The organism is Shewanella sp. UCD-KL21 (genome assembly GCF_001957135.1).
In the GTDB taxonomy this organism is placed as follows: Bacteria; Pseudomonadota; Gammaproteobacteria; order Enterobacterales; family Shewanellaceae; genus Shewanella.
This window is the reverse complement of sequence record NZ_MPHK01000001.1, coordinates 57,672-115,342: the sequence shown is the minus strand read 5'-3', so window position 1 is coordinate 115,342 and position 57,671 is coordinate 57,672. Positions and strand designations below refer to the sequence as shown.

At 40.7% G+C, this 57,671-nt stretch carries 53 protein-coding genes, 1 pseudogene and 1 riboswitch (2 of these 55 cut by a window edge); of the genes and pseudogenes, 18 read left to right on the top strand and 36 right to left on the bottom strand.

The window, feature by feature from the left end; translation table 11 throughout:
* Positions 1-1,459 carry the 5' portion of a hypothetical protein gene (locus BM739_RS00500; RefSeq protein WP_217697816.1) on the bottom strand. 239 nt of this gene lie to the left of the window's left edge, so the window shows 1,459 of its 1,698 coding nt (coding positions 1-1,459); it begins with the start codon at positions 1,457-1,459; its stop codon lies off the left edge, out of view.
* A 744-nt stretch (positions 1,460-2,203) separates the two neighbouring features.
* On the opposite strand from BM739_RS00500, the pseudogene BM739_RS20400 reads away from it, so the two are divergent.
* A pseudogene (locus BM739_RS20400) lies at positions 2,204-2,531 on the top strand (transposase); the annotation flags it as partial.
* A gap of 110 nt (positions 2,532-2,641) precedes the next feature.
* On the opposite strand, the gene BM739_RS00495 reads toward BM739_RS20400, so the two are convergent.
* The 3 genes from BM739_RS00495 to BM739_RS00485 are packed head-to-tail and all read right to left on the bottom strand — an operon-like array spanning position 2,642 to position 5,143.
* Entirely contained in the window at positions 2,642-4,039 is a 1,398-nt protein-coding gene (locus BM739_RS00495; protein WP_076536224.1) for an FUSC family protein, read from the bottom strand.
* Between the two features lie 23 nt (positions 4,040-4,062).
* Positions 4,063-4,926, bottom strand: a complete 864-nt coding sequence (locus tag BM739_RS00490; protein ID WP_076536222.1) for an HlyD family secretion protein — start codon at positions 4,924-4,926, stop codon at positions 4,063-4,065.
* 13 nt (positions 4,927-4,939) lie between these two features.
* Positions 4,940-5,143: a DUF1656 domain-containing protein gene (locus tag BM739_RS00485; RefSeq protein WP_217697815.1), complete on the bottom strand. Its 204-nt coding sequence runs from the start codon at positions 5,141-5,143 to the stop codon at positions 4,940-4,942.
* 283 nt (positions 5,144-5,426) lie between these two features.
* Here BM739_RS00485 and BM739_RS00480 point away from each other — a divergent pair, with 283 nt between their 5' ends.
* Complete coding sequence (locus BM739_RS00480; protein ID WP_076536218.1) at positions 5,427-6,329, top strand: LysR family transcriptional regulator; 903 nt, start codon at positions 5,427-5,429, stop codon at positions 6,327-6,329.
* 352 nt (positions 6,330-6,681) lie between these two features.
* Positions 6,682-7,377: a TrkA C-terminal domain-containing protein gene (locus BM739_RS00475; protein ID WP_175609473.1), complete on the top strand. Its 696-nt coding sequence runs from the start codon at positions 6,682-6,684 to the stop codon at positions 7,375-7,377.
* 71 nt (positions 7,378-7,448) lie between these two features.
* Here BM739_RS00475 and fabF read toward each other — a convergent pair whose 3' ends face one another.
* From fabF to yceD, 8 genes are all read right to left on the bottom strand, one after another.
* A complete protein-coding gene (gene fabF, locus BM739_RS00470) occupies positions 7,449-8,684 on the bottom strand; it encodes a beta-ketoacyl-ACP synthase II (RefSeq protein ID WP_076536214.1) in 1,236 nt (411 codons plus the stop codon).
* Positions 8,685-8,883: 199 nt separating this feature from the next.
* Positions 8,884-9,117 carry an acyl carrier protein gene (acpP, locus tag BM739_RS00465; RefSeq protein WP_011496723.1) on the bottom strand — a complete coding sequence of 78 codons (234 nt, stop codon included), beginning with the start codon at positions 9,115-9,117 and terminating at the stop codon, positions 8,884-8,886.
* A 160-nt stretch (positions 9,118-9,277) separates the two neighbouring features.
* Positions 9,278-10,024 (bottom strand): 3-oxoacyl-ACP reductase FabG, encoded by a 747-nt coding sequence (gene fabG, locus BM739_RS00460; RefSeq protein WP_076536212.1) that lies wholly within the window; start codon positions 10,022-10,024, stop codon positions 9,278-9,280.
* Positions 10,025-10,033: 9 nt separating this feature from the next.
* Positions 10,034-10,960, bottom strand: a complete 927-nt coding sequence (fabD, locus tag BM739_RS00455; RefSeq protein ID WP_076536210.1) for an ACP S-malonyltransferase — start codon at positions 10,958-10,960, stop codon at positions 10,034-10,036.
* A 106-nt stretch (positions 10,961-11,066) separates the two neighbouring features.
* Complete coding sequence (locus BM739_RS00450; protein ID WP_076536208.1) at positions 11,067-12,026, bottom strand: beta-ketoacyl-ACP synthase III; 960 nt, start codon at positions 12,024-12,026, stop codon at positions 11,067-11,069.
* A 9-nt stretch (positions 12,027-12,035) separates the two neighbouring features.
* The gene (gene plsX / locus BM739_RS00445) at positions 12,036-13,064 is read right to left on the bottom strand and encodes a phosphate acyltransferase PlsX (RefSeq protein ID WP_076536206.1); all 1,029 of its coding nucleotides are present in this window, start codon (positions 13,062-13,064) and stop codon (positions 12,036-12,038) included.
* A 14-nt stretch (positions 13,065-13,078) separates the two neighbouring features.
* Positions 13,079-13,249, bottom strand: coding sequence for a 50S ribosomal protein L32 (gene rpmF / locus BM739_RS00440; RefSeq protein ID WP_011496728.1), 171 nt, complete (start codon positions 13,247-13,249; stop codon positions 13,079-13,081).
* Positions 13,250-13,266: 17 nt separating this feature from the next.
* On the bottom strand, positions 13,267-13,791 hold the full coding sequence (yceD, locus tag BM739_RS00435; RefSeq protein WP_076536204.1) for a 23S rRNA accumulation protein YceD: 525 nt from the start codon (positions 13,789-13,791) through the stop codon (positions 13,267-13,269).
* Positions 13,792-14,031: 240 nt separating this feature from the next.
* Between yceD and BM739_RS00430 the strand changes: the two genes are divergently transcribed.
* Entirely contained in the window at positions 14,032-14,640 is a 609-nt protein-coding gene (locus tag BM739_RS00430; RefSeq protein WP_076536202.1) for a nucleoside triphosphate pyrophosphatase, read from the top strand.
* Between the two features lie 209 nt (positions 14,641-14,849).
* Here BM739_RS00430 and BM739_RS00425 read toward each other — a convergent pair whose 3' ends face one another.
* Positions 14,850-15,506 carry an HAD family hydrolase gene (locus BM739_RS00425; protein ID WP_076536200.1) on the bottom strand — a complete coding sequence of 219 codons (657 nt, stop codon included), beginning with the start codon at positions 15,504-15,506 and terminating at the stop codon, positions 14,850-14,852.
* A complete protein-coding gene (gene rluC / locus BM739_RS00420) occupies positions 15,503-16,459 on the bottom strand; it encodes a 23S rRNA pseudouridine(955/2504/2580) synthase RluC (RefSeq protein WP_076536198.1) in 957 nt (318 codons plus the stop codon). Before rluC ends, BM739_RS00425 begins: the two co-directional genes overlap by 4 nt.
* A gap of 601 nt (positions 16,460-17,060) precedes the next feature.
* Here rluC and rne point away from each other — a divergent pair.
* Positions 17,061-20,303 carry a ribonuclease E gene (gene rne, locus BM739_RS00415; protein WP_076536196.1) on the top strand — a complete coding sequence of 1,081 codons (3,243 nt, stop codon included), beginning with the start codon at positions 17,061-17,063 and terminating at the stop codon, positions 20,301-20,303.
* Between the two features lie 334 nt (positions 20,304-20,637).
* Positions 20,638-22,197 carry a SulP family inorganic anion transporter gene (locus BM739_RS00410; protein ID WP_076536194.1) on the top strand — a complete coding sequence of 520 codons (1,560 nt, stop codon included), beginning with the start codon at positions 20,638-20,640 and terminating at the stop codon, positions 22,195-22,197.
* Between the two features lie 78 nt (positions 22,198-22,275).
* On the opposite strand, the gene BM739_RS00405 is transcribed toward BM739_RS00410, so the two are convergent.
* On the bottom strand, positions 22,276-23,190 hold the full coding sequence (locus BM739_RS00405) for a bifunctional methionine sulfoxide reductase B/A protein (RefSeq protein WP_076536192.1): 915 nt from the start codon (positions 23,188-23,190) through the stop codon (positions 22,276-22,278).
* Between the two features lie 183 nt (positions 23,191-23,373).
* Here BM739_RS00405 and BM739_RS00400 point away from each other — a divergent pair, with 183 nt between their 5' ends.
* The gene (locus BM739_RS00400; protein ID WP_076536190.1) at positions 23,374-24,213 is read left to right on the top strand and encodes an isopenicillin N synthase family oxygenase; all 840 of its coding nucleotides are present in this window, start codon (positions 23,374-23,376) and stop codon (positions 24,211-24,213) included.
* A 130-nt stretch (positions 24,214-24,343) separates the two neighbouring features.
* The gene (gene ylqF, locus BM739_RS00395; protein WP_076536189.1) at positions 24,344-25,288 is read left to right on the top strand and encodes a ribosome biogenesis GTPase YlqF; all 945 of its coding nucleotides are present in this window, start codon (positions 24,344-24,346) and stop codon (positions 25,286-25,288) included.
* Positions 25,289-25,435: 147 nt separating this feature from the next.
* Here ylqF and BM739_RS00390 read toward each other — a convergent pair whose 3' ends face one another.
* On the bottom strand, positions 25,436-25,990 hold the full coding sequence (locus BM739_RS00390) for a low molecular weight protein-tyrosine-phosphatase (RefSeq protein ID WP_076536187.1): 555 nt from the start codon (positions 25,988-25,990) through the stop codon (positions 25,436-25,438).
* A gap of 43 nt (positions 25,991-26,033) precedes the next feature.
* Positions 26,034-26,948: a DNA ligase gene (locus tag BM739_RS00385; protein ID WP_083698022.1), complete on the bottom strand. Its 915-nt coding sequence runs from the start codon at positions 26,946-26,948 to the stop codon at positions 26,034-26,036.
* A 199-nt stretch (positions 26,949-27,147) separates the two neighbouring features.
* Here BM739_RS00385 and BM739_RS00380 point away from each other — a divergent pair, with 199 nt between their 5' ends.
* The 3 genes from BM739_RS00380 (at position 27,148) to BM739_RS00370 (ending at position 29,944) form a co-directional block, all read left to right on the top strand.
* Positions 27,148-27,525 carry a diacylglycerol kinase gene (locus BM739_RS00380; RefSeq protein WP_076536185.1) on the top strand — a complete coding sequence of 126 codons (378 nt, stop codon included), beginning with the start codon at positions 27,148-27,150 and terminating at the stop codon, positions 27,523-27,525.
* A gap of 316 nt (positions 27,526-27,841) precedes the next feature.
* Positions 27,842-28,729, top strand: coding sequence for a hypothetical protein (locus tag BM739_RS00375; protein WP_254843435.1), 888 nt, complete (start codon positions 27,842-27,844; stop codon positions 28,727-28,729).
* A gap of 189 nt (positions 28,730-28,918) precedes the next feature.
* Positions 28,919-29,944 (top strand): GGDEF domain-containing protein, encoded by a 1,026-nt coding sequence (locus BM739_RS00370; RefSeq protein WP_076536184.1) that lies wholly within the window; start codon positions 28,919-28,921, stop codon positions 29,942-29,944.
* A gap of 103 nt (positions 29,945-30,047) precedes the next feature.
* Here the strand turns inward: BM739_RS00370 and BM739_RS00365 are convergent, their stop codons facing one another.
* The 3 genes from BM739_RS00365 to pdsO form a co-directional block, all read right to left on the bottom strand.
* A complete protein-coding gene (locus tag BM739_RS00365) occupies positions 30,048-30,632 on the bottom strand; it encodes a class GN sortase (RefSeq protein ID WP_076536182.1) in 585 nt (194 codons plus the stop codon).
* Positions 30,633-30,658: 26 nt separating this feature from the next.
* The gene (locus BM739_RS00360) at positions 30,659-32,971 is read right to left on the bottom strand and encodes a marine proteobacterial sortase target protein (protein WP_076536180.1); all 2,313 of its coding nucleotides are present in this window, start codon (positions 32,969-32,971) and stop codon (positions 30,659-30,661) included.
* Between the two features lie 82 nt (positions 32,972-33,053).
* Positions 33,054-33,863, bottom strand: a complete 810-nt coding sequence (pdsO, locus tag BM739_RS00355; protein WP_076536178.1) for a sortase-associated OmpA-like protein PdsO — start codon at positions 33,861-33,863, stop codon at positions 33,054-33,056.
* A gap of 216 nt (positions 33,864-34,079) precedes the next feature.
* On the opposite strand from pdsO, the gene pdsR reads away from it, so the two are divergent.
* The 3 genes from pdsR to BM739_RS00340 all read left to right on the top strand — a co-directional run bounded on the left by pdsR (position 34,080) and on the right by BM739_RS00340 (position 38,214).
* Entirely contained in the window at positions 34,080-34,772 is a 693-nt protein-coding gene (gene pdsR / locus BM739_RS00350; protein ID WP_076536176.1) for a proteobacterial dedicated sortase system response regulator, read from the top strand.
* Positions 34,772-36,937 (top strand): proteobacterial dedicated sortase system histidine kinase, encoded by a 2,166-nt coding sequence (gene pdsS / locus BM739_RS00345; RefSeq protein WP_076536174.1) that lies wholly within the window; start codon positions 34,772-34,774, stop codon positions 36,935-36,937. Before pdsR ends, pdsS begins: the two co-directional genes overlap by 1 nt.
* An 80-nt stretch (positions 36,938-37,017) precedes the next feature.
* On the top strand, positions 37,018-38,214 hold the full coding sequence (locus BM739_RS00340; RefSeq protein ID WP_076536172.1) for a cystathionine beta-lyase: 1,197 nt from the start codon (positions 37,018-37,020) through the stop codon (positions 38,212-38,214).
* Positions 38,215-38,383: 169 nt separating this feature from the next.
* Here BM739_RS00340 and BM739_RS00335 read toward each other — a convergent pair whose 3' ends face one another.
* On the bottom strand, positions 38,384-38,962 hold the full coding sequence (locus tag BM739_RS00335) for a heme-binding beta-barrel domain-containing protein (RefSeq protein ID WP_076536170.1): 579 nt from the start codon (positions 38,960-38,962) through the stop codon (positions 38,384-38,386).
* Positions 38,963-39,800: 838 nt separating this feature from the next.
* Between BM739_RS00335 and BM739_RS00330 the strand changes: the two genes are divergently transcribed.
* Together BM739_RS00330 and BM739_RS00325 are read left to right on the top strand one after the other, a co-directional pair.
* On the top strand, positions 39,801-40,517 hold the full coding sequence (locus BM739_RS00330; protein ID WP_076536168.1) for a YrhK family protein: 717 nt from the start codon (positions 39,801-39,803) through the stop codon (positions 40,515-40,517).
* 384 nt (positions 40,518-40,901) lie between these two features.
* Entirely contained in the window at positions 40,902-42,383 is a 1,482-nt protein-coding gene (locus BM739_RS00325; protein WP_076536166.1) for an MFS transporter, read from the top strand.
* A 123-nt stretch (positions 42,384-42,506) separates the two neighbouring features.
* Here the strand turns inward: BM739_RS00325 and BM739_RS00320 are convergent, their stop codons facing one another.
* The 4 genes from BM739_RS00320 to BM739_RS00305 form a co-directional block, all read right to left on the bottom strand.
* Positions 42,507-42,989: a zinc ribbon domain-containing protein gene (locus BM739_RS00320; RefSeq protein WP_076536164.1), complete on the bottom strand. Its 483-nt coding sequence runs from the start codon at positions 42,987-42,989 to the stop codon at positions 42,507-42,509.
* Positions 42,990-43,033: 44 nt separating this feature from the next.
* Positions 43,034-43,489 carry a CreA family protein gene (locus BM739_RS00315; RefSeq protein ID WP_076536739.1) on the bottom strand — a complete coding sequence of 152 codons (456 nt, stop codon included), beginning with the start codon at positions 43,487-43,489 and terminating at the stop codon, positions 43,034-43,036.
* A gap of 167 nt (positions 43,490-43,656) precedes the next feature.
* Positions 43,657-45,021, bottom strand: coding sequence for a molecular chaperone (gene yegD, locus BM739_RS00310; RefSeq protein ID WP_076536162.1), 1,365 nt, complete (start codon positions 45,019-45,021; stop codon positions 43,657-43,659).
* Between the two features lie 251 nt (positions 45,022-45,272).
* Positions 45,273-46,253 (bottom strand): rhodanese-related sulfurtransferase, encoded by a 981-nt coding sequence (locus tag BM739_RS00305; RefSeq protein WP_076536160.1) that lies wholly within the window; start codon positions 46,251-46,253, stop codon positions 45,273-45,275.
* Between the two features lie 292 nt (positions 46,254-46,545).
* Here BM739_RS00305 and BM739_RS00300 point away from each other — a divergent pair, with 292 nt between their 5' ends.
* Both BM739_RS00300 and BM739_RS00295 read left to right on the top strand, forming a co-directional pair.
* Positions 46,546-47,235, top strand: a complete 690-nt coding sequence (locus BM739_RS00300; RefSeq protein ID WP_076536158.1) for a glutathione S-transferase — start codon at positions 46,546-46,548, stop codon at positions 47,233-47,235.
* A 202-nt stretch (positions 47,236-47,437) separates the two neighbouring features.
* Positions 47,438-47,644, top strand: coding sequence for a hypothetical protein (locus BM739_RS00295; RefSeq protein ID WP_076536156.1), 207 nt, complete (start codon positions 47,438-47,440; stop codon positions 47,642-47,644).
* 188 nt (positions 47,645-47,832) lie between these two features.
* On the opposite strand, the gene BM739_RS00290 is transcribed toward BM739_RS00295, so the two are convergent.
* The 11 genes from BM739_RS00290 to BM739_RS00240 all read right to left on the bottom strand — a co-directional run.
* On the bottom strand, positions 47,833-48,381 hold the full coding sequence (locus BM739_RS00290) for an NAD(P)H nitroreductase (protein ID WP_076536154.1): 549 nt from the start codon (positions 48,379-48,381) through the stop codon (positions 47,833-47,835).
* A gap of 138 nt (positions 48,382-48,519) precedes the next feature.
* Complete coding sequence (locus BM739_RS00285; protein WP_076536152.1) at positions 48,520-49,107, bottom strand: DoxX family protein; 588 nt, start codon at positions 49,105-49,107, stop codon at positions 48,520-48,522.
* Between the two features lie 80 nt (positions 49,108-49,187).
* On the bottom strand, positions 49,188-50,036 hold the full coding sequence (locus BM739_RS00280; RefSeq protein ID WP_076536150.1) for a DUF6279 family lipoprotein: 849 nt from the start codon (positions 50,034-50,036) through the stop codon (positions 49,188-49,190).
* 44 nt (positions 50,037-50,080) lie between these two features.
* The gene (locus tag BM739_RS00275) at positions 50,081-51,091 is read right to left on the bottom strand and encodes a phosphotransferase (protein ID WP_076536148.1); all 1,011 of its coding nucleotides are present in this window, start codon (positions 51,089-51,091) and stop codon (positions 50,081-50,083) included.
* A 14-nt stretch (positions 51,092-51,105) separates the two neighbouring features.
* Entirely contained in the window at positions 51,106-51,756 is a 651-nt protein-coding gene (gene pnuC / locus BM739_RS00270; protein WP_076536146.1) for a nicotinamide riboside transporter PnuC, read from the bottom strand.
* Positions 51,757-51,796: 40 nt separating this feature from the next.
* Positions 51,797-52,057 carry a hypothetical protein gene (locus BM739_RS00265; RefSeq protein ID WP_076536145.1) on the bottom strand — a complete coding sequence of 87 codons (261 nt, stop codon included), beginning with the start codon at positions 52,055-52,057 and terminating at the stop codon, positions 51,797-51,799.
* Between the two features lie 170 nt (positions 52,058-52,227).
* Positions 52,228-54,414: a TonB-dependent receptor gene (locus tag BM739_RS00260; protein WP_076536143.1), complete on the bottom strand. Its 2,187-nt coding sequence runs from the start codon at positions 54,412-54,414 to the stop codon at positions 52,228-52,230.
* A 148-nt stretch (positions 54,415-54,562) separates the two neighbouring features.
* Positions 54,563-54,671, bottom strand: a riboswitch (TPP riboswitch).
* A 158-nt stretch (positions 54,672-54,829) separates the two neighbouring features.
* Positions 54,830-55,219, bottom strand: coding sequence for a YcfL family protein (locus BM739_RS00255; protein WP_076536141.1), 390 nt, complete (start codon positions 55,217-55,219; stop codon positions 54,830-54,832).
* Positions 55,220-55,302: 83 nt separating this feature from the next.
* A complete protein-coding gene (locus BM739_RS00250) occupies positions 55,303-56,328 on the bottom strand; it encodes a PaaI family thioesterase (protein WP_076536139.1) in 1,026 nt (341 codons plus the stop codon).
* 10 nt (positions 56,329-56,338) lie between these two features.
* A complete protein-coding gene (gene hinT, locus BM739_RS00245; protein WP_076536137.1) occupies positions 56,339-56,695 on the bottom strand; it encodes a purine nucleoside phosphoramidase in 357 nt (118 codons plus the stop codon).
* A 579-nt stretch (positions 56,696-57,274) separates the two neighbouring features.
* Positions 57,275-57,671: the final stretch of a CsgG/HfaB family protein gene (locus BM739_RS00240; RefSeq protein WP_076536135.1), read on the bottom strand. Its footprint extends 455 nt past the window's final position; only the last 397 of its 852 coding nucleotides appear in the window; the start codon falls outside the window, past its right edge; its stop codon occupies positions 57,275-57,277.

Genomic DNA, 57,671 nt, shown 5'->3' with positions numbered 1-57,671 from the left:
GATAGTCAAGAAATTGGTAACCCAACATTGGTTGTACCGTTAAAATGCCATCACCCCAATCCTCTTGCCCATCTAATTTAGTACTCGAATACGTTGTCGTCACTGAAGCAAAAAACTCTTTATACCCAACCGATAGCGTCGTGCCTATTCCCGCAAGATCATAGTCTAAATGCAATGGCACCTGTACGCGGCCTGGCGAACATAAATCAGCCCCCTGACTTTCTAATAAACCACATGCCAAGCCACCACCAATAACGCCTAATTTATCTTTAAGTACATCTTTAAGCTTACCAGTGTATTGCGCATCCACAACGGCATCCATTTCAACTTTACCAACAAAGCCGTATACGTTCCAAAATGGTAATATATTCACATCCGCTCTAAATGTGTAACTTTCAGCATTCACAGTGCCTATTGAGCTAGATGGGTCAAACCATTCGTCTAAATTCACGCCCATAATATCAAAGCTATTAAAGCCTACATCCATATCTTGGTTTCGATAAGCGACAGAAAAACCATAGGGTAATGGCACATCTATCCCTTGTTGACGAACAAGGTCGCTCATTAACGGAAATAATCTGTCTAAATCAACCTTTTCTTCACGAATACGCGGATCAGAAACGATTTTTAATGATTCCTCATCGAAGACTAAAACACCAAACTCATCATCATAAAATGCCACAGGCTCGATGGTTGCGTAATAGCTTGCTTTTTTTTGACCTTGATTACCTGTCGCTTCAATTATTTTATTTTTTATCACGGTTTGACCATTAACCAATGTCGTCAGTTCAACTTCTTGGCTGTAGCGCTGAACGCGAAAACCTTCAAATTCGAAAGACTTTGAATTCGTCATGACCATCTTGGTTGCAACACCATTTAAAACGGTTAGCTTTACCCGCATAAAACGAAAATAAGCAATGTCCTGAGGTAAACCATATTTAGAATAATTAAAGCTAATTTCTACTTCATTATCCGAAATTTCATCAACTATGACCGATGATTTATCATAGCTTTCCATGTAACTTCTTAAACGGTATTCAGTTTTAGTTATTTGCTCTATCGTTTCTATGACGTTTTCACTGTCATCTAAATTAGATTGATCATATTTGATTCTTAAATCAATATTGCCGCGGGTATCTATACTTTGTACAAGGAATACGTCTGATTTTTTTACCTTATCACCAATTTCTAATGTTCTTTTAACACGCTCTACTTGCTGCTCTTTAGATGAAATCGAACTTAAACCTAATTTTAAAGTTTCTTCGGAAATACCATATTGTTGAAAAACATTTTGCTCCGCTGAATTAATGAGTTGTTGTTTATTGTGTTTTTCTTTACGAAAACTCTCTTCCGCATAGCTTACGTTTGAAAGCGCTAACAGCATAGCTATAGGTAATGCTTTTTGGAACAAGCGAGGAATAGAAACATGATTAACTGAGTACATTGGCATGTGATTCATTTATATTACCCTTTGAAAGCCAATCTCTGGCAAATAACCTATCGAATCATTTACTGATTCAAATTTCGGAAAAAGATAATGCAAGTTAAGTAATTTTTGTTGGTTAACTTTCTTTTTATCCGTTCAATGGGAATATTGTATGTGCTTATTTGTAAAGTATTTAATCGCAATTGACGGATGAAACCCTACATCAATAAAATATGCCAGTAAAAATAAGTATATTTATCTTCAATTAAACATTCACGGCGAAAATACGAGCGAATTTCAATCAAATATGCTCATATGCCCCTGATTTGGCGATCTGATTTAGTTGTAATTTTATATTCCTGTTTGCAGTTCTACTTTGACAGTCAATGTATTTGCTTAGCACTTTGCTGATATAAAAGACCCACGCCAAACGGCAACAATAATTTATCCCCTTTACAAGGTATTATTCCTATCCATTGGCACCATCATCACAGCTTGTGAAGGTACAGTTGTCGCGGTCGATGCTGAACGACTAAGACGTTAGTACCATCGCCAAGACGACTGTCAGCCATTCACATGGGCAGCGCTTTTTCGACCGCCAATGGCGTCGTTATTGGCTGATTAAAACAGCGGCAAAGTCGAATGATATTACCGCTATTTCTAATTTGCTCAATCTGTTAGAAATTAAAGGGGGCCTTATCGCTATTACTTGCAAATCCAGCTTTGTATCGTCCATATGCTGAGATAATCGATGGAGTGTGTGCTGTACAAAGGCTCAAGGCCGTAGCGGCCGACTTAAAAAAGATTTACCAGTCAGTTACTGAAGAAGCCTTGCTTAATTTACATTGTTTTGGCGAATAATGGTTATCCACAAAATATTCGAAAAACCATCTATACAACCAATGTAATCGAGTCATTAAACAGGGTGATAAGGTAAGCTATCAAGAACTGAAAGCTCTTTCCAGCTGATGACTCAGCTATAAAAGTTGTTTACTTGGCAATTATCCAAGCAGCTAGAAAGTGGGTGATGCAGATTAGAAAGGGGGAACCAGCACTAAATCGCTTTATGATCGAGTTTGAAGATCGAATAGCAGACTACATATAAACGAGGTCGTTACACAGAGTCTGCTACAGGATCACGGGGCGTAACACAGCTAAGTCATAATCGAGTACCCATGCTTTTGCCGTGATTGAACACCAATTTCTTAAACGCTATTAATTTGATTTAAGCATAAATAATTGATTATAGAAACGAGCCACGGTAACGGTAATCATCAATATTACAAGTAGTAGCAAAGGTGTATTGATGTCATAACTAGGGGTTAATTGTAATGCACTCATGGTCATTACCATTAATAGGTTTCCTCCTAATAAACGCACTAACATCATTGCAGGTTTTGGGAAAAGTGCCCAAATAAGGAAAATATTAATGATATAAAACCCAACCAACTGCCATAGCTCTGTAAATGCAGGCATGATAAAAATATATTGCAATAAAAACACCACTCCCCACAGAAATGCAGCTAATATAACCTGCTTTATCATAGCAAATGGCAAAGTGACAGTGATATTCGCTAAGATTGAACCAAACATCGGGATAAAAACGCTACCTGGTAAGGCAAAGTATATCCATGCGCCATAACAAGTTGACGCTATAGCGACCGCCCTTATAACTCTATTGATTTTCAATTTCAGTTTATTTGCTTTTACTATCGGTTTCGAGTGTTGAAGTTTTATGCTTTCATGGCTCCAATAATTTGCTAATATGTTAACCTCTAACTTTTCACCATGAATAGCATTACTAAGCATTTTTATTTCTTGAGATAGATAATTTAACTGCTGCTGTTTATCACCATTTGATTTATCACTTTCAAACTGCTTGACCATATTTTTACTGTGCTGCAAAACATGAGAAAAAGCGTTTACAATTACAATCCATTTCTTTTTTTCATTTTGGAGTTTATAACTGGCACTCAATGGCATTGTGAGCAAATCATTTAACTTAGTAATCAACAACTGTGCATCGAATAATGAAGCCTCGATATTTTCATCATTGGCGTTAACTGCGAGCTGGTTTATTTCCTTTTCAATTTTATAGACAGAATTTAACGCCGAGTCAACGCTACTAAAAAATAATGATTCTGTGCTTAAAGGCCAAACAAAACGATAAATGATTGAATATACCAACACTCCAAGTATATTTTCTTGTATACGTAAAACTGCGATCTCGAACGAAGCTTCACCATTAAAGCCTCCCATTACTGCAACAATAGTGCAGACAGTGAATCCCATAGTAAATGCATAGCCATAACGTAAATCATCAGCAAACCATACACTGACAGCCAGAAGCAATAATAAACAACCAAGGAATACTATCGGGGTTTGGGCAAAAAAACTTACCAAAAGTAGCGCTAAAAAAATACCTCCAATTGTACCTATAAGGCGGTTTCTACTTTTGTTTAATCCGTGTCCAAAGGTTTCATTTGACGCTAAAACAATAACAGTAATGGCAGCCCAGTAAGGTTTTTCCAATTGAAAAAACAATGCTAACGCGATGGCAATACCTACACACAAAGATATTTTTACCGCTTCTTTTATGGGTAAACTGAGCATACTCATTCTCACTTAATCAAATTTTAATGCTTTAGAATTTTTACCGATGCAGTCATGCCAACCCGCAGCTGAATATCTTCAGGTAACTTATCAAGTTTTATCTTTACCGGAATACGTTGTGCTAAGCGGATCCACTCGAAATTTGGGTTTACATTAGGCAGTAACGAATTGCCTGTGCTGCCATCAGTTTTCGAAATGCCGTAACCAATACTTTGCACTTTACCTTCTAAAGTGACTTCATTATGCATCATCAATGTAACTTGGGCTTTATTATCAATAGCCACATCATTTAAATCGGTTTCTTTAAAAAAGCCTTCAATCCAAAAGCTGTCTTCATCAATCAAAGCAACAACTGGCGAGTTAGCAACGACTTGTGAGCCTACACGGTAGGTTAAATTCGTGATGTAGCCATCTGTTGGTGCAATAACTTTAGTATAAGCTAGGTTTAATTTAGCTTCTTCTACTTGGGCTTTTGCCATTAACAAATTCGCTTGTGCCGTTTCAACCGCATTTTGTAAATTATTAAGGGTTAACACTGACTGAGCACCAGGGGTAAGCTTTTCTAATTCAATAGCACGATTAGATTCATTCTGAGCTTTTCGAACTAGGGCTTGCGATTGCTTCTCTGTTGCAACCGCTTTACTTAAACTAGTTTCATAGAGGCTAGGGTCAATTTCGAATAGCACATCGCCTTTTTGCACACGGCTATTATCAGTCGCATTTACTTTTACTATTTGACCGGTCACCCTTGGGGTTACTTGGATAATATAGGCTCTGACTTGCCCGTCTCTAGTCCAAGGATTTTCAGTGTACGTTTGATACTGTGTATACAAAACACCTATTGCCGCCAGCATCAGCAACAAAGTAATAAAATAACGTTTAAACATTGGCGTAACCTACTTAAAATATAGAAATAAATTGGCTAATTAGGCCAATAAAAATAATAACCATAGACAATTCAACTATGGCTGGTGCTACAACATATTTGTGTAACCCAATTTTAGTGCCAATAGCTGTAACTAAACCTGTCAGTATATATGCCATAGCAGTAACCAATAATAATGGTGGGAAATAAACATCACCAATCACAAGTTCATGGGGCATTATGCTCATACTCCTTCCACCTCAATAATATTTAATCTCTAAAAAACATTAACTTAATGTCTTCTTACTAATTTATGCATGTATAATAATGGCGGCAGAGTAAATGTTGTAATCATGTATGATGGATCTAACCCTACGAAATCTATAAACAATTGTTTTCATGTGTGATAAATTGTGATTTTATTAACGACTTATCTATATCCATGCATGACAAGTTGTGATTTTTTAACGGTCCACCTATAAATGGCTACCATAGCATATTTATATTTTTTAAGAGATAACTATGAACTTTAGTTTGGAACAACTGCTTGCCTTTGTAACTGTTTATGAACAGAAAGCGTTCAGTAAAGCAGCCGTAAAACTCGATAAACACCGCACAACCATTGGTCAGGTCATTAATAATCTAGAAGATCAATTAGCCATTACCCTGTTTGAACGTATAGGCAGAACCGTAGAACCGACTGAAGATGCTGATTTACTTTATAGCTATGCCAAACAGGCTATTGAGCAATCTAAAACCTTTGACCGTGTGGCTATGAGTTTGGCATTTGGTGAGCTTGAGTCAATCACCATTGGATATTGCAGCTTTATACCGCAACAAGTGATATCTGAGATTAGAAAACAACTTCTATTAGACTGTCCATCAATAAGAGTTAACTTCCTAGTCAGAACAAAAAATGATATTAAAGTCGGAATTCAAGACGGCAGTATTCATTTTGGTATTGTGAATGTATACGAAAGTAAAGTGCTAAACAGCATCGATCATACCTTTTTATGTAACATGTCATTTGCCGCTTTTACCAACCAAGACTCAGGGCTGGTAACACGTAACTCTGAAGCAACGTTAGCTGAAATGAAAACCAGCCGTCAGTTTGTTTTGAAATCCATGCTAGACGATGATATGAGTAAAAAAATTATTTTCTCATCAAATTACGAAGTGGTAGATCAACTTACCCTCATCATTAAAATGGTTCAAGAAGGTCTGGGTTGGAGTATACTTCCACTGTTAGTTCGCTCAATGGATTACAATGCTAACAATCTTGTACCCATAGAAGTACAACAGATACAAGATGCATTACAGGTACCTATATCACTTTGGAACCCGCACTCTAAACAAGTAATGACGGCCAAAAAATCTATCACATCAGCCATTATTAACTATGTCGATCGTGTTAGAATGAAGTAATTGTACGATATTTTTAATAAAAGCCTCAATTAATTAGAGGCTTACCTTCCTTTTCCTCTCTATATTGATTTCATTGCAGGGTTTCATCCTTCAAATGAGATTATCTATAAAACTGACATCACTTTATTATTACTGCATAACACCAAACTGTATTAAATAACGTTGGTTATATTTTACCAAGGATGAATACTCCTATTACGTAGACAGTTTACAGTAATGCCCATTGTGGGCTTTAGAAGCCCCTAGATAAAGTAGTCATATTATGGAAACAATTGAAAATTTATTTCATTCCAACCCATACATCACTTTTGTTTTAACATTAGTAATAGGTTTTTTGATCGGCTTAATTAGCATGCACAGAGTTGTGTTTGGTATTCTGGCTAGTTTTATCGGTGGCAGCATCACCATCACGCTGCTTCATCTGCATTTAGAGCCAGAACTTGGTGTACTGCTATTGGGTATATTTATCTATATCATTGGTTTTTTATCAGGCTCTAAATATACAGAGAGTAAACTCTTGTTAATGGACCCATTTAAGCCAAAAAATATCAATACCACTAAAAATATTGTTTCTCGCTCATTTGAAGTAAATAACGATAGTACGGTCGTCGACAAAACCTTATTACAACTTAATGAGGCAGCAATTGATGTGAGTTTTGAAATAACCTCAAGCGAAAACCTTGATAAACAACAGCCTGATATGATTGCAGCTGGTGATATTGTGACAATTACTGGACCTAATAACGCACTTTATTATTATGATGATAATATCATTGGTACTGAAATCGCTATTGATGATAGCAACATTATTGAAACGACATTTGAATACGTGATTAAGCCTAACCACTTAGTTGGTCTGTCACTAAAAGCTATTAAAAAAATGCTGAATGCCAACACGGGCAGTTCAGTATGTATTACAGCCCTTGCCAGAAATAAATTTGATATGTTAATTACTCCGGAGCTGATAACTGAAGAAGGCGATCATATTCAATTAGTGGGTAAGAGTAACGACATTGAGCGGGTACAGCAGCGACTAATAAAACTGTAAGCTTTAATTAATTTAAATAAAAAGGCAGTCACTTTAAAAGTGACTGCCTTTTTTATTACATTTTAATCACGTTACTTTTTGAATAAAAGAGAGCCATTGGTGCCACCAAAGCCAAATGAGTTACACAATGCATAATCAAAACTATGGGGTTTGGCAACGTGCGGTACAAAATCTAAGTCACAACCTTCATCTGGATTATCCAAATTCAAGGTTGGCGGTACTATTTGGTCACGCAACGCTAAAATGGTAATAATCGCTTCAACTGAGCCTGCCGCGCCTAATAAGTGCCCTGTCATTGATTTAGTTGAACTAACAAGTAAATCATAAGCATGGTCGCCAAACACCGACTTAACCGCAGCCGCTTCTGCTTTATCACCTGCTGGAGTCGAAGTACCATGAGCATTGATATAACCAACCTCTTCATTGGCAATTTGAGCATCATTGATGGCATTAACCATTGCTGCAGCAGCGCCCGCGCCATCACTTGGTGGTGATGTCATATGAAATGCATCGCCACTCATACCAAAGCCAACAAGCTCTGCATAAATTTTAGCGCCACGCGCCTTGGCATGCTCATACTCTTCCATCACCAACACACCTGCGCCATCACCGATAACAAAACCATCACGGTCTTTATCCCATGGGCGGCTTGCAGCGGTTGGATCGTCATTGCGTGTTGACAAGGCTTTGGCGCTGCCAAAACCGGCAACTGCTAGCGGGCAAGTCACGTCTTCAGCACCACCGGCGACCATAACATCAGCATCACCATAGGCAATCGTACGCGCCGCAAAACCAATATTATGCACCCCCGTTGTACAAGCTGTTGTCACTGCAAAGTTTGGCCCTGTCATGCCATACTTAATAGATAAATGACCAGAAATCATATTAATAATGGTGCTAGGAACAAAAAATGGCGACACTTTTCGAGGGCCACCTTTGAGCAATGCCGCATGATTTTGCTCAATCAATGGCATTCCGCCCATGCCAGCACCAATTGCGGTACCCACTCGTGCAGGATCCTCTTGTTCCATATTAAGACCTGAGTCTGTCATTGCCTGTATACCTGCAGCCATGCCGTATTGGATAAATAAATCCATTTTACGGGCATCTTTGCGAGACATATATTGCTCAACATCAAAGTCTTTTACCGAGCCACTGAAGCGAGTTCCAAAATCAGTTGCATCAAATTTGGTAATGGGTGCAATACCACTTTTACCAGCTAATAAAGATTGCCAAGAAGATTCGACATCGTTACCCACTGGAGTAACTAGTCCTAAGCCTGTAATTACCACACGACGTTTAGACACAGCATTCACCTTTGTATTTTATTAGGCATTCGCCAATTGAGACATTCAGCTAACCCATCACCAATCAAAGGAAAAAGATCAAGCTGATGATAAGAAATGAAGGGTTAACTAATTTTTATAGATAGTGTAGTCGAAAATTATTCGACGCCACAAACAAAAACAGGCGGCATAAATGCCACCTGTTTTAGTGAATCATGGATTACTGATTTTTTGAAACGTAATCGATCGCTGCTTGAACAGTAGTGATCTTTTCAGCTTCTTCATCAGGGATCTCAGTGTCAAACTCTTCTTCTAGAGCCATAACCAATTCAACAGTGTCCAGAGAATCTGCACCTAAATCGTCTACGAATGATGCAGCTGATTTAACGTCTTCTTCCTTAACGCCAAGTTGCTCAATGATGATTTTCTTTACACGTTCTTCGATGTTGCTCATTAGTTTTCTTTCCTATTCAAATTACACACTTGCGTAAGATTGAGAGTAGTTTATTCGATCCAGCTGACATTGCAAGCTTAGTTTTCGTGGTCTAACCACGAAAATTATCATACTTTGATATCAAACGAGATTCAATAAAAGTCGTTATCAATTATGGTCCTTAGACCATGTACATTCCGCCGTTTACATGCAAAGTTTCACCAGTGATGTAAGCTGCAGAGTCAGAAGCTAGGAACAATACCGCATTGGCAATCTCTTGCGCCTGACCGAGTCGAGCCATTGGAACCTGCGCCATGAAGGCTTTTTGCTGTTCTTCATTAAGCTCATCTGTCATGTCTGTTTGGATAAATCCAGGAGCGACAGCATTAACGGTTATTTGACGAGATGCAACCTCTCTTGCAAGAGATTTTGTAAATCCAATCAAGCCAGCTTTAGCTGCTGAGTAGTTTACTTGACCTGCATTACCCATGGTTCCAACCACAGAGCCAATATTAATAATACGGCCGCTGCGCTTTTTCATCATAGACCGCATTACCGGCTTAGATAATCTAAACAGTGATGTCAAATTGGTGTCAAGAATATCATGCCACTCATCATCTTTCATGCGCATTAATAAATTATCACGTGTGATACCAGCATTGTTAACTAGGATATCTACATCACCAGCCTTTTCTTTGATCTGGCTGAATAATTGTGCAACTGATTCACTATCAGTCACATTTAATACTAAACCAAAGCCGTTATCACCAAGGTAATCTTGAATTGCTGCGGCACCTTTTTCGCTGGTTGCAGTGCCGATCACGGTAGCGCCTGCTTCAACCAGAGTTTCACTGATTGCACGGCCAATACCACGACTTGCGCCTGTAACTAACGCGACTTTACCTGTTAAATCAAAGCTAATGCTCATGAATATTCCTTATTGGATTAAAGCTGATAAAGTGGCAGCATTATTAATTGCTTGCCCTTTTAGTGACTTATTAATTCTTTTTGATAACCCAGTTAATACTTTTCCAGGACCAATTTCAGCCAAATCAGTAATCCCCTGACTTGCCATTAATTCAATGGTTTCGCTCCAACGTACTGGGCAATATAGCTGGCGCACTAGCGCATCTTTAATTGCTGCAGCATCATCAGGGCTTGCCACATCAACGTTATTTATCACAGAAATAACCGGCGAGTTAAATTCGATACTCTCTAATGCAAGTGCCAGTTTATCCGCTGCAGGTTTCATTAATGCGCAATGTGACGGTACACTTACAGGTAAAGCAACAGCCATTTTAGCTCCAGCGGCTTTACATGCGTTAGCGGCTCTTTCTGTGGCTTCTTTTTCACCCGCAATAACCACTTGGCCGGGACTATTGAAGTTTACTGGGCTAACCACAGCGCCATTAGCTGACTCTTCACACGCTGTAGCAATAGCATCATTATCAAGGCCTATAATGGCATACATAGCACCAGTACCTGCAGGTACCGCTTGTTGCATCAATTGACCACGCAGTTCAACTAATTTTACCGCATCTTCAAAGGCAATAATGCCAGCACAGACTAATGCTGAGTATTCACCTAAGCTATGACCCGCTAAAACTGAAGGTTTAATCGTGCCACTTGCTTCAATAACGCGCCAGATAGCCACACTTGCGGTTAATAATGCAGGCTGAGTTTTATCTGTTTCATTTAAAGTTTCAGCAGGTCCATCTTGTACCAATGCCCATAAGTCGTAACCTAATACGGCACTCGCCTGAGCAAATGTCTCGGTTACTACAGGATAATCAGCTGCTAAATCAGCAAGCATGCCAACTGATTGCGAGCCTTGACCTGGAAAAACAAACGCTATATTTTCCATTATAATTATTACCTTTATTCGTTTTTGAAAAACAACTTTTTATTTTTTACTAGCAGTAAAATATAAATTAATCGCGTTATATCCTACTGCTATTTATCAATGATATCTAGAATCTAACCAGTGCACTGCCCCAAGCAAATCCACCGCCAAATGCTTCAAGTAAAATAAGCTGTCCGCGTTTAATACGACCATCTCTTACTGCTTCATCTAACGCAATAGGCACTGAAGCGGCTGAAGTATTACCGTGTTTTGCCAGCGTTAATACTACTTTGTCTAAGCTCATATCTAACTTTTTTGCGGTCGCTTTAATAATTCTAAAGTTGGCTTGATGTGGTACTAACCAATCAATTTCAGACTTGTCGATATTATTTATCCGCAGGGTTTCTGTCACCACATGGGATAATTGCGTCACCGCAAACTTGAAGACATCATTGCCCTTCATGGTCATAAAGCTAACAGCTTCTGATGTTTCGCTGGCCCGAGGTGGGAATGTACATTTAAGCAAATCACCTTGGCGGCCATCGGCATATATATGGGTTGAAATAATCCCTGCTTGCTCGCTGGCACCAATAACCGCAGCGCCAGCACCATCACCAAATAATATGATGGTACTGCGATCTTCAGGATCGCACAGGCGTGACAACACGTCAGCGCCCACCACCAAGATTTTCTTAGCGGCGCCGGTTTTAATAAATTGATCTGCCACCGACAATGCGTAAACAAAGCCTGAACATGCCGCAGCAATATCAAATGCAGGAATAGTGTGAATGCCTAATAATTTTTGTATTTCACAAGCCGCAGCTGGAAATGCATTATTGGCACTGGTTGTACCACAGACAATCATATCTAATTCGCTGGCTTCAACACCTGCCATTTCTAAGGCTTTCAGCGCAGCTTGGTAACCCATGGTCGTCACAGATTCATCTTCAGCAGCGATACGTCGCTCTGAAATACCCGTACGTTCCACGATCCATTGGTCAGAGGTGTCGACCATTTTTTCTAGATCGTGGTTACTACGAACTTGCACCGGCAGATAACTACCAGTTCCGAGAATTTTTGTATACATATTATGAGATCAGCTATTGATGTCTAAAAGAATCGTCTCCAGACGATCTTTAATCATTTCCGGTAAACGACGTTTTGCTTCCGTTGCAGCTAAATTGATTGCTTGTAAATAAGCGGCTTCATCAGCATTTCCGTGACTTTTTACTACTATTCCGCGCAATCCTATCAGACTTGCACCATTGTAGTGGTCGGGGTTCATCTTACTCAGTACAGCTTGGATACGTGGAGCGAGGAATTTTGATAACAAACGAACGAAAAAGCCTTGAGTTAATCCATGTTTTAATTGATGAACTAATAACTTAGCAATACCTTCAGATGTTTTTAATGTAATGTTGCCAACAAAGCCGTCACAGACGATAACATCGACTTTGCCGGTAAATATCTCATCACCTTCAATAAAGCCATCGTAATTGACTTGAGAAGTGTGTATCAGGTGCTGAGCTGCTTGTTGGACTTGATCGTTACCTTTAACGTCTTCAATACCGACGTTAAGTAACGCAATTTTTGGTCTAGAGCGTTTATGCACAACTTCACATAACACCGAGCCCATGACAGCAAACTGAAACAAGGTTTCAGAATCGCAAGAAACGTTAGCACCCAGATCGAGTAAATAGACTGGTTTACCTGTCATAGCAGGTAAACAACTGACTAATGCAGGTCTATCTACACCGGGCAAGGTTTTTAATAAGATCTTTGATAGCGCCATTAACGCGCCAGTATTACCCGCACTCACACAGGCCTGAGCCTTACCATCTTTAACTAATTCTAATGCTAAGCGCATTGAACTTTGTTTTTTAGAACGGATAGCATGAATTGGTCGATCACACATAGTGATGACTTCAGTGGTATGGATAATTTGAATTCTTGCTTGAATAGCCGTTTCAATATCAATTAGATATGGGTCTATTTCGGCTTGATTACCGACTAGATAAATTGATAATTGAGGGTTAAATTTCAGTGCCTGCAAGGCTGCAGGCACTGTGACGAGGGGGCCATGATCGCCCCCCATCACATCTAACGCGAGCGTCAGATTCGTCATAAGATTAGCAACAATTACTTGTTGATAACCTTTTTACCGCGGTAAAAACCATCAGCAGTCACATTGTGACGTAGATGTAATTCACCGCTAGTAGCGTCTACAGATAATTGAGCTGTGCTCAATGCATCGTGTGAACGGCGCATGCCGCGCTTTGAACGTGATTTTTTATTCTGTTGTACAGCCATTTGACCTGTCTCCTAGATTACTTGCTCTTCAGTTTTTCTAACACTGCAAACGGATTTGGACGCTCCTCATGAGAGGGGTCAATCTCGCCTACAACTACGTCGCTCGTTCCTAAATTGCAATCATCATTCTGATGCATAGGAATAATTGGCATAGCGATTATCAATTCATCTTCAACCAATTGATGTAGACGAACTTCACCAATTTCATTGCACTCAATCGGCTCATACGCATCCGGGAGCTCATCGATTTCATCTTGGGTCTTACAAAGACCAAAGCTGAAGTCGACCGTAACCTTTGTGGTATATGGTGTCATACAACGTTGACATAGCAGAGTGAGCTCCGTCACAGCCTTCCCGCGAAGGTAGACTATCCCCTGAATATCGACGCCACATTCTAACGACACTGTCACATCGGAACAATCGCCAGCACATAATTCATTTAATCGCTTATTTTGAACCCCAGGCACTATGCCTTCATAACGAAGACCACTGGCTGCAGTTCGAATAGGATCAATTGATACTGGTATCTTTACTGTTTGCATAAGGCGCGCATATTATAGTTTGAAAACGCTAGAGTCAAAGAAAATTTATCCAAATTGTGGTTAATGACTTAACCAAACAAAATAGACTCATTACTTAAACACCAACATTAAAATGGATCGAAGCGAAATTTTACCTGTCACAGCCCGCGATCACAAGCGCGATCCGACTAAAATTACTCCATTCAGTCGCTTTTTTATCGTATTATAGAAGTAATTGTCTAATTCCCCGAATAGTGAGCCATGAACACTAAAATCATCCTAGCTTCCACCTCTATTTATCGCAAAGCGTTATTAGAAAAATTACAACTGCCGTTTAAATGTATCAGCCCAAAAACCAATGAAACACCGCTTAAAGATGAATCTGCGCAGCAATTGGTTTTGCGTTTAGCGCAATTAAAAGCACAAGCTGGGGTTGAGTTATTTAATCAAACGAGTTGTCAGCAAGCGCTTATTCCTGCAGTGGTCATCGGCTCTGATCAAGTGGCCGTCATTAATGGGCAAATTATTGGTAAGCCACTCAGCAAAACAAACGCAGTTAAACAACTTCAGCAAGCCTCGGGTCAATCTATTACCTTTTATACTGGCTTAAGTGTTATTCATAATGTCACCCAGCAAGCTTATAGCATTGTAGAACCCTTCACTGTGCACTTTAAAGAATTAACGACTGCAGAAATTGAGCGCTATGTTGATTTAGAGCAGCCTTTATATTGCGCCGGCAGTTTTAAATCTGAAGGGCTAGGTATTGCTTTATTTGAGCGCCTTGAGGGAGATGACCCTAATACGCTCATAGGGCTGCCATTAATCCGCTTAATTGAGCTATTAAAACGCCATGATATAAAGGTGTTATAGCCGTTAGAAGCTAAAACTCACTTTGGTACTTGTGTTTAACTGTTTTAAGTTAATCTTTAATATAGACAGTGCGACTTCAGCTGTTGCTTGAAAACAATCAGTTGAAATTGAAATTCACTCACAAAAAAGCCGATACGGTTAACATCGGCTTTTTGAAAAACATCAGCTTTGTAAATGACAAAAGTAAGCAAAGCTTATTTTGGCTCTGCTTATATATGTAATAAAATATCTTTTGGCTGGTTGACTGTGGCTGTTGGCCCTTCAGTTAACAGATCTGCTAGGCTATGTGCGCCATAGGTGACCGCAATACTTTTTACCTTGGCATTATTCGCCATCGCAATATCAAGCTTTGAGTCACCGATCATCACCGCTTGGTCAGCCGTAATATTTAACTCATCGAGTAAAGATAAAATCATCGATGGATGCGGTTTCGAGTGCGCTTCATCAGCTGAGCGTGTCGCAACAAAATACTGTCCTAAACCTGTTTCAGCCAACATTCGGTCTAAGCCTGCCCGCCTTTTACCGGTGGCAATTGCCAAAGTGTAACCAGCGGCTTTGATTTGTGCCAGCAACTGCTCAATACCATCAAATAAAGGTGATGGCGTTGAGTTAACATTAAGGTAATAGTGCTTATAACCTGCGATTAAATCATCATACCTGTCATTATTATGTGGAAACAATTTTTCCAATGCAGGTAGTAACGATAAACCAATGATATCTCTTACCGCTTGCTCCGTTGGAATATCAAGTGCTAATGATTGCGCCACGCTTTGCATACAATCGACAATTTTGCCGACTGAATCCATTAAGGTGCCATCCCAATCAAAAATCACTAATTGGTACTGCTTTATATTATTTAGCTTCATGCACGCGTCAATTTATCTAATGTGGCTAACAAAACATCATCAAGTGGCGCTTTGACTGTGGTAACTTCATCATTGTCAGGGTGTTTAAATTTAAGTTCTGCAGCATGCAAGAACAAACGATTTAAACCTTTAGCGCGCATAGAATCGTCAAATTTTTGTTCACTGTATTTGTCGTCACACGCAATAGCATGGCCGGCATATTGACAATGCACGCGAATTTGGTGGGTTCGACCTGTCACTGGACTCGCTTTGACCAAGGTACAGCCTTGGTAGCGCTGCATAATTTTGTAACGTGTTTCAGAAGGTTTACCTTCTTGATTGGCACGGACAATACGTTCACCGGATTTTAAGGTGATTTTGAGCAAAGGCACTTTAACCACTTTGTCTTTTGCCTGCCAATCACCTCTAACTAACGCAAGGTAATCCTTTTGCATCGTTTTGCTTCTAAGTTGCTCATGCAAATGCTTTAGCGCGCTGCGCTTTTTAGCTATAAGCAACACACCGGAGGTGTCTTTATCTAAACGATGTACTAGCTCTAAAAACTTCTGCTGTGGCCTTAAAGAACGTAATCCTTCAATCACGCCGTAATCGACACCGCTACCACCATGAACTGCAATACCTGCAGGTTTGTTCAGCACGATAAGATGATTATCTTCATGAATGATTCTGGTTTCTAACTGGCTTACTTTGGACAGTTTTGCAGACGGCGCTGTGCGGTTGTCTTTTTCCGCAATTCTTACTGGCGGAATACGAACAACATCTTCCAGCTGAAGCTTGTATTCAGGCTTCACTCTTTTCTTATTAACCCTCACCTCACCTTTACGCACGATTCGGTAAATCATGCTTTTAGGTACACCTTTCAATTTGGTGAGAAGAAAATTATCAATGCGTTGTTCAAAATGGTCTTCATCAATAGTGACCAATTGAACTTTTGTGGGAGTTTCTGTATTCATGATGCGCCTTAAGTTATTACGGCGCGTATTGTAACCTAAGTTTCTACCTGATGGGACAATAAGAATGAGAGTTTTGATTGCTGTCTAAATTGATTATTGCTATATTTGCGCTGTGATTGAGGATAAACAGTGGATAAAATGTTCACAAACTCAATTTATTACGGTGTTTTTTCAGTAGAATTCATGAACAAGACTGGTAGCAAGTCATTGATTTGCAAATTGTAAACATCACAAAACGAAATAATTCGTTTTTACAATTAAACCGTCGATGTCATCTTTATTTTAAAAGTTTTCCTGAAAAATACCATCCCAAATTCGAACAAATTTTAGCTTGTTATCAAACAAACCAATTCGACTTGGGCATTATCGGAAGAAATATTAAATTTATGGGGTTGGTTGATAATAAACAACCAATTCCTTGTTTTTGTAATTATTAAAAAATAAGCCATAAATAGGATGCGACACGCAGCGATGCGTCTTACAGTAATGCGCACCTAACTTGCCTAAAAACCAGCCGCGAGGCTTTGTGCATAACCATTTTAGGCCCGTAATGCAGCGAATTTACTTTGTTTGATGACCTTATTAGAAGAATTAAGTCATCATGAAACGTATGTTAATTAATGCAACTCAGTCGGAAGAGTTGCGTGTTGCCCTAGTTGATGGGCAACAATTGTATGATCTGGACATCGAAAGCCCAGGCCATGAACAAAAAAAATCAAATATCTATAAAGGTACTATTACCCGCGTAGAACCGTCTTTAGAAGCTGCTTTTGTTGACTATGGTGCTGATCGCCATGGTTTCTTACCGCTGAAAGAAATTGCTCGCGAATACTTCCCTAAAGGTTACTCTTTCCAAGGCCGTCCAAATATCAAAGAAGTGGTATCTGAAGGTCAAGAAGTTATCGTTCAAATTGATAAAGAAGAACGTGGCAATAAAGGCGCTGCGCTAACAACCTTTATCAGTCTTGCTGGTTCTTACTTAGTACTTATGCCAAACAATCCTCGTGCTGGCGGTATTTCTCGTCGCATTGAAGGTGATGAGCGTACAGAACTAAAAGCTGCAATGTCAGAGTTATCAGTACCCAATGGTATGGGCTTAATCGTTCGTACTGCAGGTGTTGGTAAGGATGCTGCTGAATTAAAGTGGGACTTGAAAGTTTTACAACATCACTGGGATGCAATTCAAGAAGCGGCGCAAAGCAAACCTGCCCCTTTCTTAATTCACCAAGAGAGTAACGTTATTGTTCGCGCAATACGTGACTACTTACGCCGTGATGTCGGTGAAATTCTGATCGACCACCCTCGTATTTTTGAAGAAGCTAAACAGCACATTGGTTTAGTTCGTCCAGATTTTGTTGAGCGCGTTAAGCGTTACGAATCAGAAGTGCCGTTATTTACTCACTTCCAAATTGAATCTCAAATCGAGTCTGCTTTCCAACGTGAAGTACGTTTGCCTTCTGGTGGTTCAATTGTTATTGACCCAACTGAAGCGCTGACCTCTATCGATATTAACTCTGCCCGTGCAACAAAAGGCGGCGATATCGAAGAAACAGCATTAAACACTAACTTAGAAGCTGCTGATGAAATTGCCCGTCAATTACGTTTACGTGACTTAGGCGGTTTAGTGGTTATCGATTTCATCGATATGACCCCTGTTAGACACCAACGTGAAGTTGAAAATAGAATGCGTGATGCGGTGCATTTAGATCGCGCCCGTGTTCAACTTGGTCGCATCTCACGCTTCGGTCTAATGGAAATGTCTCGTCAACGTCTTCGCCCTTCTCTTGGTGAATCAGCAGGCCATTTATGTCCTCGCTGTCACGGTCAAGGTACGATCCGTAGCACAGAGTCATTAGCGCTTTCTATTCTTCGTTTAATGGAAGAAGAAGCAATTAAAGAAAACACCACTCAAATTGAAGCCGTTGTGCCTGTCGATGTAGCGGCCTTCTTGTTAAACGAAAAACGCAAAGCAATTCGAATTACAGAAGAGCGCCATAAAGTGGAAGTTTATGTCATCCCTGATGCACATATGACTACTCCAGATTACCGCGTATCTCGCCTTAGAAGCGATGATGAAATGGTTGAATCAAGCTACAAGCGTGTTGAAAAGCCTGCAGCTAAACTTTACGAGCCTCGCAAATTAGAGCGCGCTGAAGCTCAGCAACCTGCAATTAAAGGTTTCGGTACCCCTAAAGCGGCGCCAGCAGCTACACCTGCAGCCAAAACCGCTGCCGCAGTAGCCAAACCTGCTGCACCTACAGAGCCTGGGTTCTTCTCAAAAATTGTTGCTGCTATTAGTGGTTTATTCGCGTCACCAGAGCCAGTTAAAACTGAAACTAAATCTGCTGATAAGAACCGTAAAGAAGCACAAAACAACCGTCGTAATCGTCGTAACGACTCTCGTAATGACAGTCGCCGTAACGATTCTCGAAATGACAACCGCCGTAATACTCGCAACGACGCTGACAATAAAGGTCGTGATAATAAAGCGCGTAATAAAAAGTCGGACAGAGATGTTGCTAATAAAGAACAACTTGATAAACGTCCAACTAAAGCTGAGCCAAAAGCGAAGACAGAAAAACCTCGTCAAGATGCTGAGAAATCGCCTAAGCAAGAAGCAGCGAGAGAGCGTCGTCAACGTCGTAACATGCGTCGAAAAGTGCGAATTGAAAATGAGCAGAACGAAGCTAAATTAGCGGAAACCACCACTTCACAGGTTGAAGTTGCTGTTGAAGCTAAAGCTAAGCCAGAGACGAAACAGGAATCAAAACCTGCCCGTACTCGCCGCCCAAGAAAAGACGCTGAAGTTATCACTAAAAATGATTCAGCTAAATCTGAAGCTAAAGCTGCAGTTCCTGTCACTAAAGATGTGAGCACTGAAACTGACACTAAAGTAGAAGCAGAAACACAAGTTGAAGTACAAGCACCGGTTCAGGCGCCTGTTACTGAAGCCGCTGTTGCTAATACGACATCTACAGAAGAAGTTACAGCTACTCAAGATGCTGCTGAAACCGTAAATGAAGATGCTGATGACAAGCGTGAAGGACAGCGCCGTAGCCGTCGTAGCCCTCGCCACCTTCGTGCTGCGGGTCAACGTCGTCGTCGTGATGAAGATGATACCTCTTCAAGCCCTGCAGTCTTTACATCTGTTGATGAGCTAGAAAAACAACTTGATGCAGAGCAAGCTAACGAAGCTAAAGCTGCGCCAGCGGTTGAAGTTAAAGCTGAAACGCCAGCAGTTGAAGTGAAAACTGAAACACCAGCAGTTGAAGTGAAAACTGAAACACCAGCTGTAGAAGTTAAAGCTGAAGCGCCAGCGGTTGAAGTTAAAACTGAAACGCCAGCTGTAGTAGTGAAAACTGAAACGCCAACGGTTGAAGTTAAAACTGAAACGCCAGCTGTAGTAGTGAAAACTGAAACGCCAACGGTTGAAGTGAAAGCTGAAACACCAGCAGTTGAAGTTAAAACTGAAACGCCAGCGGTTGAAGTTAAAACTGAAACGCCAGCGGTTGAAGTTAAAGCTGAAGCGCCTAAAGTTGAAGTGAAAACGGTAGCATCCGCGCCTATGACTAAGCCTGTTGCAATACAACGCAAAGCGGCACCGACTGTTGCAGCTGCTGAAGTCGCTCCGACTGAAGTAAAAGCTGAGCCTGCAGTTAAGAAAGCGCCTGTGGCTAGTCGTTTCGGCTCTATGGTTATGTCTGATACCACTAAGCCAGTTACAGAGGCGCGTACTCAACAAGCTGTGCCAAAAGGTCGTGAGTATCAAGCTTCACAAACTGATGCCAATACTGTTAAATCAAAAGTGGCTAATAGTGCTTCAGCAGGTATGTCTAAGGCATAACGGTTAGCGTTCACCTTTGATGGTAATAAAAACCACGCTTTTTAGCGTGGTTTTTTATCGTTCGCATTTACTAAAAAGTAAAGTCTAGCTTTCAAACCGCCCCAAAAGGGAAAGACCTAATATTTAGGCTGATGTTAAAGCCTCAGCTGTAATGTGATTTTCAGTTATTAGGTATAAGTCTATCTTAATTATTCCCCTTAGAAATGATCAGTTAACCCATCACGATACGAATTAGCACAAATTAAGTTTAATTTCAGGTTTAGAAGATTTGTCATTTTTGTTAACATGCTCACACTTTTTCTTATCAAACTCATCAATAGATTTCAGAGGTTAAATGTTCGATCTACTACGTCATAAAACCAGTAGCGGCAAAGCAGATATTTTATCTGGTTTAACCGTTGCTCTCGCGCTTATTCCTGAAGCCGTTGCTTTTGCTTTTGTCGCACAAGTAGAGCCAATGGTGGGCCTATACGCAGCCTTTATTATGGGGCTAATTACTGCTGTTATTGGTGGGCGTCCAGGAATGATTTCTGGCGCGACCGGCGCGATGGCTGTTGTTATGGTATCACTGGTGGTTGAACATGGTGTTCAATACCTATTTGCCGCAGTAGTTCTGGCGGGGATAATACAAATTTCTGCCGGTATTTTTAAACTGGGTAAATTTATCCGTATTGTTCCTTATCCAGTAATGATTGGGTTTGTGAATGGCTTAGCCATTGTGATTTTCCTTGCGCAATTAGGCCAATTTAAAGTTAAAGATGCTGCTGGCAACATGGTATGGCTTGCACAAGAGCCACTCATGATCATGTTAGCGTTAGTGGCACTAACTATGGCGATCATTCACTTCTTACCCAAAATAACCACTGCTATCCCTTCTTCATTGGTGGCTATTTTAACGGTAACAGCATTAGTTGTAGGCTTGGATTTAGACACCCGTAATGTACTAGATTTCTTAAAAACCATGAGCGGTGATGAACAGGCAACTATTGCTGGCAGCCTGCCAAGCTTTGCTATCCCAAGTGTCCCGTTTACCCTCGAAACCCTTTATATCATTCTGCCTTATGCCTGTATTCTTGCTGCTGTAGGCTTGATTGAATCATTACTGACTCTAACCGTTATTGATGAAATGACTAATAGCCGTGGTAAAGGTAACAAAGAATGTGTCGGTCAAGGTGTTGGCAACATTACCAGCGGATTTTTTGGCGCTATGGGTGGTTGTGCGATGATTGGTCAATCGATGATTAACATCAACTCAGGCGGTCGTGGCCGATTATCTGGCATCACTGCAGCACTCGCTTTATTGGCATTTATTTTATTTGGTGCAGCCTTTATTGAAATAATTCCGTTAGCTGCATTAGTTGGGGTGATGTTCATTGTCGTGTTAGGTACCTTTGAATGGGCAAGCTTCAAAGTAATGGGCAAAGTGCCTAAGCATGATGCGTTTGTCATTGTGTTGGTAACAACTGTTACTGTGTTTACTGATTTAGCTTTTGCGGTATTTGTCGGCGTTATTGTGTCTGCACTTGTGTTTGCTTGGGAACATGCAAAACACATCAATGTTGAAACCAATATTGATGCCAACGGTTGGAAAGTTTACAAATTAAACGGACCGTTATTTTTTGGCTCGGTATCTAATTTCTTAGAGCTGTTTGACGCTGAGAATGATCCTGAAGACATTATCGTAGACTTCCAAAATTCACGGGTTGCTGATCATTCTGCCCTCGATGCAATTGACACCTTAGCAGAGCGTTATCTTGCTGCCGGTAAGAAGTTACACTTGCGCCATTTGAGTGGTGATTGTAAAGATTTACTCCATAAAGCTAGGGCGTTAGTCGAGGTCAATGTGATTGAAGATCCTCATTACAAAGTCGCTGATGACGCATTAGATTCTTAATCGTTAAAAGTAATTATTAAAAAAGGCGAACTCAGTTCGCCTTTTTTGTTGCTAATGTAAACTAACCTTGGCTAGTGATTATTTATCAGTGTCTTTTAACAACTGCTCAAATCGTTTCATCGCCATTTCAAATTTTGGTTTAATAATTAACTCACAATATGGCTGCTCAGCGTTATTAGCATAATAATTTTCGTGAACACTTTCTGCTGGATAAAATGCTTCGAACATGGCTACTTCGGTCACTATAGGTTTAGGCCAAATGGCTTGCTTAATTAATTTACTAATAGCGATGGTCGCTTGATCAACCTGCTCTGTTGAATGGGTAAAAATAACCGAACGGTATTGCGGACCTTTATCATTACCCTGCTGATTTAAGGTGGTGGGATTGTGAATCGCAAAGAAAACCGCCAGTAAGCTTTGGTAACTAATGATACCAGGATCAAATTCCACCAATATCACTTCAGCATGTCCAGTATCACCGGAACACACCGCCATATAATTTGCATCGCTACCACTGCCACCACTGTAACCCGGCGTTACCTCAATCACTCCCTTTAGTTCATTGAATACCGCTTCAATGCACCAAAAACAGCCCGCGCCAAAAGTCGCAAACTGATTACTGTTCATTTTTTGTAATTCATCCGCGGTTTGAAATATCATCGAAACAGAATTGACACAGTGACGGATGTTTTTAGCGGTTAACATTTCGCCTTCAAATACATGGCCAAGGTGGCCATCGCATTTTCGGCAGGTAATTTCGACTCTATGACCATCTTCATCAGGAGTTCGGTCAATTGCTCCCGGTATTTCATCATCAAAAGCAGGCCAACCACAATGAGCATTAAATTTATGCTCACTTTTATACAAAGGCGCTAAGCACTTTTTGCATAAATAAACCCCTGGGGCATCATGATTGACGTATTCACCACTAAAAGGTTGCTCAGTCCCTTTTTGTTCAATGACATACTTTTCAAATTCCGTTAACTGCTTCATGAGTTCCATCTCTACTTCTGTTCTGATTAGGTTTACTGTACTGCAAGTATTACAACTATGGCAGTATGCACAATAAAGATCACTATTTCGACTGACCAAGACATATTTCGCATCAAAAAATTGCGACAAAGTGTGACCAAGGTTAAAATCGCGCTGGGTCAAATAACAATAATAGAAGAAAATATGAAATTAGAAACAATTGATTACCGCGCAAAAGATTGTCCACAACAGTTTGTCGCTTCATTAAGAGAAACCGGTTTTGGCGTACTTTCTAACCACCCTGTCAGTCAAGAACTGGTCGAGAAAATCTATCAAGAATGGTATGCCTTTTTTCAATCAGAGCAAAAACATGATTTTTTATTTAAACCAGAAACCCAAGATGGATTTTTCCCTGCTTCCATTTCAGAAACCGCCAAAGGTCATAGCGTAAAAGATATCAAAGAATATTTTCACGTATACCCTTGGGGCCGTATCCCAGAATCATTAAAACAAAACATTTTAGCTTATTATGAACATGCCAATGCATTAGCGGCTGAATTACTCGGCTGGATTGAACAGTACGCACCTAAAGACATTGCAGAAAAATTCTCAATCCCTTTACCGCAAATGATTGAAAATAGTCAGAAGACATTGTTACGGGTGCTGCACTACCCACCAATGCTTGGCGATGAAGAATTAGGCGCTATCAGAGCCGCAGCCCATGAAGATATTAACCTGATCACTGTACTACCGGCTGCTAATGAACCAGGACTACAAGTTAAAACCAAAGAAGGTCACTGGGTTGATGTACCCAGTGACTTTGGTAATATCATCATCAATATCGGTGATATGCTGCAAGAGGCTTCGGCAGGTTACTACCCTTCTACGTCACATAGGGTGATTAACCCTGAAGGCAGTGATAAAACTAAATCCAGAATTTCATTACCACTATTCTTACACCCAAATCCTGAAGTAGTATTATCAGAGCGCCACACCGCTGACAGCTACTTAATGGAAAGGCTGCGAGAGCTTGGGGTTATTTAACCCTACTGCTTAGTTAGTGACGTCGTTAATGATAATAAAGCGCCAATAGGCGCTTTTTTTTATCATTTTTACTCATAACAAGGTAGAATATGCACCCTTTGTTAGTAGTAGATTTAGAAAAGGCAAAAACATGGCAATTCAATGGTATCCAGGTCACATGCATAAAGCTCGTAAAGAGATTGAAGAGGCAATGCCTCAAGTCGATCTTGTTATTGAGGTGCTTGATGCCCGTATTCCTTATAGTAGTGAAAACCCAATGGTTTCTAAGCTAAGGGGCGATAAGCCATGTATCAAACTACTGAACAAGTCTGACTTAGCAGATCCAAAAGTCACAGCGCGTTGGATTGAATACCTTGAGCAGGAACAAGGCGTCAAAGCTACTGCTATCACCACGCTACAGCCTGGTCAGGTCAAAAACATTCCTGATATCTGCCGCAAACTGGTACCTGCCAGAGACAAAATCGAAAAAGATATTCGTACCATGATCATGGGGATCCCTAACGTTGGTAAATCTACCATCATTAATACCCTTGCTGGTAGAACCATTGCTAAAACCGGTAATGAACCAGCTGTAACTAAACGTCAGCAACGGATTAATTTACGCAACGGGATTGTATTATCAGATACGCCGGGTATTTTATGGCCTAAAGTTGATAACGAAGCCAGTAGCTACCGCCTTGCTGTTACTGGTGCAATTAAAGACACTGCCATGGAATATGAAGACGTTGCCATGTTTGCCGCTGAATATTTCTTAAAAGCGTACCCACAAGAAATTTGTGAGCGTTACAAGCTTAAATCATTGCCAGAAACCGACATTGAATTACTTGAAGAAATTGGCCGTAAGCGCGGCGCACTAAGACCAGGTGGCCGTATCGATTTACATAAAGCATCTGAATTACTGTTACATGAATTCCGCTCTGGCAAAACAGGTTTACTCACCCTTGAAACCCCTGAAATGGCCGAAATCGAGAAAGAAGAAGTCGCTAGAGTGTTGGCAGAAAAAGAAGCCATCAAACAGCAGAAGTTAGAGCAAGAAAATCTAAAACGCTCAGGTAAACGCCACCAAGGCGAATAAGGCTTAAGAAAAACATCCAGCTTATCGGCAATGTGATTGATAAACTACACTTTAAAATAAAGGCTTAGCAGCAATGCTAAGCCTTTATTATTTTTTACCAATTAAAGCGCGAGTATGTATTGATAATATGTACTAGCTAAGATGATATTAACGATTTTTCGCGATCTGCGTTGCTAAATTATCTAGGCTAGACTCCAGTAAGTCCAAAACCGTTTCAAAGCCATTAGCGCCGCCATAGTAAGGATCAGGAACGTCCATAACATTATTCACTTGTTCAAGTGAAAGTTTATCCATACTCAATTCATCAACACCAGCGACATCAGCGACATCAGCGACATCAGCGACATCATCACTCATAAAACTAAGCAGTAATTTAAGCTTATGTTGATGTTCCTGTGGGCATATTGCCTGCAAATCCTTTAAGTTAAAATTATCTGCAGCCAGTATTAAATCAAATCGTTCAAAATCAGCCTGAACAACTTGCCTTGCATACATGCCTGAAAAGTCTAAGCCTCTGGCATTGCCCGCTTTAATCGCGCGCGGATCGGGCGCATTACCTTGGTGGTAAGCTAAGGTACCAGCGGAGTCAATATCGATAACTAAGCCATACTCTAAAGCTTTTGCACGAAACACCGCCTCAGCGCTAGGTGAGCGGCAGATGTTACCGAGACAGACGAACAGTACCGAGTTAATTTTATTCATATTTGTTCCTTTTTCTGCGCCTTGAAAATTGCTTTTATGACTATCACATTTTAGGTCTTTCTCTTAAAAAATGCGCGAATCGTGGCACACCATTTTTGGTTAGACCTAAATACTGATAAGTTATCGTTGCGCCTATTTTTGGCGGCTTACGCCTTTGTTCATCGCTAAAGCCACTACCTATTTTAAACTCACGCCCATCGGGCATGCTAACAACTATGGCCCCTAGCATACCGGTATATTTCCCCTTGCCTTCAATATGTTCAATAACGATGGCTTCGGCATCATATTTGGGTTTTAATTTCATAATATCTTGGCTGCGACCGACTTTATAAAAAGCTTGCTGCCGATGAAGCATGAGTCCTTCACCTTGGGCACTCACGACTGAATCCAGTTTTTGATACAGCATGGTGTCAGAGGTTATTGTTTCTTGGGGTATCACTTGCAGATACTGGGACTGCTTGGCCAACTGTTGCAGTGCGATGTATCTGTCACGAAACATGCCCCCATGCTCAGGTAAGTCAAACAGCATAAACTTCACTTGCCGCCACATTTCACTATCTGGGATATTTTTTCGTGCAAGTCCTGACATGGCTTCAAAACTTGCTCTTCCTAGCCACAATTCACCTTCTAAAATTTGTTCAGGAAAGTCAGCGACAAACCATTGGGGTAACACCATTTCACGTCCAGAGCGCGACAACATTTTTTTACCCGTCCAATAACCACGTACACCATCTAACTTTTCACTGACATAATATTGCTTAATATCAATTCCTTTTGTGATTTTGGTGGCAAGTTGGATTGATGGCTTATCTGCAGCAAACAATATGGGAGCCGCAAAGAGACTCAAGACCGTGATGATGATTGATATATTACGTCTTATAAAATAAGCCAATAAAGAGACTATCAATGACTGAGCTGTCACTGGCGTAGCTAAAGTTTTTGATATAAAAATAGACATAGTTGCATCCTTGCTGGCACTTCAAACAACATCCTGTTGCCGTTAAAATTAAATAAGAAATTAAACAAAAAGTTAAACAAATAGATTAGCAATTTTAGTGCATGATCAATAAACTGCCATAAGTTAGCCAATATTTGGCAACTTTTATCATCAATTGGACCACCATCCAGCCAAACATTTAGGAACTAAGTCAGCCAATATGAAACCTGAAAATAACCATGGATTAAAACGTGTTTTACGTGCGACAGGCTTTTCATTTAAAGGGCTTAAAAGTGCGTGGGTTAACGAAGCAGCGTTCAGACAAGAACTGATTTTAGCCGCCATTTTACTGCCTGTGGCTATAATGGTCGATGTTAGTCTTATTGAAAAGTTACTGTTAATCATGACTTTGTTTATTGTTCTGATCACCGAATTAGTTAACTCTGCAATTGAAGCTGTAGTGGATCGCATTAGTGATGAAATTCATCCCTTAAGTGGCCAAGCAAAAGATACTGCCTCTGCAGCAGTATTTATGAGTCTAGCCCTATGTGGGATCACTTGGGCAGGTATTTTAATTAATGCCTATGTACTGAATTAGTCTCTTTAGTTTTTAATTGTGTCAATCTGCCACAGCAGTTCTGTGCCCCTCTAGGATGTAGTTATTATCAGCTATGGTTATAAATTCGCATTAAACAAGCCGGTTTAATGCGACTTTCGTTTATTTTTCGCCCAATACGCTTGTTAACCTGTAATAGATCAAATAAACCGCCGCCTTTAACAACAAAAACTTCACATTTGGTTACATAATGCTAATATGTTTCGGTACTAAAATATTGCCCGAATAAAACTAAAAAAATAATAATGCACGACCCTCATTTATTAGCCAAATGAGCCCCATAGAGTGCGGAGAAATAATGTTAAAGCGAGTCCCTATAGGTCTATTGACAGCCCTATGTATATCTAACAGTGTGTCTGCTGATGAGTATAAATTTACTCTAGGGGCTTTTTATGCCAATTCAGACTCCACTATGTTAGTTAAAAGTGCCAGAGATACAGGTAATTACTATTTACTTGATTTTGAGGACGACTTACTTTTAACAGAAGACCAATTTCTGCCTTTTTTCGAATTCCGCTATCACTTCAAAGACCGTCATAATATATACCTTGATTGGAAATCCCTGCATCGAGATGCTGACACCCCACAGCTGGGATTTGACATAGAGATCCCTGAATTTGGTGATAATGATCAGAATTACCTTATTGACGGCAGTGCCACTATTTCCACCACATTAAATATCGATATTCTCCGTTTAGGTTATGGTTATGATATTTGGCAAGGTGAACAATATTTTGTCGGCGCATCGATTGGTATTCACACCATGTTTGTTGAAACCATTTTCGAAGGTAATATTAGTTTATGTGAAGGTCACAGTGATCCTGATAGTTTGTGCGATACCACGACCTTCACTCCAAAAGTTGTTGATAATGCAATCACCGCGCCTCTGCCTAATATCGGCTTATATGGCAACTATGAATTTTATCCAGGCTGGACATTTGGCGCCCACGCACAATATTTTGCGATCAAATATGATAATTTTAAAGGTTCGTTAGTCGACATCAGGGCTGGCGTGCAGGCAAAAATTAGCGATAACTGGCAATTAGCACTGGCTTATAACTATTATGATGTCGATGTTGATATTGAACAATCTAGAAGTATTTTAGATGAAGAATATCGTACCCTCGATTACAACATAAACTATGGTTTCACTGGCCCTATGTTTGCTGTGTCCTACAGCTTTTAAATAACTGCATATTAATCACAGTAAAATGTCATACCTTCAAGCAATAAACGGGCAATCTTTGCTTTAAGGTTTGCCTGTTTATCAAAAAAACCTACTAACAAAATATCTATCACATTAATTAATTGTTATATTTCATTGATAAACCTAATTGGTTCATTCGCTTTATTACCTATTTTGTTGAGGGGTTGAATGTCTAACAATTTATTGAAAACTGCCGCGCTACATCTTAAAAAAGCGGTGCCATTGATGCTAAAGCACAACATTCCAACCACGCCGACCAATTATGCGCTTTGGTATGCCTACGTTAGTGAATCAAATCCCAAGCTAAACCTGGCACTTGATGAAAACATCAAGCTAAATCAACAATACTCACCTGTTTCTAGCGAATTATTGTATCGACAACATATCGCAGATCCTGTTGAGTTAGATGTCAGATCTATGCGTCAAAACCTTGATGCTATGGTGTGCGAGTTATCACAATCAATAAAAGATACTCATCATGACACCAGCACTTTTCAATCTCAAATACAAAAAAATGTCCGTAAATTAACTGAGTTTGAAAACCAAGATTTTTCACTGGAGCAATTGGTCACTGTGGTGCGCAGTATTGTTAAAGAATCTGCGCACATTCAATCAAGTAGCGATAGTTTCACTGAGCAACTTAATAAAGCGCAGTCAGAAATTGATACTTTAAAACAAAAGCTCGCTAAAACAGAAAAAGATGTTCTGTATGATGCACTCACCGAAACCTTAAATCGTCGTGCCTTTAATGATGATATTAATGCAGTTATTGCACAATCGTCCCAAGGCTGCTGTTTAATTATGGCTGACATTGATAACTTTAAAGAATTTAATGATACCTATGGCCACCAGCTCGGGGACTTAGTTCTTAAAGTTGTGGCCAAACGGCTACAGGAATCTTGTCGCGAAGGGGTAAAGTTATACCGTTTTGGCGGTGAAGAATTTGCCATTATCGTACCTAATAGCCAATTAAGGATCGCCAGACAATTAGCCGAAGCCATGAGACGCTCCATTGAAAAACTTAGTGTCAAAGACAGGCGCAGTGACACCCGAATAGATAATATTAATGCGTCATTTGGGGTTGTGCAGTGGCAAGAAAAACAAACAACGAGTCAGCTTATTGAAGCAGCTGATCAGTTATTATACCAAGCAAAACGCTTGGGCCGTAACCGCGTTATGCCAATGGCGCACTAAGTTTTAGCGACTTAAGTTTTAGTGACTTAAGTTTTAGCGAATTAACACTAAATAACGGTGGTAAGTCATCACAGCTTAAACTAAGCACTTTACTGATTAACCACTAACTGTGGTTAATCTCTTTTGCTGTTACCACATATCGATATGCACTATTTGATGAGAGATCTTCAAAGGGATAACAGGTGATTAAGGTTAGCTGATTATCCATCGTACTATTTAACACCTCAGTCTGGGTCTCATGCACAATATCAATCGCAGTAATTAAGTAACTTTGTAATTGCCCTGCTGCGGTTTCTAATTCTACGATATCGCCTTTTTTCACCTGCTGTAGATGCGAAAAATGGCTGTCTCTATGGCCTGCAATCACGGTATTCCCCGCCTCACCTATCCCCGCACTATTAAGCATTAAACTCGGGCCAAACGCCAGATTACGACCTGAAGCACCCGCCAGTACAAACATTGGCTGGCCAAGTGGATATAAGTCTGTTTCTTTATCTGCATAAAGCATTAACTTGCCAACTGGATGCGTATCAGCCCAGCTCCATGGCTTATGGGGTGTTTGGTCTTGCAGGGTTTTATTCCATGCTTGTTCAATTAAATATTGAGCAAAATTCGCTTTAACTTGCATATAGGCTCCATGTGACAAAAAACTGATTCCTATGACGGCTAAACTACAAGGGATGAGCATTTTTAAACTTATCAACGCAGCGCTCCTTATTTATGCTTAGGCATGAGTAACCGCTGTCCCGGAAGACATTGCTTAAGCCAAAGCCCATGTAATAGTGCAATCAATAACAAGCTCAACCCAATCAAGATATTCAAGCGGCTCGATGTTGCTGTTTGTGGCAAGACACCTGCTTTTTGTAATCCCTTTGGTAGATGTGGCTTTACTTGGTGATCAGGGTTAAATTCAGGAGCAAAGTTAACCGGGGTTTTATCGACCGCCACTAGACTTGTTTGCGAGGTAACCAGATGATACTTCATCCCTAATGCTTCCACTTGCTGCTTTATCCGTTCACTGTTCGCCCGAGTTTGGGTGGCTTCAATGGCATTGATATGCGCATTCGCCCAGATAAGATCTAACCCTGCGGCCTCATGATCTGAATTATCTAAATGACTATTCTGTAGCGGGTTGCGTACTTGCAGTTGCCAATATTCGCCATTAGTCACGCCTGATATAACAAAATCTTGCCGATTGTATGCCGGAGATTTAACGCTTACTAAGATTGGTTCATCATTATATAAATCTGGTATTCTTGCCGGCCAGTGATCAGGAACGGTGCCATCTTGATAAGTGACTTTGACATCAGTTGCCACTGGTTGCTCAATCTTTTGCAGTAACCTATCTATTTTTTGTTTTACCTCCGCCGTTTTACCAATGTAGGTGTAAGTGCCACGGCCAAACATGGCAGCGCGCTCCATAAAATGCCCATTGGGGGCTGAGCCAATCCCAACAGTGAATAATCGACTTTGACCTAAATCGGCTTCGATTTGCTTAAATAAACCTTGCTCGTTACTCACCGCGCCATCAGTAATAAATATCACCTGACGTAACGCGGTTTCGCTACCGATTTGATTGCTTTGGTCTTGAATAAGCAAAGATGCAGAAAGCGCCATACTCATTTCAGTGCCGCCATTGGCTTGTAATCCTTGGACAAATTGATTGGCTTTAGCAATATTACCGCTGTTAGCCTGTAATGACTTGCTTGATAGTTTGGTTAGCTGATGATTAAACTCAATGATATTAAACTTATCTTTCGTTCTTAACCCAGCAAGTGCAGACAGTAAAGCCTGTTTGGCTTGCACTATAGAGTCCCCTTCCATAGACCCAGAAGTATCAATGACCAGAATTAACTCGCGAGCAGCGACGCCACTAAGCCCTTTAACTGGTGGCGGCGTTAACATTACTAAGCCGTAATGATCTTGATTGTTGATACTGTTTTTAGCTGAGGTAAGCGCTGTCGATTGATGAGTGAGCCCTTGTTGCATAAATACTGATGGCAGCGGTAACCTCAGCTCAGCATGATTTGCATTATCAGATGTTGCTGCATCAACTGGCTTCCAATTCAATACAAAATCTTGATTGGCAACCACGGCGCGTTCAAGTTCTACCGTCCATTGCTGCTTGCCTGCCACTGGCGCTGCTTTAATTTTGTGATACGGACTGGTTACCGCACCAAGTTCAAAACCTGTATTTAATTCGACATTAATATTAACCATGATATTGCCAGTAGAATCCGAAGTGGCACCATCAGTTACAGCCCCTTCTGCAAAGTTATTCGAATTAAAGCCAGTTAGCACCTCAGGTAGCATTTCAGCAATAGACTCAAACATGCCAAAACGGTTGTGGCGCTGTTGCTGACTAGGACTTTCACTTGAGTTCTGACTGCTAGCACTATTACCTACTAAAGCTTGCTCTGATAAGGCTGTTGGCGAATAACGCGGCGTAATGGTCATTGGAAATCGCAAACTAAATAGACCCTCTTTATAATTAAGTTTTTCTTGATAACTAATCTCGACAGTCACGGACTCGTTAGGGGCTAAATTCGCCACTTCTGTGGTAAAAATATTCACCCTTTGCTGACTCACTAAACTGGCACGCTTACCTGCAGCTTTGGCTTTTTCAAAGGTGGCTTTGGCTTGTAATTTAGGTTGTACTTCGCCTTCAATAATACGCTCGCCAATGACTAACCGCATTTGGTCCACCGCTCCATTATGGGATAACGGAAAATGGTACTTACCGTTTATCCAGCTTTGGGTGTTATTGGTAAAGGTTTGCTTAACCTTAACGCGATTAACCCAGCCAGATACTTTCATTGACACATCAGTGGATAAAGGCAAGCTATAGTGGATTTCACCATCTTGTATATATTCAAGCACGCCCTGGGTTATCTCATCAGAGCGCCCATCTGCTTCACTTGATGGCATTGCATATACTGGAAATAGCACATTCAAAATCACTAAACCCAGTAAAATTAAGCTCGAGCAAAGGTAATGCACCCTATGACGATTAACACTAATATTCATTGTTTTATCTCCATGAAATTAGCGTAAACCTCAAGACATTCATTCTCACAAGCCCAAGGTTTACGCTGAATTTATCGTCATATTAATTTGCTGCTAAGGCTTCACCAATTGGCATGATTTTCAAGGTTACACGGCGATCAAAAAAGTCATTTTCAAAATTTTGTTGCTCATGTAAAGGCGCTGTAGCGCCATAAGCTTTGGCATGTAAGCGTTCATCAGCTATGCCTTGATTAGCCAAATACTTGGTCACTGCTATTAAACGCTGCTCTGATAGCGCTTGGTTAAATTTACTGTCACCGCGGCGGTCAGCGTAACCGGTTAAATCCAACATTAAATCAGGTGACAATGCCATCACATAAGCAACATCATCGAGCTGCTGTTCAAAATGTGGCTCGATAGTGGCTGAGCCGGTTTTGAATTGCACATTAAGCCCGATGGCCAGCTCTTGCATTTTTTGCTCTTCAGCTTGGCGCAAATCAGCTAATTGCGTCTGCACTTGTATATATTCATCATTGACCTCCGCCAAAGACTGCTGCTTTTCATGCAGCGCCGTGAGTTCATATGTTTGTAGCTCGATTGCCTGTTGTTGCTTAGCAAGTAACTCATTTTGCGTTTCAATTTCAGTTTCATCACCCACAGTCTTACCGATAAGGACCCCAACAAAGCTGCCAACGATGGCGCCAACTGGCCCGCCTACCACAGCGCCTAATATGGCCCCAGATGACAAGCCGACTAACTCTTCGGTGTGCTCTCTTTCTGCTGTTTGGTCTAAAACGTCACTTGAATTAGTGGTTGAATTAATCGCAGGCTCCATTTCATCGGCGTGTAAGTGAGCGATGCTAGCAAACGATAAGCTGCTGATAACTGCGAGGGTGATTAATTGCTTTTTCATGGTGTTGTCCTTTATGTCAGATTAATAATTAAATTTGAATGAAGTGTTTGCTCATTCGATGAAACTATTAAACAGCATTGAAATGGCAATTTAGGGGCGTAAAAGTGGCAATGCAGCGATGAAATGTGGCAACAATATGGCAATTGCTAGGGAGCGCTTTTTTGGCCATAAAAATAATGTATAGTCAGCCATATAAGACAAAACAAAGATGGTGATATGAAAAGAATTGCGATTGTAGAAGATGAAGTAGCCATTAGAGAAAACTATAAAGAGTTACTGCAACAGCAAGGCTATAGCGTACAGGGTTATGCTAACCGCCCTGCAGCCATGTTGGCTTTTAATGCCCGTTTACCTGATCTAGCCATTATTGATATTGGCCTTGAGGCTGAAATAGATGGCGGCTTTACCTTATGTCAGTCACTGCGATCTATGTCTAGCAGTTTGCCTATCATCTTTTTAACCGCCCGAGACAGCGACTTTGATACCGTTTGTGGCCTGAGATTAGGCGCCGATGATTACCTATCAAAAGATGTCAGCTTTCCGCACTTAATTGCTCGCATTGCCGCTTTATTTAGACGCTCAGAGCTGATTGGCGCAGCAAGCGTTGAAGATAACCTGATTGAACATGGCAAGCTCACCATTGATGGCAACCGTATTCAAGTGTATTGGCAGCAGCAGCCCATTGAATTAACCGTGACTGAGTTTTGGATGGTACACGCAATGGCAAAACATCCAGGTCATGTGCGCAGTCGCCAAGACTTAATGCAAGAAGCTAAAATATTTGTCGATGACAGTACCATTACCTCCCACGTTAAACGTATTCGTAAAAAGTTTTTAACTGCCGATAAAGACTTTAATTGCATCGATACCGTGTATGGCATGGGTTATCGCTGGGACAGTGTCAGTTAATGTTTAATATTCCCATCGGCCTGCGCGCTAAAGTCGTTATCTTATCGCTATTTTTGCTGTGCTTACCTTGGCTTGGCTATGAATACGTGTGGGAAATGGAAAAATACCTGCGCCACGGCCAAGAAAAAACCTTGGTGGGTACTACTCAAGCCTTAGCCACCGCATTACATGAACGCCCGAAACTGTTTAATCACCAAGCCAGTTTTTTAAGTCAGGTTGAAAAAGGCCGCGACTTATATGCCTATCCACTTTCAGGGCCGATTCAACTCGATGGTAAACTGGCTGATTGGCAGCAATATCAGCATAGAGTGATCAATTATGGCAGTGATCACGTGATTTTTAATCGTAATGAAAACCAAGTCGTTGATATTCACTTTAGTCACATGGTGGGTAAATACGCCGGCTATTTGTATGGATTTTTTGAGGTTGCCGATAAGCATCTGGTCTATCGTAGTAAAAATAGCTTACGGGTAGATAAAAACGATCATTTAGTGATTGCCACTCAAACACCTGATGGCCAATTTAAGCGTTATATTGTCGCCAACACGCAAGACGGTTGGTTAAGTGCCTTTGAGCTGCCACAAGATCCAACTCAATCAATGCCCGTCACCCCAGAAATTCGCATTCAAGGACAATGGCTTGCCACCGATAGTGGTTATAACATTGAATTTAGAATGCCGCTAAATATGCTAGGCAGTAAACTCGGATTCGCCATTTACAATGTTGATGACAGCCAAACCCGTACAGTGAATACCATTATCGGTACCTCAGCTATCGATTCAGTGGCGCATTTAGGCACAGTGTTAGTGCCATCACCTGAAATTGAAAACATCATCAAAGGTATGAGTCATAACAGCTCGCGTATTTGGGTGGTTGATAATCATGGCCGGGTATTAGCTAAATCGGGTGACATTCGCGCCAGCAATAATCTTTGGTCATCAAGCTTAGATGACACCCGTGTGCCAAGCATTTGGGGGCAATTTAAAACTGATTACCTATTGCCGCTATATTATAAAATTCTCACTAAACCGCCGCAGGATTTTGTCGATTCATTGCAAGACTCAACCGAGTTAAGTGGCAGTCATATTCAACAAGCCCTTAATGGAAAACAAGGCTCAACCTGGCGCTTAACACCTGACAGTAAAGCGGTGGTATTAGCCGCGGCCAGTCCTATCTGGATTGATGACAAGGTCATGGGCGCTGTCATTGCAGAAGAAACCACCCATGGTATTCGTACCTTACGTAACCGCGCGCTAGAAAAACTGTTTAATGTGATTTTAACCATCATGAGTATGGGCACCTTGGCGCTGTTTATCTTTGCATCCAGCATTTCAAGCCGCATTCGTAAACTCAGAGATCAATCAGAACAAGCTATTGATAGCCAAGGCCGAGTGAGACAGCAAATCGTCCCCTCTAAAACCCGTGATGAAATTGGCGATTTATCTCGCAGCTTTGCCAATATTGTTGGCCGTTTAGGTCAATACACCCACTACTTAGAGAACATGTCATCAAGGCTGTCACACGAACTACGTACCCCTGTGGCCGTAGTGCGTTCATCCCTTGAGCATTTAAGCTTGCAACAACTTGAGCCCGCCAGTGAAAAATACGTCGCTCGCGCTCAAGAAGGTGTCAGCCGTTTGCATTTAATCTTAAATAACTTAAGTGAAGCAACTCGCTTAGAAGCCAGTTTATCCCATGCAGAGCAAAGCCAGTTTTCATTAACACAAGTTATTAGCGGCTGCATGCAAGGTTATCAATATACCTACCCTGATACTCAATTTACCCTAGACATTGATGATGGCCCAATGACCATGTTCGGCGTACCTGAATACATAGCGCAGCTGATGGATAAACTGATTAATAACGCCATTGAGTTCAGTGCTGATGATCCTATAAGGCTGACACTTAAACGCAGCGCTAAAACTGCGATTATCGAACTGGCTAACCAAGGACCATTATTGCCTGCAGACATGACAGCGCAGATCTTTGAATCTATGGTGTCAATCCGTCCACAAGGCGTGCAAGCCAAACCGCATCTAGGGCTAGGTTTGTACATTGCAAGATTAGTGACTGAGTTTCACCAAGGCAGCATTAAGGCTAAGAATCTAGCCGATGGCAGTGGGGTTAAGTTCGTGCTGATATTCCCCTTAGTAGACTCAAAATAACCTTTATTTTAGCCGTATAGATGTTAGGATGGCTAAAACAATAATTCATAACATCCGTTGTACCAGTTGGGAATGAATCTATGAGCAATCAGCAAGACAAATTAGCCACGCAAATCGTTAGTGTCGGCAGAGACAAAAAATACACCAAAGGGATTATTAACCCACCGGTATTTCGCGCCTCAACCGTCGTGTTTGACACCATGGACGACATGCGTTTTGCCATTAAAAATAAAACCAATGGCGAAATGTTTTATGGTCGCCGCGGCACCCCAACACACTTTTCATTCCAACAAGCTATCAGTGAACTTGAAGGTGGCGCTGGCACCGCTTTGTATCCGTCAGGCGCGGGAGCAATCAGCAGCGCGTTATTGTCATTTTTAAAAAGTGGTGACCATTTATTAATGGTTGATAATGCTTACGAACCTACCCGCGATTTATGTAATAAGCTGTTAGCTGGCTTTGGCATTGAAACCACCTATTACGACCCGTTAATTGGCGAAGGGATTAAAGCGCTGATTAAACCCAATACCAAGGTGTTATTCCTTGAATCTCCAGGCTCGATCACCATGGAAATTCAAGATGTTCCCACTCTAAGTCGTATCGCGCACGAACATGGTATGGTCGTCATGCTCGATAACACGTGGGCATCGCCAATTAATTGCCGTCCATTTGAGATGGGCGTTGATATTTCAATTCAAGCTGCCACTAAATACATTGTTGGTCACTCTGATGTGATGATGGGCACAGCAACCGCTAATGAAGCCTGCTGGGAACAACTGCGTGAAAACAGTTACATCATGGGTCAAACCACTTCACCAGATGATGTTTATCTTGCCGCTAGGGGCTTACGCACCTTAGGTGTCAGATTAGCCCAACATGACAAAAATGCCTTAAAGGTCGCTAATTGGTTAGCCACCAGAACTGAAGTGGACCACCTGCGCCACCCAGCATATGATACTTGCCCGGGGCATGAGTTTTACAAGCGAGATTTCAGCGGTGGGAATGGCTTATTTTCATTCGTACTTAAACAAGGCAACTTAGCCTCTGTGACCGCTTTTGTTGAAAACATGCGTCATTTCAAAATGGGCTTTTCTTGGGGCGGTTATGAGAGTTTAATTCTTGGGGTATTTGGCATTGATAGAATTAGAACCGCCACCTCTTGGGACACCAGTAAGCCGCTGATTCGCCTACATGTTGGCCTTGAGGATCCCGATGATCTTATTGCTGACTTAACTGCAGCATTTGAGCGGTATAACGAGGTTGAATCTAAGCGCTAAACACTAATTTAGATCATGTAAAAAATATAAATAATTGATAAAAAAGGCCGAACATTGCAGTATGTTCGGCCTTTTTTATGTTTTTTAATGTTTTTTAATGTTTTTTAATGGCTAAAAAATAGATTACTGGCCCCTCAGCAACTGAATGTTGATCGCTTCAGTGACATATTTAATCAAAATCATAAGTAACTCGATGAAGAGTACTTTCATCAATATGCTCGAAGTCTTTACCGTAAATATGCAACTGCATCACTTCACGGTATTTAAGCTCATTATGCTTGACACTTAATTGCATTTTAAATGATTCAGTCTTGGCCTTTTCAATCATAAATGGTGATTGCAAAATGCCAAACGTTTCACTTCCAGCCTGAGCTTCAACATTAAATATACTCTCACCGTTTATGTGCTGAAATTTACCTCCAGCTAGAACACAAACAGCTCTTGGTATAGTAAGCGAATGCATAATAGTTTCAGTACTTGGCTCATAGATCCAATGGCCGATTTGATCATGGAAAATCAATCCATTTTCAGTACGCCTGATAACATGGTGATATTTTACCGACACTAAATCTTGCTCTTCAGCATTTTGGGATGATCCTGCAACAGAAAATGTTAGTTCATCTGTAAACTTACTTTCATCTATATTGGCTTGATTATCAGGAGCCTTATCAAGGCCTTTACTACCTGACCACTTACCTATTAGTTGTGCTAACGGTCCGTAATCTATACCGTCTATTATTGAATTCATCTCATTATCCAGTTTACGTTGTTAATATAGGTGAACTTCAAAGCAGGAACGCATTGCTAAGAAGTTAAGTTAGAGTTGACTAAAGTTTTTTTACGAGCATCGCTAGCGGTTTTGTGATCGTTTAAGTCACTTGCTGAACAAAGCTGCTTTGCGTGAGAAAAGATTAAAGCCATTTAGTCTCAATGCAAAATACTTATTAGGCCCAACCTAATTAGGCATGCATGCAAGAGCATGACTATAGCCGCTCACAAGCATCAACGCTTTGACTTTATTTATATGCAACATCTAACTTGCTTTTTTGCCACTAAAAACGATCACGGTCTAAAAAAGCAATAACAGTTTGAACAAACCAAAGACAACAAATCATAACTGCACTACAAGTCATAATGAAACAAGCATGGCGATAAAAATAGTGTCGAAAAGTATCAGATTCGAAGTTTTAGATTGGAACAAACCTATGCTTGAATTTACTTAAGAGTCGGTTGCCTGTGTTATGAAATTTCAAACTATGGCTGAAATTAGCTGGTCTTGGTCATGTCACTTCATCACAGGTAAGGTTTATCATGCAGGAGAAGCCATTTATGGCTGGGATTTAAGTTGCTTATAATTTAGACGACTTAGGATCCTAGTTTACTTCAAAGATCAGTTAATCATTTTTCTTGATGCGTTTAAAGATTATGAGAAAATTAAATAAACTTAAGACAGAGTCATGCTATAATCCATCACTTTTTTAAAGATTGTAATGACTCAATTAAATGTGTTTTAAATTACACGATTACAGTCAGTATCCAGTTAAACTAATTAAAGCAATGCCTTAACTATAGAACCGAGATAAAACATGCCGCATATTTTTTCAAATCGTCGACGTATTCTTAATTTGACTGCAAATAAGAAAGAACTTAGAGCACAGTTTCGCTGGGAAACCATTAATGCGATCGCTTATAAAGTCGGTGGTATTCTTTTTGTTATTGGCAGTTTCTTCTTTTTCCCTAGCCAAGCTGAGTATGCCCATATAGGCGGTTGGTTATTTCTTGCTGCGTCGCTGATTTACTTAGCGGTTAATGTTCACGATATGGCTGAAATCAGGCGACATTGGAAAAGCCAGTCATCCCACGGGATTGATTTGAAGCTAGAATATTTTGCAGGTATCAGTTATCTGTTGGGTACCCTATGTTTTGTTTTTGGCCGAATATCTTATTTCCCTGCGGTTGATGATCTGATCCTCGGCACTTGGTTGTTTATCATTGGCAGTACATTGTTTGTACTTGGCGCTGCAGCCAATGTGTTATTGATTATCAAGGCTGAATCGGTGCAATTACTGCAATTGATGAACCTAACCGCAATCACCTTTATTATTGGGTCAGTTCTCTATGGTATGGCCTCCATCCCTTATTTATGGGCTTTTGAATCGCCAAATGATCATCTACTTATTCTCAACTTTCTTGCTTGGCAATATATGTTGGGCAGTATCCTGTTTCTATTAGGCGGCATATTTAATTACTGTCGCGCCTATTTACTGGTGCAAAATGCGGTCAAAAATCATCCAGACGTGTAAAGCCTATTAATTTAAGCAAACAAATATCTAAGCTTGCTTTAATATAGTTTTGACGCATTCCAGTGCGGCTTTATGACAACAAGCAGACTTATCGTCAGCAAAATATAGTTTATGTCACTGTTTTAAAATAAGTCCCTTGAGTATATGCAGGACTCAGCTGCATATACTCAATATTAACTAAGCTGCTTTTTATCACTTCTATTAAAATATTTAACCTTTTTGAAGGGGCTCGTCCTACAAAAGCGATTTAAATGATCGACAAACAATTGCTAATTTTCGCCAAATCTCGCGCTGCAACCAAGATATGAACGTCTGACATCTCCCTGTATCACTGTGTACATAGGCGATGACGATTAGTCTCATACATATAACGAGTCTTTAAAAATGTGGAACAAACTCAATAAGTCGATGATGCTTTGCCAAATGCTATTTGGCTTATCTTTTTATGGCGTGCTCGTCAGCCTAACGCGCTTTTTTCTAGAGGTACTTAATTACGGTGAATCTGAGACCATGATGGTTGTCGGCGCATTCGCCGCTATCGGGCCTCTTTTTGCTATCGCTGGCGGTTTTATCGCCGATAAATTACTCGGTGCTTATCGCTCCCTCACCATTAGTTATGCCGCATTTGTTGCAGGTTATATTCTACTGGTCGTGGGCGCATCCTCATTACATGTCCCCACCGCAATGGCAGGTATTGCTCTGGCAAGTTATGGCCGCGGATTGATGTCCCCATCTTATCCAAGCCTTTACAGAAGAACATTTAACTCTCAAAAAGAGTTTGAACAGGGTTTTCCTATTAATTATTCGGTCAATAATATTGGCGCCTTTGCTGGTCAATATCTGTTCCCGATGTTAATTCTGTATATTGGCTTTACTGGCGGCTTCATGCTTTCTGCCATACTGGCAGCAGTTGCCCTATTGGTTCTTGTGGTGCTCAAAAAGCCGTTTTCAACTCTTGGAAAACCTATCGATCAAAAATCACTATCAATTAAAGCCTGGTTTGGCTTTGCTGCTATTTCTTTCGCCATGGTGGGCTTGGTCTTTTTCATGTTCTCTAACATGGAGATTGGACAAAATATCGTTTATGCCATTGGCTTAATGGCAATCGGTTACTTCATTGCTTTGATGTTTCAGGTCGGTCACGCAGAGAAGCTTAGAATGGGCACCATTTTGATTGCGACCTTTTTAACGACCTGTTTTTTCGTGTATTACGGACAAATGATGACATCAATGAACATTGTTGCCATTAATACCCTGAGCGGTAATTTGTTTGGTTTTATTCCACTGCAACCTGAAGCGGCAATGGCGATGAACCCACTCTGGTGTATGGTGGGCGGTCCTGTGGTCGCCATGGCGTTTGCAGCCTTAGAGAAAAAAGGCATTAACCTGTCGACTGCAACCAAGGTGTCGGTGGCGTTTGTAATGACAGCTATCGCATTTGGAATATTAACCTATTTCATCTCAAACATCGGCCCAGATGTCACCATTAGACCTGAAGTCTTTTTTGCAGTGCACTTATTTCAAGCCCTTGCTGAAGTGATTGTCGGCTCTATGGTAGTGGCATTTATTTTGTCGGTTGCCCCCGCACATATTGAAAACTTTTCTGTTAGCCTATTTTCAGTGGCCATCGCATTAAGTGGTATTGTGGGCGCGGTACTATCAACTCATATCGCCCTTGAAAAAGGACAAGTCCTAACCCAAGACATCGCCCAAAACATGTATGGTGACTACTTTCAAATGTTAACTATTATGGCGGTAGTGATGGTCGCGGTGGCTTTAGTGTGCTCGAAAGTGATTGCGCTAATGCTACGTAAAGCAGAGCAACACGATGCAGTAAATCACCAAGAAGTTGAGACGTCTGTTTAAAGACCGACTTTGTTGCTGCAACTTAACACATTGACTATGGCTGGAGAGGCCTGTCAGTTTTCGCTTTAAAGCCGTCAGATTATTATCTAATTATTTCAAATAATAATCTGACGGGTAGACAAGTTAATTAGCGTTAACAATAGATTGCAGCACTTTGCGTAACTGCTGACTATTTTGTTTAGATAAACCTACAATAACACTGGGCTTTTGGCCGCGGGTTTCAATTTCGATGCGATCCCAAATCATGCCGCTGCGATAATTAAATCCAGCAACTTTATTCCACGGCACTTCATCGGTGTTATTCCATAAGCGAAATAACCCCGGTGAGTTAATGCAAATTTTATCCACATCGGTGGTAATTTCTTGGGGTAATAATCTAAATCGAAACAAAACCGAGGCTAATAACTCTGCTTTAAAGGTCATTGCCAGCTCAGTTTCATCAATGGACAACTGACTAAAGCGATAATGACAATGACGGCAAACCACGGCATCTTTAGGCAAGCTGCTGTAACAATCGGGACAAATATGACCCGATAAATATTCTAAGCAATGGCCACACTTTAGTGCGTCAGCATGAAGCTGTTGTTTACAATAAGGACAATCCATTTCCCCTCCTCATGCTGTAAAATTTATCTGAATTAGTTTAAAAACTAGTACGCTGCTTGTGGCTGTTGATAAGCTTTAGTGCCCCATAATGGCACGGTCGATAAGCTGTGTTTATAACTACCCGATGTTTCCTTGGTCGAATAAGACACATACATCAGAGTTTGATTTTCTGCATCTAAAATACGTCTGATTTTCATGGTTTTAAAGAAAATACTTTTAGACTTTTTAAATACAATCTCACCTGAGGGCGACTTATCAATAGCCTCGATCATTTGCGAGGTGATTTCACCGGTTTGACGACATGAAATAGATGAATCGGATGGATCTGAAAAGCTTAAATCCGCTTCAATACTGGCAACATGACAAGTTACCCCTGGTACTAACGGGTCAACCATCTTGTTCAGTTTAATGTCTTTGGTGGTAAACATCCCTAAACTCACTTTGCCCACATCGTCACTGCAACTCATGGTTAATAAGCTAGTCCCTAGCACTAATGCCATCGCAGTTATTTTATTGACCGGCGTGTTTTGAATCATTGCTCGAACCATATTCATGTTTATCCTTAATGGCTACAACACGATGAATAACACCTGTTGTAGCTGGCTTATGCTTAAATGCTTAAATGCTTAAATGCTTAAATGCTTACCATTAAATCACAGCTAACAAGTTAGTGCTGAAAAACTTTACCCGCCCAACGCACTAAACCACTGGTAACACTACCAAAATGGTCGCCGACAATAATTTCAGCTTCACTAAATTGTCTTGAAATACATTGATGGATCACCGGGCTTTTTGCCGTACCGCCAGTGACATAGACCACATCGGGCTCTGTGCCTGCTGACTCAACAGCTTGATTCATGATAGTAATCAATTTACTCACTGGTTGCTGAACTGCAGCTTCAAAGGCGCCCTGTAAGACATTAATCTCAAAATCCGCTTCAATAAAGGATAAATCTGTATCAAAGTCTGTCTGCTGTGACAGGCCAATTTTGCACTGCTCTGCTTGACGGACAAATTGATAACTCATTTGATGTAAACGTAATGACTTAAGCCGTTTTATTAATGCTGGTTGCTCGGCATCTTTGATGAGCTCGTCAATTAGTTTGGCCGTCGCAATAGAGCCAAATTCTCGCTGAGCACTAATGTCATTAACAGCAACGCCATTCCAAAATGGTTGTCGCGGCACTGTAAGGTTATTTTTTAATGTAGAGCCTAGGCCTAAATGCGGCATAAAGCAGTTCATGGCCACGGCAATATCAAGATCGTTACCGCCAACACGCTGACCACTATGGCCTAGCACATCATCACTGCGATCGCTTTTATGTTGTAAATCTGGGCCCATTTTTACCATTGAACAATCGGTGGTGCCGCCGCCAACATCAACCACGAGTACGGTTTTGTGGGAGGTCATTGACGCTTCATAATCCATCGCCGCAGCCATGGGTTCAAATAAAAAGCTGACCTGTTCAAAGCCTGCCCTTTTGGCCGCAGTTTCTAAAATAGCCTGTGCTTGCTGATTACTTTGCTCGCCGCCAACACCTTGAAAGTTAACTGGTCGGCCAATAACCGCTTTGGTGATCGGCGCGTTAATTACAGCTTTCGCCCGAGACATCACTTCCAGCATCATTAAGGTGACAATATCTTCAAATAGCGCCACTTGATCGACTCTTAAACCGCTGGCACCTAAAAATGATTTTGGTGACCGGACGTAAAAACCTTCATCGGGTAATTCCAAATAGGCTTCAATTGCTTCGGGGCCGACAAACACCACTTGCTCGTCAGGGTAAATATCCAACTCATGACGGACTTGTCTTGCGCGGCTTAATTGCGATGACCGCAAGTGGCCATATTGTGGTTTTAACTCATCCGCAATGCGGTGATAAACAGCTTCAGCGATAAGTTCTCTATCCATGGCATATAAGGTTGAAGATAAGAAACAACTATCACCATTAATCGGAATAAGTGTCACCTGACCATCTTGCTCGATACCCACTGAGCAGTTTGCACTGCCGTAATCAAAACCAATAAACATTAACTTCCAACTTTATATTTCTAGATCAATGCTAAAAATAACATAAGCTGATTAAGATTTGTTATTCACTTTAGCAATAACAAATCTTTCGCTGCTAAATCCAGCAACCTGTTTCATTTATAATAATGACTTGTTTAGGTGTAGTAAAAATAACATCGGCCTCAAAAAGCTAAAATAAATACAAAAAAAAGCACCCATATCACAATGGATGCTTTCATCAAACTGGCTTAATCGACCTCTAGTTACCCTAATTATTTAGCTTCATTTTGGGCTTGCTTGACGCTTTCTTTATGTTGACGCCTTTGCTGAATAACTTGTTTAACGTCACTACCTATATGGGCTTCGCCACGCTGTTTAGCCAGTTGAACCTGTCTTTCACGTTCAATAAAACGTTGGCGCTGCTCATCTGAAATTTTATCAATACAATGTGGGCAACTGACGCCTTGAACAAAAGCTTTAGTCTGCATTTCTTCTTGTGTGATTGGCATGCGGCAAGCATTACATTGATCGTAAATGCCTTTATCTAAATCATGATTTACCGCCACCCGATTATCAAACACAAAACACTCACCTTGCCACAGGCTTTGCTCTTGTTTAACTTCTTCAAGGTATTTTAAAATCCCGCCTTCAAGGTGATACACCTCATCAAAGCCCTGCTCTTTTAGGTAAGCGGTGGATTTTTCACAGCGAATGCCACCAGTACAGAACATGGCGACTTTTTTGTGCTTAGCAGGATCGAGGTTTTCTTTTACGTATTGAGGAAACTCTCTGAAGGTTTCAGTCACAGGATTGACTGCATTTTTGAAGGTGCCAATTTGTACTTCATAATCGTTACGGGTATCAACTAATAACACGTCTGGATCAGATATCAGTTTGTTCCAATCTTTAGGTTTAACGTATGTCCCTACCACTTCTCTTGGGTCAATTCCCTCAATGCCCATGGTAACAATTTCTTTCTTAAGTTTCACTTTGGTGCGGTAAAACGGCATATTGTCGTCAAACGATAATTTATACACAATTTCATTTAAACCATCTTGTGACGCCAACCAGGCTAACAGGCTATCAATACTTTGTTGCGTGCCTGCTACTGTGCCGTTAATGCCTTCACTGGCCAGTAATAAAGTGCCTTTAATTTCTTGTTGCTCCATATGGGCTAATAATGGCGCTTTTATTGATTCAAAATGCGGTAAAGCAACAAACTTATATAACGCGCAAACGACAACTTGTGACATGAATATCTCCGCTATCTGGAACTTAATTTCCAGTGCAATTAATAACTATAAAGGACAAATAAGCACAAAAAAGGTGACGCACCTCAAATTATGGCGCGAAATTGTAACTTAATCACACAGCCATAGCTAGGCATAATAGTCCAGCGTCAAACAGTACCTAGCTAAACTCAGCATTCAAAGCAAACACACCCAAAATAATCACAACATCAGAAAAAATTCACACTCCCACAGGTAAAAAACATAGAATAGCGTCACTCATTATTTACTTCACGATAACAAGGTCTAGTTTAAAATGTCTTGTGCTATTCTTTATACTTTCAGACGCTGCCCTTATGCGATGAGAGCGCGTATAGGCTTACACTTAAGTTCGTTAAACCCTGAATTAAGAGAAATTGAGTTACGTAACAAGCCCGCTGAAATGCTAAAGCTGTCGCCAAAGGGCACAGTACCAGTATTAGTACTGAATGAGCCGCCAATTAATAGTCCAAAAGTATTAGACGAAAGCATTGATATCTTTAAGTATGTACTAAGTCATTACCCTAGCACCGCTACTGAATATTTATGCAGCAGTGCTTATACAAGCTTGGTCTGCTCAATGACAGATAAAGCAGCAATTAAGCTAATTGAATTGAATGATTTTCAATTCAAACCTTGGCTAGATAAATACAAGTATGCTGATAGACACCTTGAGTATTCTGAAGAGTATTACCGCGATAAAGCCTGTGAGTTTATTGAAATTTTAGAAGCAAAGCTAACTGTTAATAAGCAACTGTTGTCAGACTCACCATCGATGGCTGACTACGCTATTTTTCCGTTTATCAGACAATTTGCCCATGTTAATAAGCTCTGGTTCCAGCAAAGTCCCTATCAAAATGTAAAACAATGGCTCAAGCTTCATCTAGAAAGTGATTTATTTAAAGCAGTTATGACAAAACACTCTCTCTGGTTAGATGATTTAACTCAGCAACATCACCTCAAATAGCGTCAATATATTAATAATTGCTTATATTAACAACAAAAGGTCAATCTTTTGTATAGTTATTCATATATATGATTGATAAAAGCACTGTAAATACGCTATGTTAAGTCAACTATAAGATGGATTTTATAGTGATTAAGCAGCTAATCTCCAAAATAGGATTAAGCTTAGATAAGTCTCTCATGCAGTAACCAAGGATGTAGACATGGAACAAATGGATTTGGTGCTTGTGCTCATACCGCTGTTAATCGTATTGCATATTATGTTTTGCTACCGCGCGATTAACACAGCAGCAAAGATAGATAATGTTAAACGTTATCTATGGGGAACAATAAGCCTATTTTTAGGCCCGTTAGGCTATTACTTATATCAGAACTTGCTGCCGTTAGATGCATTAGACCCAAGCGACTAAGGCATTTAGTTATAACGAGTAAAGTCACCGACCTAAGTAACTCAAACATATTGTATTCAACAATATTAAATATAGTGATTCCACAGCTGGAATCACTATATTTTCATTAACGCTTTTTATCGCCTTTATCATCAGCCACAGCTATGAAGTTAGCAATTAAATTGATCAGCCCACTTCATATAAACAGGTTATAAATATCGAGCGAATTGTCGCCCTGGTTTTAACGGTTTAAGCGGCGCTTTAACCGCAGGGGTGCCGATATACAAAAAGCCCACGATTTGATCTTCAGCGGCAATACCCAAACCTTGATTAACCATTGCGTTAAAAGCAAAGTCACCAGTACGCCAAACTGCGCCCAATCCTAAAGAAAACGCGGCTTGTTGCATTGCCATGGTGGCGCAGCCAGCGGCAAGCTGCTGCTCTAATAATGGCACTTTAGGATGTGACTGACTTTTGGCGACGACAGTAATGACCATTGGCGCTCGGTGTGGCATCCCTTTCACTTTGGTTAAAAAGGCTTCATCCGCCCCTTTAGACTTAGCCGCCGTAATAAATATCTCTGCTAAGGTCTCTAACCCAGCATCAGTGGCGATAATAAATTCCCAAGGGGTTAAAGCGCCGTGATCTGGCACTCTGGCAGCGGCATTAAGAATGAAGTCCAATTGTTGTTCATTCGGCGCAGGCTGGGTTAACCGAGGTGTTGACTGGCGAGTAAGTAATAATTCTGAAGCGTCCAATTGCAAAATCCCTGTCTTTTCATTGCGCAGACACATGTCCACGCCGATAATTAATCTCTCAAGGATATTAACAAAAATCCCACATTAAAGTGGGATTTTTACATGTCATGATAAATTGTTAGATGAGGTTATTAATCGCTAGCTAGCACGCTTGGCAATAAAGTGATCGACGCTGGTATATCGTCCTCCGCCCATAAATAACAGCGCAAGCAACATGATAAAATAGGTTATGGCAAACTCAATACCATTATTTAAAATAACAAAGTTGCCTGAGCTTGTGAGCCATTCATAATTACCATGTTGCTGTAAAAGTGCTTTAGCCGCAGCAAGCTTTTCAGCAGAAGCAGCGACATTAGCGTTAGCAAGCCAGGAACTGGCATCAGCAATCGCCAACCAGCCATTGTTAATGTGCACCGCAAATGCCGCAACTAACATGGTTACCATCATAGGGATCGCCACTAAACGTGTAGCTAAGCCTATCAGCAGTAGCGCGCCGCCAAATAATTCAGTGCCAGCGGCTAATGCAGTCATGACTTCAGGCATAGGTAAACCTAAACCCCAATCAGGATTACCAAACCAAGCAGCTGTGTCACTAAAATTAGATAACTTGTTATAACCTGCTTGCATTAATACTGGGGCTAAATAAAGTCGCATAGCCAGTGGTGCTATGCCTTCAATGTGCTTTAATAAACTTAAAAATTGCTGATATAGGTTCACCATGATAATTCCTTAACCTTGCTCCGATAATTACATCATTAGACCTTGGAATAACGAGTTTTATTTCATATATTTACATCAGCTTTAAATTAACGCTTCACATCGTCAGACAGATCTTGTAAATCCTCAATTAACGTGACTATTTTTTTGTTTAAATGGCGGCGCTGCTTGCTGGATAAACTGTGATTAATTTCAATCATTAACTGACCAAATAACCGAGTATTTCTATCTGCATTTTGCTGATATATTGCCGATTTTAATTCATCAGGCTGGGTCATTAATAACCGCATCCGCTGCTCAAGTAAGGCGCTGTCATCTCGTTGACTTAGCGCCGTTTCAAACTGACGTAACCATTCAAGTCGATACTCTAGCCACATATCAAGGGTGGCCAGACGCTGTTGATTAAACGCTTTAATTAACACTTCTTGTTCTGCTGTGGTGCTTCCTAACCAGTCATCAACCCGATTGATGGTTCTTTCGTTAGCATCAGCGACTAATTCTAGTTGGTTTTTTCCTGCATATTTTGCATTTAATTCATCATTATCAAGTTTAAGCTGAGTAATAATAGATTTCGCTTGTTGATCGCTTAGGCTAGTAATAATAGGCAGTAAATCGGGTAGTAAAAATTCAAAAACACGAAACCAATGGGCTTTAGCAGCGGTAACTTGTTGCTGCCAAATTTCAATGGTAAGCGTGTGTTTATTGATATTGTCGGAAAGTTGCTGCAGCTGCTCGCTATAGCGAGCCAATTCTTGTTGTTGATGCCAAAGCAAAAACTTATCGAGCAGCTTATCAAATTGAGCTTGTTGAGATTTGTCTAATTCTACATATTCATCAACGCGCCACTCAATGGCCCAGTCGAGAAAGAAGTAACTAAATTTGGTGGAACATCCTGCTAAAAAAATAACAAGTAATATTGGAATTAATGGCTTTTTCAACGGTCATTCTCCCCTACAAACAGCATAAGTAAAGAATAATAGCCTTATGGCACTAAAGATAGGTATTTGTTGAATAAGTTAAAATATTGCTGAGGTGATAATTGCTGGTTAGCTGCCATCATTAATGCCCAAGCTGCGGCAAAAAGCCAAAAGCAATGAGCCATTTCAGCGAGATAATCAGCGCAATCACGAGTCAAATTAGGCTGATGTTGTAGATATTTTTCCGTCAGTTGCTTTACTTGCGCTTGAGTTAATTGATGAGTCACCACCACGGCGACTAAATCAAACAGCGGATGACTGGCAGCGCAATATTCAAAATCAATACAATTGAGTTGTTTACCATCAAACAGTAAATTATACGGCGACAAATCTCGGTGACAGAACTGCGGCGAAATCACGCAGGTTTCTAGTTGTTCAAGCCAAATAGCCATTTGGGCAAATTTACCGGTTAATTTTCGATAAAGCTGCTGCCAAGTCACTACAGCCTGAATTTCATCAGCATCGGCGTTGTTTACGGCGCTTGCATCGGCAATTGAGTTTGCTAAGTCAGATAATGAGTTAACATAAACTTGCCATTGCTGAGTCATGGTAATTTGTTTAGCCGGCAAAGGTAATTTTGATAGCGGCGTTAATAACCCCAGTAGCTGCTCTACTGGGTCTAGCGCCGCAAACACCGATTGCTGTGGGCGCTTGTTATCATAAAAGCTAAACTCGGCGACATAATTTGACCATAAATGATTATTTTCAGTGATAAACTGACTTAGATAAAAGCGTTTATCATCACTGAGCCAAATCAATTTCGGAGCCCGATTTATGGCTTCAACCAAGCGCCAACTGCTCACTTCGTTGTCTCGTTCACACCACTGGGCGTTATCTTGATTAACCCGTAATACCCAATCGGTATCACTTAATGCTATATGGAAGTTTTGATTACTTAATCCATCAGATAGCAGTTTAACCCCATTACAATCTGCTTCAATCTCATCGGCTAATGTATTCGGTAATTGGCGTTTAAGGTCCGCAGGTAGCCATTGCCATGGGTTAAAGTGAGTCATTATCTAAATAGCCATTAGCTTGCTAAGGCTGCATCATCTGGTGCATGATTTTGCTGCATTTTTTTACGCCACATAAAGTAACCGCTGACAGCCATAAATAAATACAAAATAAGTAATCCAGAAGTGAGCATTAAACCTTTTTGAAGGTATAAGTAGATTGATAGCGAATTAATCACCATCCAGTAATACCAATTTTCTATTACCTTTTTCGCCACTAGATAAGTGGTCATTACCGCAAAACAGGTTGTTAATGCATCAAGGTATGGAAACGAAGCACTTGTATTCGTGGCCATTAAGTAGCCCACAATCAAGGACACACAGCTAGTAACGGCAATAATCACTAAGTGTTTATTTAGCGACCAACTAATAATTGGCAGTTCAGTTTGATGTCGACTGTCAGCACTATAGCGCCACAGCCAAAAGCCATAAATCGCCATCGCCATGTAATACACATTTAGCACTGATTCCATCAATAATGACACATTCCAAAACAGCACTGTGTATATGGCAGTACTGGCAAAGGCTGCCGCCCAACACCAGATATTGGTTTTCATGGCTAATATCAAATACGCAATTGCCAGAATCACTGCAACAGCTTCCCAGCCTGTCATTACAGACACTTCATTAATGGCAATTTGTATTGATTGAACTATCTCAGATAACATAAGCTTGGCTACTATTTCATTACTATGATGAATTTATAGGTTATTCAGTGTGGCTTAAATCGAGCTCGCCACCAATAAATTTACATACAAATACTGCTTTGCCCCATTTTTGATGGGCCGCTTCCATTTCGGTTGCCAGCATGGCCATCACATCTGCGTATTCACCACACACCTGAGTCGCCATCGCATTGGTTTTACGTTCAATATTAGGGTAGCTATCTACTCGGCCAATAAACCACTTTATCGGGTCTAAATAGTTTTCATTAAATGGATACATGCTGATTTCGGCAGTCAATTTCATGGAAATTCCTTAATCGTGATAAAAATACCGTCATAGTCTATCAAAGTTTAAGCTAAAAAACTTTTCAGAACATGACGGTAATTTAGTGTTACGCATTGTTATTATTAAATAAGTTAACTGTAACCCAATAGGTTAACAGCCCCACTTAATTAACATAGTTTGCGACCAAGCTACATAAACTTGACGTTTAAAGTAATACCTAGCTGACGTGGATCGCCGAAACGTACATATTGTTTATCAGCCCAATCTAAGTCTGGCTCATTACCAAAGTAGAAACCTCTGACGCCGTATTGCTCATCAAATAAGTTACGACCCCATAAGTACGCTGACCACATTTGTGATTCATAACCGACTCGGGCATTAAAAATGGTATAGGCGTCTGACTTTGATTCATTACTATCAGAGTAGTAGAAATCACTTTTACCACTGGCATTGATATTGGTGAACCAGCCAGAATCGCTGACATAGCTCATGCCTGCGCTGTAGGTAAACTTAGGCGCATGGGCTTGCTCTCGACCTGTTAAATCAACGACATTGCCATATTTATCATTGTATTGATAATCACCATAGGTGGCTTCCAACCAACCTGCACTGCCGTAGAATTGAATGTTATCGGTGGCATAGTAGGTAAAGTCGATTTCGGCGCCGTAGTTTTCGGCGCTACCTGCATTTTCGGTAAATAGAATGAAGCGCTGCTGATCATCTGGGTCTTGCTGTGATGCCGCTACTTGCTGATCGCGTCTATCCATATAGAAGAATGCCAGATTGGTGTCTAATTGACCTTGTAGCCACGAAGATTTAAGCCCTAATTCATAGTTATATAAGATTTCAGTATCAAACTCTTTTTTATCGGCTAATTCAGCAGGCAATGTCATGTTAAAGCCACCCGCTTTATAACCGCGGGCAATACGTAAGTAGGTGTTGTGGTCTTGGTTTATGGCTTTAGATAGCGCTAAATGACCGCCCCACATGTTTTCGCTAGGTGAGAATTCATCGCCATTACTATCTGAATATTCACTTTCTCGGCGCTCTAAACGAACCCCAGCTGAAAATACATAACCATTAGCAAATTGAGTATCGGTTTGAACAAAAATAGCATAGTTGGTCGCTTCATATTCCGATTGCAGCACTTCATCAGCCCAGCCATTGTATTCAGAATATAAATCATTATCTTCTTGTAAGTTCATACCGTACAAGCCTACTAACCAGTCGGTTGAATCGGCAAAAATCTTACCTGCCTCATTAGAGCTCAGACGAAATTCCTGCGATACAGTTTTACGTTCACCCTGTTTATCCCAGGTGTAATCATAAACACAAGGTTCTGTTCCTACTTCATTCCAGTTGTCATCATACGCGGTACACTGTTTTGATGCCCAATAATCAGGGTTGCCCCAATCGCCGTCATAATTATGGTGATGATCGGTTTGCGCAAATGAGGTTAACGAGGTCAGTTCGAATTTATCAAAGCTGGTAAAAATGGCTTTTAAGCCAGCGCCAGTGGTCTTTTGTGTATCAACACCGGGCTTATCGGTAATGGTTTCAAAGCCATTATTATCTAACGTCCAGGCATCATAACCATTATCAAAATTAGCATGTAGAAAGGTTAAATCCAGTTGCACATCATCAGCTGCATACCAACGCAATTTAGCGCGGGCAGTGAATTCGTCACGGCCATTAGTATCTTCACGCTCTAGATAAGTATTGTCGCGGTAACCATTTTGCGAATGCTGCTCTAAGGACACCCGATAAAGTAGCTTACCTGAATCGGTAATTGGGCCAGAGCTAAAACCGGAGAAAGTTTGTAAGTCATCGTCACCGAGAGAGACTTGTGCGCCATGTTCAAACACATCTGTGGGATCGTTACTTTTAAGGTATATAAGACCCGCTAACGCATTGGCGCCATATTGTGTGCCTTGTGGGCCACGAAGTACTTCAACCTGTTGCATATCGTACATGCTCGACACCATGCCGATACCGGATAAATCGATATCATCAACAATGAAGCCAACTGACGAATTTGGCGCGCCTTGATATTCTTCTTGCTCACCCACACCACGAATTTGAAAATACTTAGGCCGAGAGCTGCCACCAGACCAGTTGAAGTTAGCAATTGAGTTTAATACATCTTCAAAATGTTGAGCGCCTTCATCTTGTAATTGTTGGCTATCGATGACGGTCACACTGGAAGGCACTTTTTCAAGGGCAATGTTACTAAAGTCAGCGTTAACCACTATGACTTCCATTTTTTCAGCAGCGGGCGCCACACGTTCAACATTTTCTGTTTGCGCAACAACGGAAGTAGATAAAGCGGCAAGAATGGCAATCGCTAATGGCGATTTAGATTTAATTACAGACATAGGACCTCAAATTATAATTTTGAGATCCGGCAAGCATAGTGAATTAGTTATGTGCATCCATGACTGTCATTACAATTATCAGTTTTTAAATCGGTGTCGTTTTTCGTTTACGACTTGGTTTATCACTGAGTTAATGACTAACATTTACGGCAAAGCATGCAGCCTATTCCTACGCCGGTATGAGCCGGATCAGGTTCTAAGGGTTTGTCTTTAGACATCTCAGTTTATCAACACGATAAACACCCCTTGGCGCGGCGGATTATAAACTATCCTTCATCTGTGCAACAGCACTAACAGGTACTTTTTATTAACTATTTAAGTACAAAAAATTATCACATAGATATTTTTATGATTAGCGATGCCTATAAAACAAAAAACACGCAATTAAGCGTGTTTTATATTTTAAAAGATACACTTAGTTAGAGAATGCTTCTCTTACATATACTTCAAAACGGCTTGCATTGGCATTAGGGGCCACTGCGCTAACCTGCATTTGTTGTTTGCCATGTAGCTTTAATGACTTCCAGCTGCTTGCTTCATCTTCAATGGTAAAGCCCCCAACATCAAACCAAGTAAACTTATATTGCAGCCTTAAATCCGTTGACACCTTACTGATGATTAATGCCGAACCTTGCAATAAATCCGCTTGGGTTCTGACATTGACTTGCTCAACTGCGACTTTTCTTGCAAAAGAATTATTATCAACTCTTACCTCGCTATTAGAGCTCGCCATGACACCCGCGGTATGATTAGCACAAGCTGATAGCATTAACGCTAGCGATATCATTATTACTCTTAATGTCATCATTATTCCTTTTTAAAGTATTAAAAATAAATCGTCGGCTCAGTGTCAAGCAGCTTGCTCATCGAAGCATCAACTGCCTGTGACTACTGTTCCAGCAAGAAATGCGCTCTCGCAGTAGCAATAAGCTGTTTACGGTTTTTCTGCCAGCAATTAATGCTAACGTTAGCAACTCGGCGTCCTTGACGAGTAATTTTGCATTCAGCAAACGTATCTTGATGTAAACCTGCACGTAAATAATCAATTGAGAAATCGATAATTTTTGGCACTTTCTGGGCTTGCATAAATACCATTAACTGCACAATCGCCGACATTTCCATAAACCCGGCAATAACCCCGCCATGTATGGCTGGCAGAATAGGATTACCAATATTGTCATCTTTAGTTGGCAACTTAAATACCATTTCATCACCAAAGCGATCAACACTCATCCCGATAAATTGGGTATAAGGGACTTTCTCTAATAAATAACTATAGTCATTTAAATCAATAGCGCGCTTAACAACATCATGAACATTAATATCGCCCACAGTTAAACTCGCATTGCCTGCCTGCAAAACTTCAACACTATGAGTATCAGGCTGGTTATTAGCAGCAGAATTAACTGCACTTGCTTCATCAGCGCTGCCCATCAAAGCTTGTCTAAACTCTTCACCCACCATTTCTGGGCTAATACGCATAAATGAGCCAACAGCATGTGCAATAGGATCATCAATACTGTCTTGATAAGCAATTGCACGGGTAAACGCCACATTGGCCGACAAGCGGTAACATTCTGCAAATGCATACAGCGGCTTATTTGGCTCAGCCGGCTTCATGTAGTCAACCCGTAAATCTAAGGTTGGCGATATTTCTAAGGATTGATACTTTTCTAAAATAGCGCAAACGACAGAAGTGCCGGATGCGGTATCAATGATAGTGGTCACCACACCGCCGTGGATCACCCCGGTATCTGGATCTCCAATGATATCTTGGCTATAAGGCAACTCCAGTAATACGTGATGTTCACTAGCTTCTAAGGCACTAATATTCAAACGACGGCAATGGGCAAGCTGATTAACAAATCGGCTTGCTACGCCGGTTAACGGAAAAAAATCACTGTTTATTTTCATGTTATTAGTATTAATCCAACCGACTTAGCATTGGCCCAAGTGACTTACCGCCAAGTAGATGCATATGAATATGGTAAACCTCTTGGCCACCGTGTTTATTACAGTTCATGATTAAGCGGTAACCATCTTCTGCAATACCCGCTTCATCAGCCAGCTTTGCCGCAACTGTCATCATTCGCCCTAATGCCAGTTCGTCAGATGCTTTTACATCATTGGCTGTGGGGATCAAATGGTTTGGAATAATCAGAATATGTGTTGGTGCCTGTGGGTTGATATCGCGAAAAGCGGTGACGAGTTCATCCTGAAACAAAATATCGGCAGGAATTTCTCGGCGTATAATTTTACTGAAAATGGTTTCTTCAGCCATGATTGATCATCCTTTTGGTTATTATAATCGAAGTAGTGAAAATCATTGTTGAATGCGCTAATCAAGCAGCCGACTAAGCGCTTGCTTAACTATATAATAGCTACTGCTGCATTTGTCACTTAAGCCAAGCAAGTTTAACACTTTGCTATTAATCACTGTTAAATGTTGTTGGCACTATCAAGCCACTTTTGACCGCTCGATTAACTATAGCAACGCTCACTTACTTAGAATTTATTTAGGCATTATCACATCATTGTTATCAATGCTAAAGGGGATTTATTTGAAGTATCCCCAACAATTAACATTGTTGTCGCTAAAAAAAGCTCTATATTTTTGATGGTTAGCTTTGTGGTTATGCAATTAGACTTCTTAGACGTCGTTTTGATAACCACATAATTAAAGCTTGGGTTAACTTAACCATAGTGAAAACTTAGCAGCTTATGCGGTTATCGCCTCAAGGGCGCCCCCGTGTATCTAGAAGTTTAACCAACAGAAAACACAAAAGGCGCCATTGGCACCTTTATCGTGATTAAAACATTAGGGACTAATAATTAGGAGCGATTTATTCAGCTCAGGTAATTAGCCACGTTTAATTCTGGCACTGACTTGCGCTTCTTTATGGGCTTCTAACCAATACTTTTGCAAGGTCGTATTTTGCAAACCTGTAGTGGCATCCCCTAGCCTCCAAGCCCCTTTCCAAATGCCATCGGCAATAAGATGCACAACTGCGCTCTCAATGGCCGCGACTACGCATAAACTCACAGGCTCATTAGAGGTATAACCCGCTTCAGCCTCTAACAAATCTTGTGCATCAATAAACTTAAATACACCCGCGGTAATTTCTTTTGATATCACCGATTTGGTGGTGGTAACACTACTGAGTAATCGGCCTGTTCGAATATCCACAGCACGTAAATTAACGGTAATGCTATCGACTCGGTATTGACCCGAAGCGCCAATGCCTAAATAGCGCGCC

What these genes read in the sequence shown, in the direction of transcription:
- BM739_RS00495 (WP_076536224.1), bottom strand. Translation starts at nt 4,039, where the DNA reads ATGCTCAGTTTACCCATAAAAGAAGCGGTAAAAATATCTTTGTGTGTA.
- BM739_RS00490 (WP_076536222.1), bottom strand. Translation starts at nt 4,926, where the DNA reads ATGTTTAAACGTTATTTTATTACTTTGTTGCTGATGCTGGCGGCAATA.
- BM739_RS00485 (WP_217697815.1), bottom strand. Translation starts at nt 5,143, where the DNA reads ATGCCCCATGAACTTGTGATTGGTGATGTTTATTTCCCACCATTATTA.
- BM739_RS00480 (WP_076536218.1), top strand. Translation starts at nt 5,427, where the DNA reads ATGAACTTTAGTTTGGAACAACTGCTTGCCTTTGTAACTGTTTATGAA.
- BM739_RS00475 (WP_175609473.1), top strand. Translation starts at nt 6,682, where the DNA reads ATGCACAGAGTTGTGTTTGGTATTCTGGCTAGTTTTATCGGTGGCAGC.
- acpP (WP_011496723.1), bottom strand. Translation starts at nt 9,117, where the DNA reads ATGAGCAACATCGAAGAACGTGTAAAGAAAATCATCATTGAGCAACTT.
- fabG (WP_076536212.1), bottom strand. Translation starts at nt 10,024, where the DNA reads ATGAGCATTAGCTTTGATTTAACAGGTAAAGTCGCGTTAGTTACAGGC.
- fabD (WP_076536210.1), bottom strand. Translation starts at nt 10,960, where the DNA reads ATGGAAAATATAGCGTTTGTTTTTCCAGGTCAAGGCTCGCAATCAGTT.
- BM739_RS00450 (WP_076536208.1), bottom strand. Translation starts at nt 12,026, where the DNA reads ATGTATACAAAAATTCTCGGAACTGGTAGTTATCTGCCGGTGCAAGTT.
- plsX (WP_076536206.1), bottom strand. Translation starts at nt 13,064, where the DNA reads ATGACGAATCTGACGCTCGCGTTAGATGTGATGGGGGGCGATCATGGC.
- rpmF (WP_011496728.1), bottom strand. Translation starts at nt 13,249, where the DNA reads ATGGCTGTACAACAGAATAAAAAATCACGTTCAAAGCGCGGCATGCGC.
- yceD (WP_076536204.1), bottom strand. Translation starts at nt 13,791, where the DNA reads ATGCAAACAGTAAAGATACCAGTATCAATTGATCCTATTCGAACTGCA.
- BM739_RS00430 (WP_076536202.1), top strand. Translation starts at nt 14,032, where the DNA reads ATGAACACTAAAATCATCCTAGCTTCCACCTCTATTTATCGCAAAGCG.
- BM739_RS00425 (WP_076536200.1), bottom strand. Translation starts at nt 15,506, where the DNA reads ATGAAGCTAAATAATATAAAGCAGTACCAATTAGTGATTTTTGATTGG.
- rluC (WP_076536198.1), bottom strand. Translation starts at nt 16,459, where the DNA reads ATGAATACAGAAACTCCCACAAAAGTTCAATTGGTCACTATTGATGAA.
- rne (WP_076536196.1), top strand. Translation starts at nt 17,061, where the DNA reads ATGAAACGTATGTTAATTAATGCAACTCAGTCGGAAGAGTTGCGTGTT.
- BM739_RS00410 (WP_076536194.1), top strand. Translation starts at nt 20,638, where the DNA reads ATGTTCGATCTACTACGTCATAAAACCAGTAGCGGCAAAGCAGATATT.
- BM739_RS00405 (WP_076536192.1), bottom strand. Translation starts at nt 23,190, where the DNA reads ATGAAGCAGTTAACGGAATTTGAAAAGTATGTCATTGAACAAAAAGGG.
- BM739_RS00400 (WP_076536190.1), top strand. Translation starts at nt 23,374, where the DNA reads ATGAAATTAGAAACAATTGATTACCGCGCAAAAGATTGTCCACAACAG.
- ylqF (WP_076536189.1), top strand. Translation starts at nt 24,344, where the DNA reads ATGGCAATTCAATGGTATCCAGGTCACATGCATAAAGCTCGTAAAGAG.
- BM739_RS00390 (WP_076536187.1), bottom strand. Translation starts at nt 25,990, where the DNA reads ATGAATAAAATTAACTCGGTACTGTTCGTCTGTCTCGGTAACATCTGC.
- BM739_RS00385 (WP_083698022.1), bottom strand. Translation starts at nt 26,948, where the DNA reads ATGTCTATTTTTATATCAAAAACTTTAGCTACGCCAGTGACAGCTCAG.
- BM739_RS00380 (WP_076536185.1), top strand. Translation starts at nt 27,148, where the DNA reads ATGAAACCTGAAAATAACCATGGATTAAAACGTGTTTTACGTGCGACA.
- BM739_RS00375 (WP_254843435.1), top strand. Translation starts at nt 27,842, where the DNA reads ATGTTAAAGCGAGTCCCTATAGGTCTATTGACAGCCCTATGTATATCT.
- BM739_RS00370 (WP_076536184.1), top strand. Translation starts at nt 28,919, where the DNA reads ATGTCTAACAATTTATTGAAAACTGCCGCGCTACATCTTAAAAAAGCG.
- BM739_RS00365 (WP_076536182.1), bottom strand. Translation starts at nt 30,632, where the DNA reads ATGCTCATCCCTTGTAGTTTAGCCGTCATAGGAATCAGTTTTTTGTCA.
- BM739_RS00360 (WP_076536180.1), bottom strand. Translation starts at nt 32,971, where the DNA reads ATGAATATTAGTGTTAATCGTCATAGGGTGCATTACCTTTGCTCGAGC.
- pdsO (WP_076536178.1), bottom strand. Translation starts at nt 33,863, where the DNA reads ATGAAAAAGCAATTAATCACCCTCGCAGTTATCAGCAGCTTATCGTTT.
- pdsR (WP_076536176.1), top strand. Translation starts at nt 34,080, where the DNA reads ATGAAAAGAATTGCGATTGTAGAAGATGAAGTAGCCATTAGAGAAAAC.
- pdsS (WP_076536174.1), top strand. Translation starts at nt 34,772, where the DNA reads ATGTTTAATATTCCCATCGGCCTGCGCGCTAAAGTCGTTATCTTATCG.
- BM739_RS00340 (WP_076536172.1), top strand. Translation starts at nt 37,018, where the DNA reads ATGAGCAATCAGCAAGACAAATTAGCCACGCAAATCGTTAGTGTCGGC.
- BM739_RS00335 (WP_076536170.1), bottom strand. Translation starts at nt 38,962, where the DNA reads ATGAATTCAATAATAGACGGTATAGATTACGGACCGTTAGCACAACTA.
- BM739_RS00330 (WP_076536168.1), top strand. Translation starts at nt 39,801, where the DNA reads ATGCCGCATATTTTTTCAAATCGTCGACGTATTCTTAATTTGACTGCA.
- BM739_RS00325 (WP_076536166.1), top strand. Translation starts at nt 40,902, where the DNA reads ATGTGGAACAAACTCAATAAGTCGATGATGCTTTGCCAAATGCTATTT.
- BM739_RS00320 (WP_076536164.1), bottom strand. Translation starts at nt 42,989, where the DNA reads ATGGATTGTCCTTATTGTAAACAACAGCTTCATGCTGACGCACTAAAG.
- BM739_RS00315 (WP_076536739.1), bottom strand. Translation starts at nt 43,489, where the DNA reads ATGGCATTAGTGCTAGGGACTAGCTTATTAACCATGAGTTGCAGTGAC.
- yegD (WP_076536162.1), bottom strand. Translation starts at nt 45,021, where the DNA reads ATGTTTATTGGTTTTGATTACGGCAGTGCAAACTGCTCAGTGGGTATC.
- BM739_RS00305 (WP_076536160.1), bottom strand. Translation starts at nt 46,253, where the DNA reads ATGTCACAAGTTGTCGTTTGCGCGTTATATAAGTTTGTTGCTTTACCG.
- BM739_RS00300 (WP_076536158.1), top strand. Translation starts at nt 46,546, where the DNA reads ATGTCTTGTGCTATTCTTTATACTTTCAGACGCTGCCCTTATGCGATG.
- BM739_RS00295 (WP_076536156.1), top strand. Translation starts at nt 47,438, where the DNA reads ATGGAACAAATGGATTTGGTGCTTGTGCTCATACCGCTGTTAATCGTA.
- BM739_RS00275 (WP_076536148.1), bottom strand. Translation starts at nt 51,091, where the DNA reads ATGACTCACTTTAACCCATGGCAATGGCTACCTGCGGACCTTAAACGC.
- pnuC (WP_076536146.1), bottom strand. Translation starts at nt 51,756, where the DNA reads ATGTTATCTGAGATAGTTCAATCAATACAAATTGCCATTAATGAAGTG.
- BM739_RS00265 (WP_076536145.1), bottom strand. Translation starts at nt 52,057, where the DNA reads ATGAAATTGACTGCCGAAATCAGCATGTATCCATTTAATGAAAACTAT.
- BM739_RS00260 (WP_076536143.1), bottom strand. Translation starts at nt 54,414, where the DNA reads ATGTCTGTAATTAAATCTAAATCGCCATTAGCGATTGCCATTCTTGCC.
- BM739_RS00255 (WP_076536141.1), bottom strand. Translation starts at nt 55,219, where the DNA reads ATGACATTAAGAGTAATAATGATATCGCTAGCGTTAATGCTATCAGCT.
- BM739_RS00250 (WP_076536139.1), bottom strand. Translation starts at nt 56,328, where the DNA reads ATGAAAATAAACAGTGATTTTTTTCCGTTAACCGGCGTAGCAAGCCGA.
- hinT (WP_076536137.1), bottom strand. Translation starts at nt 56,695, where the DNA reads ATGGCTGAAGAAACCATTTTCAGTAAAATTATACGCCGAGAAATTCCT.